The sequence below is a fragment of the Nocardia speluncae NBRC 108251 genome, from assembly GCF_001613245.1.
Taxonomy (GTDB): domain Bacteria; phylum Actinomycetota; class Actinomycetes; order Mycobacteriales; family Mycobacteriaceae; genus Nocardia; species Nocardia speluncae.
Window position 1 is genome coordinate 113,426 of the sequence record NZ_BDBZ01000020.1, and the last position, 55,968, is coordinate 169,393.

Below are 55,968 nucleotides of genomic sequence, written 5' to 3' on the forward strand. Positions count from 1 at the left end.
CGTGACCGAGACGGTCGCGAAACTGCTGGCCGAACTCGGTGTCACCCCCGGCGATGTGCATCTGGTGCTGGTGAAATGCCCACTACTCACCTCGGACACCATTACCGCGCTCCATACGGCCGGGCAGGTGCCCGTCGCGACCGACACCTACGCGTCGATGGGTTTCTCCCGAGCGGCGAGCTCGCTGGGTATCGCTGTCGCACTGGGTGAATGCGATCGGGAGACCGCGCTGAGCGCCCTCGCCGGCGAAGCAGATGTGTGGTCGGCGCGGGCTTCGGCCAGCGCCGGCGCCGAACTCGACGATTGCCACATCCTGGTGGTCGCCGAAAGCCCCACCGCGGCAAACCCGCTGCGCGCGGTGCACGGTCATATGACCGACGCCATCGATCTCGCCTCGGTGCAGCAGTTGCTGAGCCGGATCGCGGCCGAGGGCGGCACGGTGCGGCAGATCTTCGCCAAGGCCGAAGCCGATCCCACCGGCTCCGTGCGCGGGCTGCGCCACACCATGCTCACCGACTCCGATATCAACGCCACCCGCCACGCCCGCGGCGCGGTCGGCGGGCTGCTGGCCGGGCTCAAAGGCGACGGCGCGGTGTATGTCTCCGGCGGCGCCGAACACCAGGGCCCGCCGGGCGGCGGCAGCATCACCGTGATCTACGAACTCCCCACCCCCGACAGGAACGAGGCGCCATGAGCACCACCACGATCGCCGACTCCGAGAACGGCTGGGAAATAGAGGAGTACGAAGACCGCCCCGTCCCTGTCGACCGCCGGCGTGGGCTCGGCTCGGTATCCGCGGTCTGGTTCGGGTTCCCGATGGTACTGACCTGCGCCATCTTCGGCGGGCTTATCGTGTACTCGCTCGGCTTCTGGCTCGGCTTGCTCGCCATCGCCGCCGGAAATGTCTGCATGATGCTGTATGTCGGTGCGCTCAGCGTGATCGCGGGACGCAGCGGTAAGAACTTCGCGCTCACCGCCTCCGAGAGCTTCGGCAAGGCAGGCGCTTTCCTGCCGTCGGCCTTCCTGGCGACCATCGTGATCGGCTGGTTCGCCTTCCAGACGGGGATGGCGGGGGCGATCCTGCACGACGCTCTCGGCTGGCACGAACAGTTCACCGCGCTCGCCGCCGGCCTCGCGTTCATCGGCGTCACACTGCTGGGAATCCGGGCGCTGTCGGCAATCGGCCTGGTCGCGGCGCCGGTCTACGTAATTCTGGGGCTTGTCGCCATCGGGCTGGCCGTCGGCGACGGCGGCGGTTCGCCCGCCTCCTATCAGGGCGGCGCGGGCGCGGCGGCCATGAGCTTCGGGGCCGCGGTAACGCTGGTGATCGCCTCGTTCATCGACTCCGGCACCATGACCGCCGATTTCACCCGCTGGTCCCGCAACGGCCGCGAAGCGTTCCTCGCCGCGGCCTCGGCGTTCCCGGTCGGCAATTCGATCGCGCTGGTAATCGGCGGTGTGGTGGTGGCTCTCGGCGGCAGCGCCGATCCGGCCGCAGACGGCGGTAACTTCCTCGGCCTGCTGGTCGACCACGGTGGCGTGCTGGTTCCGCTGGCGGTGGCGTTCGTGTTCATCAACCTGGGCTCGGTATGTGCGCACTGCCTCTACAACGGCGCCGTCGGCTGGAGCCAGCTCTCCGGCGGCAAGATGCGACGCCTCACCGTGATCCTCGGCGCTGCCGGTGTGCTGCTCGCGGTAGCCGGTATCTGGTCGTATTTCGAGCAGTGGCTCAACCTGCTGGGAGTGATCGTGTCGCCGATCGGCGCGGTCGTCATCCTCGACCAACTGGTCCTGCCCCGTTTCGGTCTCGGCGCCGGCAACCGGGTAACCCGCTGGCACTGGCCGGCCTTCACCGCCTGGGCAGGTGGCGCCGTCGCTGCCCTGCTCACCCACGAATTCGCGCCCTGGCTCTCCGACGCAGTCATCGGCTTCGTGGCCGCCGCCCTCATCCTCACCCTCTGCGCGACCCGCACCGCGCGAAGCACCAAGGAGATCACCGCATGACCCTCACCACCGTGGACGCCACCCCCTACACCTGGCCGTTCGACGGCCCGATCGACCCGGCGCGCACCGCGCTGCTGCTGATCGACTGGCAGACCGATTTCTGCGGCCCCGGCGGCTATGTCGATCAGATGGGTTATGACCTGGCGCTCACCCGAGCGGGCCTGGAACCCACCGCACACGTTCTCGCAGCCGCCCGCGAACTCGGCCTCACCGTCATCCACACCCGCGAAGGTCACCGGCCCGACCTGTCGGACCTGCCCGCGAACAAACGCTGGCGGTCCGCGCAGGTCGGCGCCGAGATCGGCAGCGCCGGGCCGTGTGGGCGCATCCTGGTACGCGGTGAGCCGGGCTGGGAGATCGTGCCCGAGGTCGCCCCGATTCCCGGTGAACCCATCGTCGACAAACCCGGCAAGGGCGCCTTCTACGCCACCGATCTCGACCTGCTGCTGCGCAGTGCGGGTATCACCCATATCGTCCTCACCGGGATCACCACCGATGTCTGCGTGCACACCACGATGCGCGAAGCCAACGATCGCGGTTACGAATGCCTGGTGCTCTCCGACTGCACCGGCGCGACCGAGCGTAAACATCACGAAGCCGCCCTGAGCATGGTCACCATGCAGGGCGGGATCTTCGGCGCGGTCGCGACCTCCGGCCAACTGCTGGCCGCGCTCGGGAAACAGACCGTCACCGCATGAGGGTCGTGTTGATCCACGGAGTGGCCACGGACAGCCGGGTGTGGGCAGCGACGATCGCCGCACTCGGCCCGTCCGTAGCTGTCTGCTGCCCCGACCGGCCGCAATCCGGGGATATGGACACCGAAATCGCCGCCCTCGCGCCGCTGTGTGAGGGGGCGTTCGTGGTGGGAGTCAGCGGAGGCGCCACCTTGGGGTTGGAACTGGCCGCTCGCGGAGTCGAGTTCGCCGGTGCGCTACTGCACGAACCGGCAGCCGGATCACTGGCACCGCGATTATTGGACGAGGTCGCGGCGGCGTTCCGGAGTGACGGTGTGGCAGGTTTCGGGCGTGCACTCTACGGTCCGTCCTGGATACCGGAACTCACCAGTGCCTCCACCGAGACGGTCGCCGGTGAACTGGCGATGTTCCGGTCCTTCGAACCCCGGCCGGTCGGGCCACTGGCGCCGCGCATTACGTTGACCGTGGGCGAACGGTCGGCACCCGCACGGCACCGGTCGGTGCAGGATCTCGCCGCCGCCCTCGGAACCGAATGGCGGGTATTACCAGGTGTGGGCCATGCGGTACATCTACAAGCCCCACACCAGCTGGCCGCAGAGCTCGCAACCACCACCCGGTGAACCCGGGCCTCGCTACTGCCGAGCTCACACCAGTTCGTCAGGCAGTTCAGTGCGCGCCGGGGATCGGTGACTTCCTGATTCCGGCGAGCCCGTGGCGAGCCACTCGTACAGTCCGCCCAGGTGCACCGGCCACCACCGATCCGGATCAGATGATGTTGTCGTGGTCCTTCCAGTACGACTCGCGCAGGCGCCGCTTGTAGAGTTTGCCGCTCGGATCACGGAGGGGGCCGGCGCGGCGATTCGGCAAGGTTCGCAAATCGGCCGGTCGGCGCGGAAACTGCGGCCGGGTACCAGCGACACTCGGTCGCGCTGCCGGATCTCGCCGCCGGTGGCGCACATAACAGTGCGCGCCTGCGCGTCAGGGTTTCGGGGCCGCGGGCAGGCCGATCGACGGGTCGATGAATTCGTTGGTCACCAGGTCGGATGCCGATATGTCTTCGGCGATACGGTCACCGCGGCTGCGCAGGATCGGGGTCACCGCCTCGATCACCCGATCCACCCGCGCGGTATCGAAGTTGCCGAGGGTGCCGTCGGGGCCGTTGCCGACGATCTGCTCGGCCACCTGCACCTTCACCGAATCGGCGTTGCCGGCGGCTGTCATCGGCGGGCCGTCGGGGATGGTTTCGGCGATACGCAGCAGGGCGGCGTTCACCGGTCCCGGATCGGCGATGTAGTCGACCTGCGCCTGTTGCAGCATCGGGACCAGTTTCGTCATACAGGGCCGCAGCGATTCGAGTTCGCCGGAACGTACCGACCAGGCGTGCGGGTAGATCTCGTACCCGGATTCGTGGATCAGCAGGTAGTCGGTGGGTTTACGCCAGCCCTCCACATCGTGCGCCCAGCGGTAGGGCTCGTTCGATACGTACCCCTGCTGCATCACCCGGCCGCGTTCGGCGACGAAACGGCTCGGGGTGCCGTCGAACGAGGCGTCGGCCTGGTCCTTGCTCACGTAGCCGTTGGCGACGAGGTAGTCCATGAAGATCTTTCCCTCGCTGTACACCACGGGCGCGTTCGTGCCGGGTACGTCTTTCCACGAATCGACCCGATAGGTCGCGGGGTCCCACATGACGATCTGCGGGTTCACATCCAGCGAGGCGAAAACGCCGGTGACCGGGAATTCCTCCTGGGCCCGGACGGCGTCGTCGGTGGGGACGAATCCGAGAGTGATCGAGGTGTCCTGGTACATCTGGGCGGGCACCGGCTGACCGCCGAGGAACGGGCCACCGAGCCGGACCTCCACGTTGACACCGGTATCGCCGAGCGGACCGGTGTAGGAGCCCTTGTTGACGTCGACGGTGCCGTCGGGCCCGACGAGCTGGAAGGCGGCGGCCCGTTCCGGGGTCGCGTACCAGTCGGTCTGGATGACCACGGTGGACGGGCAGATACCGGCCAGCGGGCCCTCACCGGTGGGTTCGGGTACCGAGGTCGCGCCGCCGCATGCGGTGAGCAGTGCGGCGCCCGCGACGGCGGTCAGGGCGCAGAGGTGTTTCTTCATGGAGCTTCCCGGGGTGCGGTGGAGGGGATGGAACAGCGGCGGGGACGCCGATGAGTTGGAGACGAGGCGGGCCTTCGAACCGCGGGCCCGCCCGGTGAATCAGTTGCCGCGGCGGCGACCGTGGGCGCGTTCGACGCGGACGGCCAGGAAATCGAAGAACCAGAACAGGATCAGCCCGGCCAGCGAGGAAAGCAGCAGCGCGGTGAGTAGTTCCTCGGTGGCCAGCCGCTGCCGATAGACGTCGATCATCCGGCCGATCCCGGGTTCGCCCTGACGGAAGAAGAAATCCGCCACGATGGACCCGATGATCGCCATCCCGCCGGAGATCTTGAAACCGGAGATCATGGCCGGAAGCGCTGTCGGCAGTTGGAGTTTCAGCAGCCGCTGGAGCCGGGTGGCGCCGTGCAGGGTGAACAGGTCGTGTTCGGCGGGTGCGACGGATTTGAGCCCGAACAGGGTGTTGGTCACCACCGGGAACAGCGCGACCATCACGCACACGATCACCCGGCTGCCGAATTCGTAGCCGAACCAGAATCCGAACAGCGGGACCACGGCGAGGATCGGGATGGTCTGCAGGATCACCGCGTACGGGTAGAGCGAGTACTCGGCCCACCGCGCCTGGCTCATCACCACGGCGAATCCCACGCCCACCACCATGGCGATGACCAGCCCGCTCATCGCGACCAGCACGGTGGATCCCAGTGCGGACAGGATCTCGGCCCGCACCGCGGAATCCAGCAGGCCCTCGGTGATCACCTCGTCGGGACCGGGCAGCAGGAACCGCGACTCCGCGGCGATCAGGTAGTGACTCGCGAAATACCAGGCACCCATGACGACGACGAACACCACGATCGGCGCGGTGATCCGGACCGGCGGCATCGCGAGGCGACGCGAGGATTTCGGCTCTTTCGGTTCGGCGCGTACGGCGGTGGCTTCCACCGCCACCGCGGTCATGCCGCCACCGCCTGTTCGGCCGTGTGCAGCGCGGCCGAGACCGACGCCGCGATCTCGGCGAACTCCGGCGTATAGCGCAGGCCCGGTTCACGCGGGAAGTCCAGCGATACCGGGATATCGGCGGCGACCCGGCCCGGCCGGCCGGTGAGCACGACGACCCGGGTCGACATGAATACCGCTTCGGGCACCGAATGGGTGACGAATACACCGGCGAACGCGTCGCGGCGGAACAGACTGCCCACTTCCTCGTTGAGGCGCTGCCGGGTGATCTCGTCGAGTGCGCCGAACGGTTCGTCGAACAGGAACACTTCCGGACGCAGGGTGAGCGCGCGGGCGATGGAGGCCCGCATGCGCATACCGCCGGACAGTTGCGCGGGTTTGTGTTTCTCGAATCCGGCCAGGCCCACTCGCTCGATCGCTTCCCTGGCCGCGACGCGGCGTTCGCCACGTGCCACCCCGGCCAATTCCGCGGGCAGTTCGACGTTCTGCAATACCGTGCGCCAGGACAGCAGGGTGGCTTCCTGGAAGACGTAACCGAGATGCCCGGTGCCGACCTCGACGCTGCCGCCACTGGCCTGTTCGAAACCGGCTGCCAGGCGTAGCAGCGTGGATTTGCCGCAGCCCGACGGCCCGACCAGCGAGACGAATTCACCCGGGCGAACGGTGATATCGATATCGCGCAGGGCGGCCGTCCCGTTTTCGAAGACCATCGACACATTCCGGAATGCGAGCGCCGGATCGGGTCCGGTCGTATACGTTGCCTCCTCCGGAGAGGTCGGCGCCGGGATTGCCTCTGTACTCATGGAACAGTTTTATCGGGCGCTGATTGCGGATCGCGGTCCACCGGATTACGCGCCTGTTTCGTATACGATCACTCGACCAATCGGCCGTCGCGGGCCACCACCCGGCCGCCCTTGACGACCAACCCGCGCACCGGTACCCCAACCACCGCGGCCGCCGGCGCGGGCGCCTGCACGGTGAGCAGATCCGCGCGGGCGCCCGGCCGCAGGCCGTAATCTGTCAGGCCCAGAACCTTTGCGCCACCGTGTGTTCCGGCGGCGAGCGCGAGTTCGATCTCCTCGTCGGCCAGCAGCCGGTCACGGAAGGCGACGGTGCTGATCCGGCGCAGCATATCGCCGTCGCCGTACGGGGTCCACAGATCGCGGATACCGTCGTTGCCCAGCGCGAGGGTCGCGCCGGCCGCGTGCATCACGCGCAAGGGGACTACCGGGGCATCGCCGACCGCGCAGGTCACCATGGCGACACCCGCCTCCGCCGAGCTTTCGGCGATCCGCTGCTGCTCGGCGGGCGGCAGGGCACCCATGGCGTAGGCGTGGCTGATGGTCACGCGGCCGGCCAGCCCGGCGGCCCTGGTGCGTTCGATGATCAGATCGAACTCCCAGGCGCCCAGGTTGCCGGGATCGTGCAGGTGGATATCGATCTTGGCGCCGAACCGTTCGGCCAGGCCGAAGATCACATCGAGCTGACCGGCCGGGTCGCCGTCGAAACCGGCGGGGTCGATACCGCCCACCACCTCGACACCGTCCGCGAGGGCCGCGGCCAGCAGATCGGTCACCCCGGGGCGGCTGACCAGACCACCCTGAGGAAACGCCACCAGTTCGACATCGACCCTGTCGCGGTGGCGGTCGGCGGCGGCCCGGACCGCCTCGACTCCCGCCAGGCCCACCGAAGGGTCGATATCGATATGGCTGCGCACATACGCGGTGCCACCGGTGACCATTGTTTCGAGCAGACCGGCCGAGTAGTCCGCATCGGGGATCCCGAGTTCCGCGCGCCGGCCCTCGCCGTTGGCGATCCGGCCCGCCAGCGAACGCCCCCCGGTGTTGGGCACCCAGGGACCGCCCCACAGGGTTTTGTCCAGGTGACAGTGGGTGTCGACGAACCCGGGCAGGACCAGCGCCCCCTCGAGGTCCACGGCACGGGCGCCCGGCGCGGTCAGGCCGGCGCCGATCTGCTCGATCCGGCCGTCCCGGATCAGGATGTCGGCCGTGCCTACGGGCTGTCCGGGCGACCACGGGCGGCCGTTGCGAAGCAGAAGATCGGAGACATTGCGAAGCAAAGAATCGGACACTGGGTTCCTTCTTTCGGGCGATTCAGGTGAACAACATGGCGATGCCCGCGCCGGCACCGAAGACGATCACCACGGCGCGGAACATGCCGGGGCGTAACTTGTCGGCGATCTTCGCGCCGACCGTCCCACCGGCCAGGCAGGCGGGGGCCAGGACGGCCACCGACCACCATTCGACCGGGCCGAAAAGCGCCACGGCCACCGTCGCGGTGGTCGAAACAGCCAAGGTCAGAGCGCTTTTCAAACCGTTGAGCCGGTTGATCGAGGCGTCGATCCCGAGTGCGAGCGCGGTGAGCAGCACGATCCCCATTCCGCCGTTGAAGTAGGCGCCGTAGATGCCACCCAGAAAGACGCCGGCGAACAGGGTGAGCCGGGATTGCCCGCCCTTGCCCGCGAGCCTGCGCGAGATCATGGGCTGGGCCGCGAACAGGGCGGTCGCCGCCAGCACCAGATAGGGCACCAGCGCCCCGAACACCTCGGGTGGCGCGGCCAGCAGCGCGATCACGCCGCCCACGGCTCCCGCCGTACCGGTGATGATCAGCTTCGGAAGCAGGCTGCGGTGATCGGCCAGCCGGGAACGCAGGGCGGCCGCACCACCCAGATATCCCGGCCATACCGCGACGGCGTTGGTCACCGTCGCGGTGACGGGTGGCAGGCCGGTGGCCAGCAATGCGGGAAACGACAGCAGGCTGCCGCCACCGGCGATGGCGTTACAGATACCGGCGCCGAAACCGGCCACCAGCAGCAGAACCGCGTGCACGGGGTCCATCGAGCGTCCCTCCGATCCGAAATGAGCCTGGATCGTATACGAAATATCCACGATTGGCCCACCGAGATCCGGAGGGCAGAATGCAGGCATCGAACCAGCACATCGGGAAAACCCCTGGTCTCAACGTATAAATCGCCTCAGAACACGCCGTTCCGGGTTCCCGGGAATGTGAGCTGGACGGCCCCCGCCGAACGTCCGAGCCCACACCTGGTATCCAGTTGGAGATACCGGGCGCCGGATCGTATCCGAACCACGCCCCCGACCGAGCCGAGGACAATGTGGCCAGCCATCACCCGCGAATGACCAAACAGCAGGTGTGCCGCGCGATTCGCGACGACATCATCAACGGCGTGTTCGCACCCGGCCAGCGGCTCACCGAGGACACCCTGGCCGAGAGCTACGGCGTCTCCCGGGTTCCCGTCCGGGAAGCGCTGCGCACCCTGGAAGCCGAGGGTTTCGCCTATTCCCGGCCCTACGCCGGAACCTTCGTGGCCGAATTGACCGAGGACGAAGCCGCGGACCTGCTCGAAATCCGCGCCGTACTCGAACCGCTGTGCGCGAGCCGGGCAGCGCGGCGCCGCACCCCCGAGCAACTCGGCCGCCTCAAGGAACTCACCGCACTGGGCCATGACGCCGTGCGCACCGGCCGACTCGACGAGCTGACCAGGCTCAACAGCCGATTCCACGAGGTCCTGGCCGAGGCATCGGGCAGCACACTACTGACTCAGCTGATCACCCAGCTCGGCTGGAAGATCGCCTGGGTGTATGCGGTGGAGCTACCGCGCCGGGCCAACGATTCCTGGGACGAGCACGAGCAGATCTGCGCCGCACTGGAGGCGGGCGACGCGGACCGGGCCCGGAACCTGGTCACCGAACACATCGGTCACGCGACCACCGCCTACCGTCTGCGGCGCACCGACACTGCGGCCACCGGTCCGGGTTCGTAACCTCCGCGAAGCATTCCGCCGGGCCACCGGAAACATCTGGGTCGTATACAAAACGGTGACGTATTCCGCCGCCCGGGAGGTATCGATGCCGGACCTGCTGCCCCACCACGCACCGAAACCACATCCGATGCCCCGGCCATCGGCGGCGACGCCATACAGCACCCCTGGCCGCGAAACAGCCGATCTGGTGTTGCGCAATGCCCGTATCGACGACGAAGCCGCGCTCGTGGATATCGCGATCGCATCGGGTGCGATCGCCGAGACAGGCACTGGACTACCGGTGAGCGCCGAGACGGAAATCGACTGTGCGGGGCGTGTCGTAATCCCCGGGCTCGTGGAATCGCATGTTCATCTGGACAAAGCACTCCTGGACCACGAACGCACCGGTGACGGCACCCTGGCCGACGCCATCGCCGTCACCGCCGAGCTGAAACGCGATTTCACCGCCGCCTCGATCCGCGACCGCGCCCGGCGGGTGCTCGAACAGGCGATCACCCACGGCACCACCACGCTGCGCGCCCACCCAGATGTCGATCCCATCGTCGGCCTGCTCGGGGTGCACACTCTGCTGGAGCTGCGCGACGAATTCCACGGGCGCATCGACCTCCAGATCGTCGCGTTTCCACAAGAAGGTATCTTCCGCGCACCCGGCACCCTCGCCCTGCTGCGGGAGGGCCTGCGCGACGGTGCCGATGTGATCGGCGGCTGCACCTACAACGAGGATTCCGTGAGGGAGTGCCGCCGCCATATCGATCAGGTCTTCGACCTGGCCGCCGAATTCGGCGTCCCGGTGGACCTGCACGCCGATTTCGCCGACGACACCAGCGACCCACGCTTCGCCCTGGCCGACTACATCGCCGAAGTCACCGAACGCACGGGAATGGCGGGCCGGGTGGCCATCGGCCACGCGACATCCCTGGCCGCCCGCCCACCGGCAGATCGTGACCGCGTATTACGCCGGCTCGCCGAAGCAGGTGTCGCCGTGGTTCCACTCCCGGCCACGGATATGTTCCTGGGCGGCCGCGCCGACACCGCGAATATCCGACGCGGTATCGCCCCGGTCCGTGAACTCTGGGCAGCAGGGGTACGAACGGCGTTCTCCTCCAACAATATTCGCAACGCCTTTACACCCTATGGCAATGCGGATCTACTCGATATCGGCCTGTTCCTGGCCCAAACCTCGCATCTGGCCGGCGCCGAGGATCTCACCCGAATACTCGCAATGGCAACCTCCGAAGCCGCCGCCGTGATCGGTATCGCCGACCGTTACGGTCTGCGCGCGGGCGCGGCCGCCGACCTGGTGGTGCTGTCCACACACCGGGTTGCCGACGCACTGCTGGACCGCCCCGACCGCTGCTACGTGATCAAAGGGGGCCGGATCGTCGCGCGGACGACCCGGATCCGGGAGCTGAGCCCTGCGGCCGGCTCCCCGGGCCGGATCTGACGCACGAGAAATCCGGTGGGTCCGCGTCACGTCCGCCTGCCCTACGCCGTCCTATCTGTTGAGCGGCCGACACGGTGCCGATCGAGAGCAGAGGAATCGACCATGAACACAGCGGAAGCGGCGCAGGCGGCGGCAATCTTCTGGGGAATATTTCTGGTGGGCAGTTACTTTCCCGCACTCATCAGCAAACGTTTCCTCTCGGTACTGATGCTGGAGAAGCAGACCGATGGATTCGTCATCATGGCTGCCTCTCTCCAGATCGTCATCGGGGCGGCGTCACTCGCAGTGAACAATCGGTGGGAACTCGGCCTCGCGGGCATCATCACAGTGCTCGGGTGGATGGCGGTCGTCAAGGGGGTCGGACGGTACATGGCGCTCGGCCTGGCCGAGAAAGCTGCGAAGAACATGCCCGCCGCGGTCGCTTACCCCTACCTACTGATCCACCTCGCTGTCGGGTGCTTCCTCCTCTACCGCGGATTCGTCAACTGACGACTCGGTGCAGTATCCGAATCCGCGCCGACAGCATGTACCAGGAGCCCGCCCTCGACCTGGTTGCGCCATCTGGAACGTCCTGCCACCGAGCGCACACATCCGGGATTCGAGAAACAGCTCAGCGAGAACCGCTATGCTCGCCTGACTTCGAAACTTCCACAGCCCGTGGTGTTCTGAGTTCGCTACGGTTCGTCTCCCCTGTGTCCCGCTGTTCCCCTAGGAGATCTTCATGCGTTTCGGACGGTTGGTATCGGCCATTGCCGCGGTGATGCTCGCGGCGCTCGTCACCGGCGGCGGACCGGCCGCCGGACAGAGCGATTTCACGCAGACCGGGCTCACCGCACACAACAAGCACCGGGCCCAGCACGGTTCCCCGGCCATGACCCCGGCCCAGGACCTGAACGACCTGGCCCAGAAATGCGCGGAGTACTACGCCGACAAGGGCACGATCGATCACACCTGCCCACACAAGAACGGCGCCGGCGAGAACCTCACCATGGGAACGGGCGCACCCAGCGCGGTGACCCATGTCGAGACAGCCGTGCAGATGTGGTACGACGAGGTCGCGGACTACAACTACGACAACCCCGGATTCAGTCTCACGACCGGGCATTTCACGCAGGTGGTGTGGAAGGCCAGCACCCGGCTCGGTATCGGCTACGTCGCGAAGGACAACAGGTTCGTCGTCGTCGCCCTTTACGACCCGCCCGGCAACATGAAGGGGCAGTTCCCGCAGAACGTAGCGCCCCCGAACTGAGCCGGTCCGGTGCCCGACGACGCGCCCGGCACAGCGACCCGCCGTCGCCGAGGCCGGTCGAATTCAGGCGGCTGCCCGGTTGCCCTGGTGGATCAGTGCGTCGATTCGGCGTTTGTAATCGTTGAATTCCGGAGCGGTCGTATCGCGGTCGCGAGGCAGGTCGATATCGACCACCTCGCGGATATGACCGGCTGTGCCGTGGGCCGTACCGCCGGCCATGACCACCACCCGGTCCGACAGGTACACCGCCTCGTCCACACTGTGCGTGACGAATACGACCGTGACACCGGAATCCCGGTGGATCCGGGTGAGTTCGGCCTGCATATCGGTGCGGGTGAGCGCGTCCAGGGCGCCGAACGGTTCGTCCATCAGCAGCACGGCCGGACGGTTGGCCAGCACCCGGGCGATGGCTACCCGCTGTTGCATACCGCCGGAGAGTTGGTGCGGGAAAGAGTCGCGCACCCGGGTGAGGCCGACGGTTTCCAGGCAGCGGCCGGTGGTCTCACGGATATCGTCGCGGTTCATCCGGGCCTGTTTCGGGCCGTAGGCGACATTCTCGGCGACGGTGAGCCACGGGAAGAGTCCGTAGTCCTGGAAAACGACACCGCGGTCCGGCCCGGGGCCGGTGATCGGCTCGTCACCGACAGTCACCGAACCTTGTGTGGCCGTGTCGAATCCGGCGAGAATCCGTAGCAGCGTGGACTTTCCGCATCCGCTGGCGCCCACGATGCAGATAAATTCACCGGCGGCGAAATCGAGCGTGACGCCGTCCACCGCATAACCGGCGGCACCCGGGAACCTCTTACCGAGCCCGTCGAGCACAATCCGTGCCGGACGATGCGGGCGGCGGCGTGTGGAATAGATCTTCATGGTGATCACCCGATCTGTACGGAAATGGACACCCCGGAGGGCTGGACCGGACCGCTGGATTTCCTTGTCACGGGAGCAGCGGGCGGCGGCCGGCGACGAGGCGGACGGCCAGCATCAGGATCCGGTCGGCCAGGAATCCCGCCAGGCCGATCACGATCATGACCGCGACGATGAGGTCGGTGCGTGACTGTTCGCGGGCCTGGGTGATCAACGCGCCGAGACCCACCCGGATACCGACGGTTTCGCCGACCACCAGGATCACCCAGGAGAGGCCGAGCGCGATGCGGAGCCCGGAGACGATACTGGGCATCGCGGCCGGAAGCACCACCTTGTACAGGGTTTGCGCGGGCGGGGTGCCCAGCATCGCCGCGGCTTCGAACAAGCGTTGCGGTACCGCCCGCACACCGGCCGTGGTGTTGATCAGGATCGAGAACACCGCGGCCAGGAAAACCAGGAAGATGGTCGCGCGGTCACCGAAACCGATGATCAGCAGGGACAGCGGTGCCCACGCCGTCACCGGGATCGGGCGCACCAGGCCGAGGGTCGGTTCGAGCATCCGGTTGACGGTCCGCGACCGGCCCATCAGGATCCCGAGAGGTACCGCCACGGCCGCCGCGATGGCGAAACCCTGGACGACCCGCAGCGTGCTGGCATACAGATGCCACCACAGTGTGCCGCTGTAACTGTCGTCGACGATGCCGCCGACCGCGAGATCGGCGAGCCGGCGCGCCACCTCGTACGGGGTGGGCAGGAATTGCATCTGGATACCGAACGGCAGCGTCCAAGCACCGGCGACACCGCGATCCCACAGGAGCAGCACCAGCAGCGGTACCGGCAGCGCCCACAGCAGTGACACCGCTCGCGCGCGGTAACGGGCGCGCCGCGCCGCGGTATCCACCGGTTCGCCGGCGCCCGGCCCGGATTCCCGCTGCGGTCGATCGGTCGTCGCGGTACCCGCTTGCACGGTGGTCATCGCTGGGTTTCCGCGGTGTCGAGGAAATCGGTCCGGAAGACCTTCGTCATATCCGGAGCGCTCGGCAACTGGTCGAATTCGACCATCTGCCGGGCCAGTTCGGTGACCCGCTGCCGGTATTCGTCGTCGAGCTGCCAGCGCAGATCGACGTTCTCGATGGCGATATCGGTAACCGCGCGGTCCAGCCCGAAGGTTTCGACCAGCCCGGCCGCCCACGCATCGCGGTCACCCTTCATGAACTCGATGGCGCGGATGAAGGACGCCACCGTTTCCTGCGCCCGATCGGGCTGTTCTTCGAGGAACCGGCCGTTTCCGCCGAGGACGATATTGGTGGCGCCGATCGGCGTCTCGTAGGGCGAGAGGATCTGGTGCGCACCCGCCTGCCGGGCGATCGACACCCCCATCTCGGCGCTGAGGAAAGCATCCACCCGGCCCGCGGTGTAGGCACCGGCCATATCCGAGTACGCCAGGTTCACCAATTGCACATCGGTTTCCGGGTCGAGACCGTGCGCGGCCAAGGTGAGCTTCAACGCGATCTCCTGCGAGGACCCGGCCGGGAAGCCGATCCGCCGACCCCGCAGATCCTGCGCGGTACGCAGCTCCGGCCGGCCCACGAAGCCGGATCCGCCGTCGGACGCCGAGGCGATGATCCGCACATCCTGCTCCGCGGCGACACCGGCGAGCATGGCCGGCGCGCCCAGAACGCCGATATCGACGGCACCGGAGGCCAGCGCGTTCTTGATATCCGGGGAGTTCTCGAACAGGACGATTTCGTAATTCGTGCCCGCCGGAGCGAACTGCTGCATGAAGTACGGGGCGTACAGGTGAGGCTGGCCGCGCAGGGTCCCGATCCGGACGGCTTCCGGATCACCGCCGACGCTGTCGGGGGTGGAAATACAGCCGGTCAGCCCGGCGACGGCCAGTACCAGCGCGCCGATTATCGAGAAAACCCGGCGAAGTGGATGTTTCATACTGCTTCCTCACTGTGCGGCGACCCCTCGGCCGGAACAGCGGCGATGCTGTGTGCGAGATGGATCAGGGAACGGTCGGTGCCCGGTGCGCCCACCAGGCACAATCCGCTGGGTCCGCCCTCATCGCGGCCCAGCGGCAGGGTCACCGCGGGCAGGCCCGCGATCGACGCGAGACAGGTCAGGCGCAGGGTGCGCCGCCGAGTCGTCTCGTGTATCCCGGGTCCCGCCCTGCGCGGCGGCGGTGGGGTCGCGGCGGCCGGGAGCACCAGGGCCCGGTCGCCGAGTGTGGTCCGGATATGGTCTGCGGCAGCGTTCAACTGAGTGCGGGCGGCCGCCGCCTGTCCAGCGGTCACGGTGGCAGCGAAAGCGAAGCGCTCTGCCACATCCGGTTCCAGAGCATCGGGATGGGTGGATATCCACTTCCCGTGATTCGCCCATGCCTCGTGGGCTTGGACTACGCGGAATGCGGCGAGCCATTCGTCATGCGGGCACAGATCGATCGGCCGGGCACCCAGTTCCTCGGCCACCGCTCGGACCGCCGCCGCGATCGCGGGGTCGGCCCGGTCGCACAACCGGTGGTCGATTGCGAAACCGGCCGGTGTCGCGGTATCCGGGTCCAGCAGGCAGTCCGCGACAGCGGCCAGCGTTGCGCCGGCCGCGGTGACCCACCCGACGGTGTCGAACGACTGCGCCAGCGGCAGCAGTCCGACTGTGCCGATTCGCCGATGGGTCGTGCGGATTCCCCACAACCCCTGATAGGCGGCCGGTACCCGGATGGATCCGGCGGTATCGGTACCCAGCCCGATATCCACTTCGCCGCGTGCCACCGCGACAGCCGGCCCGCTGGTGGAGCCGCCCGGAATACGTTCGGGTGCAGCCGGATTGACGGGCATTCCGTATCGGCCGTTGCTGCCGGTGAGGCTATAAGCGAATTCGTCGGTGTGCGCGATTCCGGTGATCCGGGCCCCGGCCGCCAGTAATCGCGCGACCGCAGCGGCATGTTCGGTGGCCGGCCGCTGATCCCGTGCATAAGCCGGGATTCCGGCGCCGACGGGGAATCCCGCCACCGCGTACAGGTCCTTCACCGCCACGGTGCGGCCGGTCAGCGGCCCCGGGGAGGTCGCGTCGACGAGCGGTGACCCACGATGCCGCCAGACCGTGCTATCGGTTCCCCGAGCGTCGCCGTTCCACGGGCGGGCAGCTGCGGAATCGGCATGACCCGCAATTGCCCGAGCCGAGAGTTCGCCGCGCGCTGTCATCGGATCCGCTCCAGGATGCGGCGGGCGAACACGGTATCCGTGCCCGCGCCGAAATCGGAGCGCCGGATCATCGCGTGCACTCCACGTACCTGGTCGACGGCCTGCGAGATCGTGAAATCTGCGGCGGCGCTGAGGTACAGATAAGCCTGCCTGGGATCGGCTTCGAAGAGGCCCGCCACCAGGTCGACGGCGTGGGTGACGCACAGTTCGAGCGCGGTGTTCAGGTCGGGATGCATACCGGTGGGAATGAGCAATCCGTGCGCGGCGGCGAACGGCCCGATCCGGCCACCGAACCCACCGGCGATCTCCGCCGCCGGTATCAGGTCCACGGTGAGCGTCGCGCGCAGCGGCGCCTCCAGCGCGGTCAGCGCCACCTCACCGTCACCCTGCGCGAAATGCGGATCGCCGATATAGAGAAGGGCTTCGGGAACTTGGACCGGCAGGAACAGGGTCGCGCCGGCGGTGAGGAGTTTGACGTCGATATTGCCGCCGTGTGGGCCGGGTGGGACGGAACCGACGCGGGTGCCGGTATCGGTGGCCACGCCGATGATCCCCAGGAACGGGGCCAGCGGGAACACTGCGCTCCCGGACCGGCCCGCGGTATCGAGCGGTAGTTCCCCGAACCAGCGGCCTTCCCGGTCGTGGACCCGGCAGAACTGCCCGTAGTCACCGTCGAATCCCGGCCGGCCGGCCAGGACGCCGCGACCGTGCCGGGTCGACACCACGCCGTAGGGCGCGCGCATGGTCAGGTCATCGATGCGTACAGCCAGCAGGTCCCCAGGGCGCGCACCGGATACGGCGATCGGGCCGGTGACGATATGCGGCCCGGCCCCGGACTCACGCCGGCCTTGCGCTGTCACCTCGACGGCATCGGCGAGTACCTCCGCACGGTGTACGCCGTGGCGCCCGAAGTACCGCACCGGGTCCGAACCCTGGTCTTCGAGGATGCCCTCGTGACTGACCGTGTCGACGACCACCGCGGTCCCCGGGTCCACCGTGGCGACCGCGGTATCCGTACGACACGGCAGCCGGCCCCAGAGCACCTTGCCGGGGTCTGCCGGTATGTACACCGCGGCGGGGTCGATTCCCGAATCCGGCTGCAACACCGGGAATGCGGCAGCGAAATCCTGCCCGATCAGTGCCGTCACCGCGACCTCCTCATTGGTCGGACCACCTGATGCACCGACCATAAGAGCCCGTGGCGCCCTCGGCGAGCGGGGCGACGGAACGTAACGGCCGATTTACCGCCGGGCAACACGGCACCGAAAAGCACTGGATATCGGTAACTTTCCCGAATCAATCGGATACGTCACCGGCACGCGGCGATACCCCCGGAGCTGATACGTTGTAGCCCTTCCGAAGCAGTCGCCGGGTATTGGTCCGACCTCTTGTCGCTCCTCCGGCCGCCCTATTCGCTTCCGGGACGCGAAACCAGGAGGGACCCATGACTTCCGCTTCGATACCACCGATGCGCCGTCCCGCGCGCAGCGTCGGCGCCGAGGTCGCGGCACATCTGGAACGCCTGATCATCAGCGGTGAACTACGCGCCGGTGATCGACTCCCACCGGAACGGGAACTTGCCGCGAACCTGAACGTTTCCCGCTCGTCGCTACGCGAGGCGATGTTCGAACTGGAATCGAAGAAGCTCGTACAACGCCGGCAGGGCAGCGGCAGCACGGTGGCCGAGATACCCCGCACGGCTGCGGAACTGTACGGCAACCTGGCCGGAATCGACGTCGAGCTCGGTTACGCAACCGAACTCCGTCATCTCGTGGAGCCACGGATCGCGGAATTGGCCGCATTGCGGGCGGCCGAATCGAATCTGCTGTCCCTCGGTGAAGTGCTCGCACGGTCACACGGCACCCTCTCACCCGAAGAGTCGATGCGACTCGATATCGAATTCCACACTCTGCTCGCCCATGCTGCCCAGAACCCGCTGTTGGTCACGCTGTGCACCATGACCACGGAATGGACCCACCGGACCCGGATCCTGTCCCATCGCACCGCGCTCGGTCGCCGGATTTCCGCCCAGGGGCACGAAACGATCTACCGTGCGGCCTCCGAACACGACGGCCCCGCTGCCGCTGCGGCGATGCAACAGCATTTGCGGGAGGTTCGTGAGGTCAGCGCCGGCCTGTGACCGGACGATTCCCGACCCGGCGGTTTTCGCCTCGACTCCGACTGATCACTGATTCCCCGACGGCGGGCTTTCGTCCACGACCCGGCAGTAGCTCGACCGGAAGGGTTGCAGTAGGGCGCGCATGAATGCGGCACCGTCCTCCGGCGGAATCCGGCGCGGCGAGTCCGGCAATTCGACACCATGTGTGTACCAGCGCTGAGCCGTGCCGCACCGGTCCGGGTCGATCACGACCAGCTCTGCACGCCCAGCCACCAGGTGGAATTCCGCGACACGGTGCGGGTCCCAGGTGCCCATGTCGTATACGGCTATCAGAGTCGGCACGGATGCAGCCATACTGACCGACGCTCCCTTCCGATGATATGAAGTATCCGAAAACCCACCAGGGTCGCTGTCACTTCGGATCCTTATAGATTATCCCCGGCCACTTCTCTCCGGTGATACCGTCGGCCTTCTGCACCTCCAGCAATCTGGACTGAGCCCCCTCGATCGCGCGATCGCCGATAACGGGCAGATCCGGGCCGAAGTTCTGCATTATCCCGGGCACCTGGTCTTCGTTGACCGCGTGGATACGCTCGAGGATTTCGTCATCGAATTTCTTGCCGTTGAATTTCTCGACGAACGGCGATCGAATCCCGAAATTCGGATCGGGCTTTTCGTGCATGCAGAGATCACGATCGCATCCGACCAGGTCACCCTTGTTGTATCGCTTGCTCGAAAGCGCGGTCCGGTAGTTGTTCCGATTACCATCGGAATAGCACAGAAAATAGTCGAGAAATGCCATTTCCTGTTGCTGTAGGAGATCATAAGGGAGATCGTCCAGGAAATCGGTGGAGGGCACGAAGTCCTGTACGACGCCCCGGCCCATAGGGCCGCCGCTGATAACGGTCGGCGGAATTCTCGGCATCCGGAACAGCGAGCTGGAACGATACGCCACCTCTGCCCGAATCGCGAGGTGACCGGGTTCTTTCGGAATCCCCTGGCGCATATGGAATTCCCGGTCGATCGGCCGGTAGACGTTCCGCATCCCGTCCGTGGACCGCAGAAACTGCACCCCGTCGCCGTCATCGACGAAATCCTCCGGGAGAACGAGAGTCCGCGCCCGCATTTCGGGAACGGCGACACCGGGCGACCACCAGGAATTCGAAACCGTCCGGGCGACGAGTGCAGCTGCATCGGAATCCGCACCGGAAGCCTTGTTCGCCGCGGTTTCGGGAACTCCCGCGGCCCGGCGTATCGCGCCACTGTCGGTGTCCGCCGCTTGCGCCAGTATTTGCTCGATCCGCTTCCGGGCAGCGCGCATGAGCTCATCACTATCCCATCTCGCCACCGATGCAGTCCCCGTCCTCCCGAGTCACCGGCCCACCGGACATACCTCTGGAGGGAGGCGCACACACCGGACACAATCACACGGTCGCCGCCGCGTCGCGCTCGCATTTCCCCAGGACTGCCGGTACCCGGCCGATGGAGCAGATACTACGGAACCGGCAATTCAGGCGCCTACAGAAACGCAGACACCATCCGGACAGGCCGGCCTGTCCAGATTGCGGCACCATTCCGGTCAGGTACTTCCGATCGAGCAACCGGTGTACGCGGAGCGCTACCGGCCCCGGAACCAAGAGGTTTCCTACATTCCGTAGCGTTCTCCGGAAAAGCCTGCCGAGGAGGAGGTCGAGCATGACGGAGATCGAGGGCGGGCGAACGGTACGCGTCGGCGACCGGGATATTCACTACACCGAATTCGGTTCCGGGCCCACCGTGCTGATGTTGCACGGCGGCGGTCCCGGCGCCTCGGGCCTGGCAGCGTACGCACCCAATGTGGAGGCGCTGGCCCGCCGGTTCCGGGTGATCGTCCCGGATATGCCCGGATACGGGCGGTCGAGTAAACGGCTCGACCGGTCCGATCCCTTCGGCGACCTGGCAGCGGCCATGACAGGGCTGCTGGATGCACTCGAGGTGCGCAGTGCGCATGTGGTCGGCAATTCCTATGGTGGGGCGGCGGCGCTGCGGATGGCCATGGACTCGCCGGACAAGATGGGCCGGCTCGTACTGCTGGCTCCCGGTGGTATCGGCACCACCCGGGCCCTGCCGACCGCGGGTTTGCGGGCACTGCTGGCCTATTACGGCGGCGACGGTCCCAGCCGGGACAAGCTCGCCACCTTCATGCGCGAATACCTCGTGCACGACCCGGACACCATCACCGACGAGATGATCGACAACCGCTATCGCGCGAGCCTGGATCCCGAGGTCATCGCGAATCCGCCGCTGCGCCGCCCTTCGGGACGGTCCGCCCCGCGCACCCTGTTGCGGATGGACCTCACCCGCGATCCCCGATTACGGCGGATACCGCATCCGACCCTGGTGATCTGGGGTGCCCAGGACCGGGTGAACCGGCCCTCCGGGGCACATATGCTCGCCCGCCGCATACCGCACTGCGATGTGTACCTACCGGCAGCCACCGGGCACTGGGTCCAAGGCGAGAGACCCGAATTCTTCAACAGTCTGACCACCACCTTTCTCACCGGAATGCCGTAACCGGCACCGGTCCCTCCGGTCACGACCGGCCGGCGTGGCGGGCATCGCCGGCGTCCGAGCTCGGCCGATCCACCGCCCGGCACCTGTCGACCCGTGGCGGGGCCGGACCATCGACGGCCTCGACGACACCGCCGACCGGCCCACCGAATTCCGGGTGGGCACCACCCCGGGAACCCGGACGACCGGCGCGATCGCGACCGGGCCGAACATGTTTCCGACAGCGTGCCGGTGCCGGTACACGAAAGCGCGACCGTACCGACGAGTTTCGACGTACTGACCGAATTGCGGTTCACTTTCGGCTAATGTCGCGCTGGCCGGGCGAATGTCCGGTGGGGCCCGTGCCGCGGCGCGGTACCGGTCCCCATATCGGCCCGGCGGTCGGTACACCGGCCGCTTCGTTCCGAAGAGGAGCAGCATGTATCCCGGCGCGCATGTCGATCGTTTCCCTGATAAACCGGCCGTAATCCTCGCCGAGACCGGTGAGACGCTGACCTATCGGGAGCTCGAGGACAATTCCGTCCGCCTCGCCCGGCACCTCCACGAGGCGGGGCTTCGCAAGGGCGACCACGTCGCGCTGCTGTCCGGGAACGACCCCAAGGTGTACGAGGTCTACTGGGCGGCATTGCGATCCGGGCTTTACATCACCGCCGTGAACCGGCATCTCTCGCCGAGCGAGATCAGCTATATCGTCAACGACTGCGGGGCGCGGGCACTCATCGCGTCGGCCGGTGTGCGCGAGGCCGCCGAGAAGATCATCGAGGAGACGCCGGGGGTGGAGATCCGGCTGGCCTTCGGCGGCGAAGTCACGGGGTACGGATCCTATGAGGAAGCGCTGGCCGCCGCCTCCCCCGAACCTTTGGCAGATCAGCCCCGGGGCGCCGATATGCTCTACTCGTCCGGGACCACCGGGCGACCGAAGGGCATCAAACATCCGCTGCCGGACCGGCAGGTCGGCGATCCCCCCGGCGATACCTATACCGCCGTTTTCGGCCCGCTCTACGGATTCGATACCGAAACGGTCTACCTGTCCCCTGCGCCGCTGTACCACGCGGCGCCACTGCGGTTCGGCGGCGTGGTGCATGCCCTCGGCGGGACGCTGGTGGTGCTGGAACGTTTCGACGCCGAAGCGGCCCTGGCTGCCATCGAGCGCTACCGGGTCACCCACAGCCAGTGGGTCCCGACCATGTTCGTGCGGATGCTGAAACTCGACGAGACCGTCCGCCTCCGCTACGACGTCTCGAGCCTGCGGGCGGCCGTACATGCTGCCGCGCCGTGCCCGGTCGAGGTGAAACAGAAGATGATCGACTGGTGGGGGCCGGTGCTGCACGAGTACTACGCGTCCACCGAGGGCAACGGCGCCACCTTCATCGACAGCGAACAGTGGTTGCGGAAACCGGGGTCGGTGGGCCCCGCCGGTCTGGGTGCGGTGCGGATCTGTGGCGACGACGGCGCGGAACTGCCGGCGGGTGAGATCGGCACGATCTATTTCGAACGCGAGGACGTTCCGTTCAGCTACCACAACGATGCGGCGAAAACGGAGCAGGCGATCCACCCGCAGCATCCGACCTGGACCACCACGGGCGATATCGGCTACATCGACGCGGACGGCTTCCTGTTCCTCACCGACCGCAAGGCGTTCATGATCATCTCCGGTGGCGTGAACATCTACCCGCAGGAGATCGAGGACGCCCTCGCGCTCCATCCGAAGGTTTTCGATGTCGCCGTGATCGGTATCCCGGACGAGGAGATGGGCGAATCGGTGAAGGCCGTGGTCCAGCCCGCACCCGGCGCCGGCGCCGGCCCCGCGCTCGCCGAGGAACTCCGCGACTACCTGCGTGCCCGTATCGCGCACTACAAGGTTCCGCGCACGGTCGATTTCGCCGACGAACTCCCCCGCACCCCCACGGGCAAGCTGGTGAAGGGCAAACTCCGCGCCCAGTACCTGTGAACACCGGACCGGCCTCGGGACCCCGGATGCCGAGTGGATCTCGGCACCGGTAGCCGACCGGCCTGTACGGCGGGCCGCCCGGTGGCGGATAATCGGCGGCGAGCCCAATGCCCGACTCCGGAGACCACAGATGCCCATCCCGGCCGGCCGGCGAGCCGTCACCCAGTACGTGATTCCCGGGCGGCTGCGCCCATGAGTCACCGAACGCGGCGGTCGCCTCGACAGGACAGATCCCGTTTCACCGTCGACACCCTCCTGGAGGCAGCAGCACAACTGTTCGGGCGCGACGGCACGGCCACGACGACCAACCACATCGCCGCGCGGGCCGGCACTTCGATAGGGACGCTGTACCAGTACTTCCCGGACAAGCAGGCCATTCTGAACGCATTGGCCCGGCGGCACGTCGCCGATGCCACCGCACGCCTGGGCGCCGTCCTCGACGAACTGCGGGTCGCCGAGCCACCGTTCGAAACGACGCTGCGCACGGTGCTGGACGTGGTCGTCGACCTCCACCGCGACCGCCCGGGACTGCACGGCCTGATGCACCGGATGGCGCTGCCCGCGGCTGGTGAGCTGGCGGCCGTCCACGCCCTCGAGGACCATCTCGCGAACGAGATCGACCACCACCTCCGCCGCTGTGCGCGCGGTGGCGCCGACCCTGCGCTCACCGCCCGCATACTGGTGCACACGATCGACGCCCAGGTGCACCGCGTGCATCCGCGCCGCCCGCTGACCACCGACGAACTGATGACCGTGGTCGAGCAACTGACGCGGCCGGTATCAGCGCCCTGACCCGCCCGCTTCGGCGAGGACCGCACGCAGAGTGGTGGCCAACTGCTCTACGCCGGGTTCCTCGACGGGAAAGTGCCCGCAGTTGTCGAGCAGTACGATCTCACGCCGGCCGGCGATACGTTCGAGGAAACGGATACTCAGCTCCGGTGGTGTCCACGCGTCCGCGGCGGGATGGACCAGGGTGACCGGTGCGGCACCGAACGTCTCCGGAGGTGTGTGCCGGTAGTCCGCGAAACTGCGGAGGAAACCGAGCGGAACCCGGGCGCCGCCGCCCAGCGGATCGGCCGCGCACAGTCGCGACAGCTCCGGATCACGGCTCATCCGGTGCATATGTACGAGCCAGCGGATCGGCACACGGACCCGGCCGCATACCGGGTCCAGCCATCGCAGCAGCCTCGGGCCCGACCGGCCGGGCAGGTTCCATCGGGTCGCGGTGGCGAGCGCCTCCGCATCGGCGGGGTCGAGCAGACAGGTCGCCACGACATGCTCCACCGCGCCGGTGCGGGCGGCGACCTCGTAGGCCAGCATCCCGCCCATACTCGCGCCGAACAGCACCAGTGGGCGATCGTCCACCGCGGCGGTCCGCTGCACCAGATCGCACAGGAGCTCGATCCAGTCGCCGTAGCGCACCCCACCCGGATCCGGTTCGATCGTCCGGCCGTACAGCGGGAGGTCGACGGCCGTGGCGTCCACGTTTTCCCGGAAACCCAGCGCGACTGCCGGCCACAGCAGACCCGAGTGCCCACCGGCGCCGTGGATCGCCAGGACCCGCACGGGGGCGTCGGGTACCGCAGCGCGCAGCGTATGGATCCGACGCCCACGCCACTCCCACCATTCGGATACCGGTTCGGTCGTCGAATCGGCCCGGTGGGACTCGGGCAGAAACTCTGCGTAGGCATGGTGCGTTTGTGCGTTCATATCTTCAGCTTCGAGCGTGGCACCGGGCCGGACAACTCGCGTTCTGCCTCCCGCCGGATACCGTCCGACCTGCGAGAACACCATCTCCGCGCAGGGCTGCTCAGTTTCGATCCGGCTGCGGACGGGAGCGCCGTGCCCCGGACGACGTTTATCGTGCCCGGTCCGGGCAATACCGCCGACGACGAAACCGGTCCGGTGACGAGCGGGCAGGAGGGCTGGGCGATGGCCGATGACGCAGAACAGCGGGCGAATATCAACGATGCAGAAAAGCGCTGGTCCGACGACCGAGGAGAGTTCCGCCGGGCGGTGCGCTACACGCTGGCGGTGCTCGGGGTGGCCGCGCTGGTCTGTGCCGGGACGGTGATCTGGTCGGCCATGGCGCAGTGCCGGGACGCCGATTCGCTGCTGTGCGATACGCCGACGCAGCTGACGGTCCTGTTCGGCCCCGGGGTGCTGCTGTTCCTGGGTGGTGTCGGGGCGTTCGTGGAGACGATCCGGGTGTGGCGGCGCGGTGGCACCTGGCCGATCTGGCAGGGCGCGGGCTGGTTCCTGTTCCTGATCATGCTGTTCTATCTCGGTATCGGCGCCACCACGGTCCCCGCGGACTGACCGGGGGCACCCCGGATTCGGCGGCGCACACCATCCCGTACCGGGGAGCCCGGTAGGCCTGCTGATCGAGCCACACCTGTGGCAGACTTTCGAGGAATGCTCGGATGACGGCCACGCGACTCGACAGGGTCGGCAGGGACCGTGCGCGGAAGGTGATGCGGGAATTGAGATCGCGATGGATCTGATCGCCCTCGAGGGCCGGGTGGCCACCGACCGGATCGCGGCCCGGGACCGCACACCGGAAACCGAATTACAACTGGCCACGGGCCTGTCCGAACTCGCCGCCGCGTATCTGGCCACCAAAACCGATGGGTCGATACGTAACCGGGTGGCCGGGGCGCTGGAACCCGCGCAGGAAGCCGTGATGATCCGGTTGCGCTGGTTCACCGCCGGCCGGGTCACCGCGCAGTTCGCCAACGAGGTGCAGGACACGCTGCGGCTGCTGGAGCAGGCGGCGCGGGAGATCGGGCACCGCGAACTGGCCACCGCGACAATCCGCGACGCCTGCAATGCCTATACGCAGGTAGCGCACGATCACCCGAATGCCGCGGGCGCCTGCGCGGACAGCCTGTCGAAATGCGGTGTATGGCTGTGCCGGCTGGACCCGGGCGCGGCCGTCATGGCGACCGATGAGGCCGTGCGGATCCGTGCCGGCCTGTTCGCGGACGACCCGAACCAGTCCCGGAAGTATCTCGCCACCTTGAACACGCTGCTGCGCACCTTGATGGTGGGCCGGCAGCGGAAACAGGCGGTGGCCATGTACCGCGAACGCTATACCGCGCTCACCACCCCGGAGATGGCCGCGCAGCTGCGGGCGCTGAAAATCGAAGAGATCGGTTTCACCAGCAAAACGCAGTCCGCGCTACGCAAACTCGAATGCCGCGCTTTGGAGCGCGCCGGTTATCTGACCCAGCAGCAGATCCTCTATCAAAGCGCCGGTGATCTGGCGACCATCGAGGAGATCAACTGGAATCTGGCGTTGGTGGGGTTGAAACCGCTGGCGGCGGGGGCGATGCCGGATCAGCCGGCCAAACCGGTGGAGATCGGTTCGTCGTTCGGTGCGCTCGGTGTGCTGTGTTCGGCGCCGGATGCAGTGCAGCAGGTGCGGGCGGCGATTATTGCGGCCTATACCGAGGCGGGTGCGGAGCCGGTGGACATCACCACCGCGTACGGCGTGGACAAGGCGCATTGGGGCACCCGGGACCCGCAGATGAACGCCACCCCCGAACTCGGGGAGGACATCGTGCTGATCGAGCGGAGATCGGGCAGCTGGGTCGCGGTGCAGAGCCTCAAATGGGAGCTCACGCCGGTGGCAAAGAACCCGCTGGCCCGTCATCTTGCCCGGCAGTGGCCGGTGGTGAGCGTAACCAGCACCGAGAGCCTGTCCTACGAGCTGTGCTGGTACGAACAGGGCACGGCCACCCAGTACGCCGCGCTCGGGCGGCCCGCGGAGCCGGTGGCCCTGGATACCCCGTTGGCGCCGTTGGATTTCGGCAAGCTCGCCGACTACGGCGCCGATTACGCCTCGGAGACGCAGATCCGTTCGGCGTTCGGTAATGCGACCATGTTCGCGAAGCTCACCGAGCTGCCCGCCAGCGGTATCCGCCAGGCCGCCGAGGCCCGGCCGCTGGCCGGCTACGGCGATCAGGTGCTGTGTTTCCGTGGTCCGGCAAGCCCGGACGGGAAACGCGCGAGCGGCCTGTAGCCGGGGTCACTCCGATACCCTGACGACCGATTGGTGAGACTCGTCTCGGCCTCGCCGACCATGCTTCGCTATGGTTTGGACCGAAGCTGTTGCATTGCCGGACAACGGCAATGCCGGGAACATTAGGGTGATATGCGCCGATCACCATGGTGTCGTCTGCGCATGCCCTGGAACGGGTTGATCTATCGTGGCTGTTCGGCGGCATTTGTCCGACTCGTGGGATCGGGCACTCCGCTCCGGAAGGGATGTCACTCGCGGCCGGGTCGGTATTCGCGTTCGGCTGCTGTCCATCCTGCTGATCACCAATATCACTCTGCTGATCATCGGTGTCGGCGCCGCCGGGTATCTGGTGAAGGACAGCCTGTCGGCCCGGGTCTGGGCAAACCTCATCAGTAGCACCACCACGCCGGTGATCTCCATGGTCGAAACCTTCGAGGAAGAGCGCCGCCTCTCGATGCTGTACCTGGAGGGCGATCCGGTCGCGGCCGACGCCCTCGCGGACGCGCGGAAACGTTCGGATACCGCGCTCGCCGCGACGATCGCCAAAGGCGAGGCCGCCCAGCGGCTCGACCCCGGCGGGTCTGCGGCCGAACTGGAGACATTCCGCCCGCTCTACAACAGCGTTCCGGGCTTCCGTGCCACCATCGACGCCCGCGCGGTGCCCGGTGCGGAAGCCTTCGGGTTCTTCAACAGGGTGATCGACACGATTTTCCGGGCGTCACTGGTCGCCGCCCGGGTCGCGCCCGACGCCGGCCTGGGGATCGCGCTCGGTTACGGCGTCGAACCGCTGCGGGCCGCGGAAGCCCTGTCGCGCGCCGATACGCTCGGTATCGTCGGCCTGGCCCGCGGTGAATCGACGCAGGCGCAATTCCTCGAATTCCACCGGTACGTCGGTGAGTTCCGCGCGCAGGCCGCCTATTCGGCGTCGGTACTGAAGGGTCCGCGACTGGACCAGCTGCATGGTCTCACTTCGTCACCGGACTGGCAGCGGGTGACCGCCATGCAGGACGCGATGGTGCTGAACGGCGCCTACCCGGCACCGTCCGAAAGCAGTGACGACACCGAGGAATCTGCGCAATCCGGCCCGGCCCCCCTGCCGATGACCGGACCGGCCTGGCAGGAAGCGTCCACCCGGCTCACCTCCGCCCTGCTGAAACTGTGGGAGGACCAGAGCCGCGATGCACATGCCATCGCCCGGGAGGAGGGCACCGATACGGCGGGACTGTCGCTGATCGGCGGGATCGTGGTCCTGGTTGTCACATTCGTGGCATTCCTGGGCACATTGTTCGTGGCCAACCGGTTCATCGCACGTATGCGACGACTGCGCAGCGATACCCTCGAACTGGCCGATCAACGGCTGCCCGATCTCATGCGGCGGCTCGACAGCGGCGACGAGATCGATACGGCCGCCGAGGTGGCGCGCCTGGACTTCGGCACCGACGAACTCGGCCAGGTTGCCGACGCGTTCAACCGGGCGCAGGTCGCCGCGGTATCGGCGGCCGTGGCCGAATCCCGGACCCGTGCCGGTTTCCGCATGGTGTTCCTCAATATCGCCCACCGCAACCAGGTCGCGGTGCACAAGCAGCTGGCCCTGCTCGATCGCGCCGAACGCCGCGAGGAGAACGCCGACCAGCTCGAGCTCCTGTTCGAGCTGGATCATCTGGCCACCCGCGCCCGGCGCCATGCCGAGAACCTCATCGTGCTGGGTGGTGAGAACCCGGGCCGGGTCTGGCGTAATGCGATTCCGCTGTGGGATCTGATCCGCGGGGCCGCTGCGGAAACCGTCGACTACACCCGGATCCATACCGGTGGCGCCCCCGAGGTGCTGATCGCCGGCCAGGCCACGGCCGATCTGATCCATCTGCTGGCGGAGCTGATGGACAATGCCACCGCGTTCTCGCCACCACAGTCCCGGGTGGAGGTCTCGGCGGCCGTGGTGGGCCGCGGGGTCGCGGTCGAGGTGGCCGACCGGGGGCTGGGTATGTCGGCCGACGAGATCGTCGCCAACAACCAGCTGCTGGCGCAGCCACCGGATTTCGGGGTCGCGGCGCTGTCCGGCGATACCCGGCTGGGGCTTTTCGTCGTGGCGACGCTGGCGGCCCGCCACGGTGCGTCGGTCCGGCTGTCGGATTCGATGTACGGCGGAATCAAGGCTGTCGTGCTGATACCTACCGAATTGATCGAAGAACGGAGCATGGCCGGCGCCGGAAAGCCTGCGGACGGCGGCGCCCGTTCCGGCGAGGCCGGCTCCGGGGATTCCGGAGCGAACGACAGGGGACCGAATGCCGCTGTACCGAACGGCAGCGCCGAAGCAGCCGGTGTCCCGGTGTCGGCGAAACCCGACGGGCCCGCACAGCCGGCCACCGATAACGCGGCACAGCAACCCGGTACGGGCACCCGGCCCCCGCTGCCCCGCCGGCGCCGGCAGACCACCGAACCTGCCGAATCTCCCGAACCTGCCGAATCCGTTGCCGGTTCCGCCGCGGCCACCGAAGCACCTCGTTCGCACAGCGCCGAGGAGGCACGCGACCTGATGGCCGCAATCGAGGGCGGCACCCGGTCGGGACGCCGCGCGCTGCAAGGGCCCGCCGAATCCGAGGGAACGCGACAGGAAGGCGACGATGACCACTCCCCCGTGCACTGACCCGAGCCGGCCGCCGAAGGAACCGGCGAGCCGGCTGCCGGATCCCGAAGCGAATGGCAAGCCGCAGCCATGAGCGGTCCACACCACGCCCCCGGGGACGAGGAGGACGCCGGCCCGGTCGTACGTCTCTATGCGCTGACCCGCGGCCGGGGTCGTAGCGAGCGCGCGGAGCTCACCCTGGATTCCATGGTGATCGATGCCGGTTCCGGTCTGGCGCTGCGGCGCCCCGAACCCGAGTATGCCGAGATCGTCCGGTTGTGCCGGGCTCCGCAGTCGGTGGCCGAAGTATCGGCTCAACTCGGTGTTCCGCTGGCGCTGACCAAGGTTCTGATCGGGGATCTGATCGATGACGGCCGGCTGATCGTACGCGCACCGGTGGCGACTCCCGACAACGCCGCGGGACTCGATCTCCTGCAGACGATCGCGAACAGTTTGCGGGGCGGTTGATCCGGGGCGGACCCGCCGATCCATAGTCGAATGCGCCGCCGCGCCACCCGAACTTCGGGGTGAGCGCCTCGTTTGCCTGCCCGCTTCCGCGACGCCATATGCATCCCGTTCGCTAGAGTCTGGGACAGATAAAGCGCATTGCGAGGAGAAATCTAGTAGAAATTACCGCAATGCCGGGATAGCTGGGATGGGCCGACCGGCGGCCGGTCGGCCCATCACCCTGAAATGAGTGGGTCTACGTTGGGATTTCGCCTACCTCTCGCCGGAACATTTCTGCGAAGAGCGCGTTCCGGAGCGAATCGCACCCGCGGCCGGGTCGGCATCCGCACCCGCTTGCTCGCGATCGTGCTCATCACCAGTATCGCGCTGGTGACCATAGGAATCGGCGCGGCCGCCTACCTCGTGCGGTCCGGCCGGGATGCCACGAACTGGGCAGAACTGGCCAGCAGCACCACCGGTCCGGCAATCCTGATGGTGCGCGCGTTCGAGGAAGAACGGCGGCTTTCCCTACTGTTGCTGGCGGGCGATACGAGTGCGGCGCCGGCACTGGTAGCGGCGCGTGGTCAGTCCGATATCGCCCTGGGCGAGGTCATCGCGAAGGGTGACGCGGCGCAGCAACTCAATCCCGCCGGTTCCCGAGCCGAGCTCGCCGGCTATCAGCAGTTGTTCGGCCAGGTCCCCGCCACCCGCGCCGCGATCGACGCGGGCACGATTCCCCGGCCGGAGGCTTTCGGATTCTTCAGCGCGGTAATCGATACGATCGTCGCGGCCTCCATGCTGGCTGCCCGGGTCGCACCGGACGCCGGGGTGGCGATATCGCTCGGTTACGGAGCCGAACCCCTGCGGGCTGCCGAAGCACTGTCCAAGGCGGACACCCTGGGCGCGGCCGCGCTCACCCTGGACGAACTGACCGAGCCTCAGCTGGTGGACTTCAACCGCTACGTCGGCGAGTTCCGCGGCGAAGTCGCGTATTCCGGTGCGGTACTCAAAGACCAACGGCTCGCGCAGCTTCGGGCGATCACCGATTCCCCGAGCTATCGGCAGGTGATCGCGATGCAGGACGCGATCATGACCGGCGGCGCACGGTCGGCCACAGAATCCGAGGACAGCTCCGGTAGCACCGGCGAAGCGGATTCCACCGGCGAACCGGCGGCGCTGCCGATGGATATCGCCGCCTGGCAGAAGGCGTCCGGCGAAGTCACCGGGAATCTGTTGAAGCTCTGGGAGGACCAGAGCAACGACGCCCATGCCACCGCCCGCGCACAGGGCGACGATACAGCCGCGAAATCGCTGCTGGGCGGTATCGCCGTTCTGCTGCTCACCGGGCTGACCTTCCTCGGCGCGCTGCTGATGGCCAACCGTTTCATCGCCCGGATGCGCCACCTGCGCAACGACACCCTTGACCTGGCCGACAACCGCCTGCCCGACCTCATGCGCCGCCTCGACGACGGCGCGGAGGTCGACACCACCGCCGAGGTCGCGCAACTGGATTTCGGTACCGACGAACTCGGGGAGGTCGCCGACGCCTTCAACCGGGCACAGTTGGTAGCCGTATCGGCCGCGGTGGCCGAGGCCAAGACGCGGGCGGGTTTCAACGCGGTATTCCTGAATATGGCGCATCGCAATCAGCTCGCGGTGCATCGCCAGCTGGCGTTGCTGGATCAGGCCGAACGCCGTGAGGAGAACGCCGACCAGCTCGAACTCCTCTTCCAGCTCGACCATCTCGCCACCCGAGCCCGCCGCCACGCCGAGAACCTCATCGTTCTGGGTGGCGAACAACCGGGACGGCGGTGGCGTAAACCGGTTTCCCTGTGGGACGTGATCCGGGCCGCGGCCGCGGAAAGCCTGGATTACACACGTATCCACACCGGACGGGTGCCGGAGATGCGGGTCGTCGGAAAAACCGCGGCCGACCTCATCCACCTGCTCGCCGAACTGATGGACAACGCGACGGCGTTCTCACCGCCGGACTCCCGGGTCGAGGTATCGGCCACCCCGGTGGGGCGCGGTGTGGCCATCGAGGTGGCCGATCAGGGGCTCGGGATGTCGGAAGACGAGATCGCCGAACGGAACCGGGCGCTGGCCCAACCGCCGGACTTCGGCGTCACGGCCTTGACCGGCGATACTCGCCTGGGGCTGTTCGTGGTCGCCACCCTGGCCGCCCGGCAAGGTATTTCGGTACGCCTGACCGAATCCGCGTACGGCGGAATAAAGGCGATCGTCCTCATCCCGACCGCACTCACCGAACCCGGCGGACCGCCACCGCTGGAAGCCGCCCCGGTGATCGAACCCGTTCCGGCCGGCGCGGCGCCTCTCACCTTCCACACCTCGCCTTCGACCACCTTCGCCACCGCTCCGGTGCACGAGGCGCCCTACGATTCCCGCACGCTGGGGTCGGACATCTACCCCGCCGTCACCTCCGAGATCACGTATCCGGGCCCGCTGCCGGACCCGTACGGCGCCGGCGCCGGTCGCCCGCCGCTACCGCGCCGCCACCGGAAGGCCGCCGACCTCACCGACCGGGAGCAGGACCCGGACCCCGGTGCGGCCCGACCCCGGACCCCGGAACAGGCCCGCAGCCGGATGTCGGCGATCTCTCGCGGGAGCCGTCGTGGAATTCGAGGTACGCGCCCGAGCGGTGGTGGTGGCGGCGGGCGCGATCCAGACGCCCGCTCTGCTGCGCCGGTCGGGGTTGGGTAACAAGAACATCGGGCGGTACCTGCGGTTGCATCCGGCGGCGGCGGTTTTCGGCCTGTTCGACGAAGAAGTGCGGCCTTGGGAGGGTGGTCTGCAGACCCGGATCTGCCGGCAGCACGCCGACCTCGATGGCAACGGTTACGGCGTGATCTACGAGACGGGCGAGTTCACCGCCGCCGAAATCCTTGTCGTCGTAGTATTCGCCGCGTTCGAGGACGACCACATCGAGACCTGCCGCGGCGAGCACTCCGGCGGCGGTCCCACCACCGGCACCGGAGCCGACGATCACGACATCACAGGTGAGGCTCGCCGGTTCGGTGATGCGCTGCGGTGCGAGCGCGGGCTGCGGCGCATTCGTCAGGGGTCCGGGGATCGCGTCGTAGCCCAGGTGTTTCCACAGCGGATTGCTTCCGGTCGGCCCCGGGGTGACGTTGTATGCCAGCAACGACGCCTGCTTGAGGGCTTGGAACACCGCCCGCACGGGGCCGAGCCGGGACGCGCCGAGCCGCAGCAGCGCCTTCTCCCGGTCCTGCTGCGACAGTTTCGAATACCGCCGCGGACCCCATCCGGCGAGCAGCCCGGTGACCGGACCGTCCCACAAATCCAGCAGCATCGCCAGCTGCTTGGTTTCGGCTTCCCGCGGGTTGCGCGCCAGAAGTGCGAACACCGTGTCCACAGCGCCCAGTTCGGATGCCGAGGGCAGCCCCGGCCCGTCCCCCGGCAGGAACGTATCGCAGATCATCTCCAGCGCGGCGCGCTGTTTGTCGGTCGGTTGCATGGATTTCCCTTCGCTACCGCCGATTTCTACCACGGAGTGAGAATATTCGCTCACTTATAAAGCAATATACTGCTATATAACGTCTTTCTGGTCTAGAACATTTGTTCACTTGCAGGGTTTCGGAACCACACGTTTCCGGAAGCGCCCCCACCGGCGGTGCTCGATGATCGAGCGACGGAAGCATGCAAGGAGGCGTAGTGCGAACGGTGGTTCTGACAGCAGTGGGACTCTTCTTCACAGGAATGGGTCTCTACGCCCTGGCCGCGCCCGCGCGGCTCGTGCGCCCCTTCGGCATCGCCGTCGGCACCGCCGCAGGGCGCTCCGAGGTGCGCGCGGTCTACGGCGGGTTCGGTCTCGCGGTTGCCGCCGCACTGATCTGGTCGGCAACGACGACCGGCGAACTCGGGCGGGGCATTGTTCTCGCGGTCGCGGTCGCGCTGGCGGGAATGGCAGCGGGCCGGGTCGTTTCGCGGGTGCTGGACGCTGCGGTGGCGTTCTATCCGGTCTGGTTCTACTTCTGGGTCGAGATGCTCGCCGCCGCGGCGCTGCTCGCGGTGAACTGACCCGAGGCGGCCGGCAGCGCCGTCAGAACAAGGTCATCGGTTCGGTTTCGGCAGGGTCCGGCAACGGTGGGAGCTCCGGGACATGAGCGCGGACCTCGTCGTGGAAACGGCGCGCCAAATCCCGGGAGGACGCATTGTCCGGGGTGTGCAGGAAGACCGTCGGTGAACGGCCCTCCCGCAGCCATTCGACCGTCTGCTCCACCCAGGGCCGCCAGCCGGCCACCGTCGGCTCCGAATCATCGCGGCCGTGATACCGCACGATCGGAGTATCGGTGAGTGCTCGCATCCGCCGTGGCAACCGCGGTTTCTTCGACTGCGCCTCGTACTCCGCCGAACTCGCCGGCCGTGCCGCGAACAGGACGGTGGTGTCGAAGGGCACCCATTCCGCCCCGGCTCGGCCCAGCACTCGTTCCAGCTGGTTCGCCGCGTCGCCGGCGGCGAAGAACGCGGGATGGCGCACCTCGACCGCGACCCGCAGCCCAGCCGGGACCTTCCGGAGGAATCCGGCCAGCGACCCCAGCTCGTTCGGCCCGAACGTCCCCGGCAACTGGACCCACAGCGCATGCATCCGGGACCCGAGCGGTTCCATCGTGTACAGGAAATCGTTCAGCTCGGCGTCCGTGCCCGAGAGCCGGCGCTCGTGGGTGACGGTTTTGGGCAGTTTGATCACGAAACGGAAATCCGGACCGGTCTGCTGTGCCCAGGCTTCCACTGTGCGCCGCGCCGGCACCGCGTAGAAGGTGGTGTTGCCCTCGACCGCATCGCACCAGCTCGCATAGCTGCGCAGTTTTTCACCTGTCGCCGGCCACGCGGTATGCGTCCACATGGCGCAACCCACGGATAAACGCATATCCGGCCTCGTCAGCGTTTCAATCCGTGCGCCCGCGCGACGACCTTCTCGACCACCGCCGCCGGGAACAACCGCCGCAGCGCGAACACGACCGGCGCACGGCTGCCCTTGGCGTACAACGGTTTCGGTTTCGTCGCGGAGATCGCGCGAAGAATGGTGTGCGCCACCTCGTCCGCGCTCGTCCCGGCTCGCTCGTTGCGGTCCAGGTGGGTGAGCATCGTCGCGAAATCCGCCGCGTACACCGAATCCTCGGTGATGTACTTTGTGCGCCGCTCGCCGATCCCGGTCGCGATCGAACCGGGTTCGACCGTACTGATCCACACCCCGAACGGCGCTGTCTCCAAACGTGCCGCGTCCGCGAAACCCTTGATCGCGGCCTTCGTCGCAACGTACGAGGACCGGTAGGCCAGCGGAAAACTCGCCAGCATCGACCCCACCATGATGATCCGCCCGTATCCGCGCCCCCGCATTCCCGGCAGAACCAGTTGCGTCAGCTGGACCGCCCCGAAAACGTTCAACTGAAATATCCGGGTGACGGCTTCGTGCGGCAATTCCTCGATCGGGCCCGACTGACTCTCGCCCGCATTGTTGACCAGCACATCTACCGGTCCGAGGTCGTGCCCGAACCGCTCGATACCGGCCGGGTCGGTGAGGTCGAGCGCGCGATACTCCACCCCCGGAACCCGTGCCGGCGCCGCGATCGAATCCGGGTTCCGGCTGGTCCCGATCACGCGATAGCCCTGCCCCACCAGCAGGGCGGCAGTTGCCCGCCCGATCCCCGACGACGCCCCCGTCACCAGCGCGGTCTTCGTCATACCGACCCCTATCCTCGACCATCCGGGCGCCCGGCGCGGATCCAGGCAGAACCGCCAATCTAACCGATCGGCGGACCGGGCCGGGGAATCACCAGGTGTTGTACATACCGCCGAACATGTTCAGCATGTTGAGGAAGATGACGTACTTCAGGAAGCCAGGCATAGCGGTCTCTCTCGATCGTCGAACTCGGTTCGCCGGAGGGCGACCATATACCGATTACCCTCCGAACAGGGCGCCACACTCCTAAATGTGTGCGCTCCTGAACATTTCGATTGCCGACGCGAATTCGTTACTGCACGGTTCCCGTGCGGCGGCGGTAGCGCCGGCCCGAAAGCCGGACACTGCATCCCGCGCAGGTAGGCAGTTCGCACACCACCGCGGCCCACGGCGGGGGTGGTTACGGCAGGATCGCGGTATGCAGAGTGAGATCTTCGCCAACGAGAACATGGCCCAGCCCGCGACCGCCCCCGGACTGACCGCGCAGAGTACGAAATCCTTGAAGTACGCCGTGAACGGTGAATGCCTGGCGCGGCAGGGTTCGATGGTCGCGTTTCGCGGGAACCTGCAATTCGAGAAGAAGGGGCAGGGGGTCGGAAAGTTCCTGCAGCGCGCGCTCACGGGCGAGGGCGTGCCGCTGATGTCGGTGCGAGGTCAAGGTGAGGCATGGTTCGCGCATTTCGACCGGAACTGTTTCCTGGTCGACCTGGTGCCCGGCGATGCGCTCACCATCAACGGCCGCAATATTCTGGTATTCGATTCGAGCCTGCAGTACGACATCCGCATGGTGCAGGGTGTCGGGATGGCCGGCGGCGGGCTGTTCAACTGTGTGTTCACGGGCCAGGGGCGGCTCGGGCTGGTGTGCGCGGGGACACCGATCATCATTCCGGTGCATCCGCAGGCACCGGTTTTCGTGGACACCGATGCGGTGGTCGGGTGGAGCGCGCAGCTGCAGACCTCGTTGAATCGCTCGCAAACTTTCGGTTCGATGGTCCGTGGCGGTTCGGGCGAGGCGTTCCAGCTCCGCCTCGACGGTGAAGGGTTCGTCATCGTCCAGCCCAGCGAGGCCTGATCGAAGGTCGGCGCAGACCCCGGAAAAAAAGTGCTGGAAAATTTCGGCGCGGATGTCGAGAACGTCGTCACGGCTCCGTCCCAGGTGTGATCGACCAACCAGGGTCGGACATCCGAAGGGAGAATCCCATGGCCAAGTATCTGCTCCTCAAGCATTACCGCGGCGCCCCGGCATCGGTCAACGATGTGCCGATGGACCGGTGGACACCGGCCGAGATCGAGGCGCATATGCAGTACATGCAGAATTTCGCGGACCGGCTGGAGAGCGCCGGCGAATTCGTCGACGGTCAGGCCCTGGCACCGGAGGGCGCCTGGGTCCGCTATGACGGCGAGGGCAAACCACCGGTCACCGACGGCCCGTTCGCGGAGACCAAAGACCTGATCGCGGGCTGGATGATCATCGACGTCGACTCCTACGACCGCGCCGTGGAGCTGGCGGGCGAGTTGTCCGCGGCGCCCGGGGCCGGCGGGAAACCGATCCACGAATGGCTCGAGGTCCGCCCGTTCCTGACCGCCCCGCCGACCGTCACCGAGTGATGACTGCCGACGCGCTGGACACGGGCCGGCTGCGGGACCTGATCCCCGGTGTCCTGGCGGCCCTCGTCCATCGCGGGGCGGATTTCGCGACCGCGGAGGACGCCGTCCAGGAGGCACTGCTGCGGGCAGTCGATACCTGGCCGGGGCGACAGCCCAACGACCCCAAAGGCTGGCTGATCACCACGGCGTGGCGGTGTTTCGTGGACCTGGCCCGCTCCGAATCCGCACGACGCAACCGTGAGCTGCGGATGTCCGGGGAACCGGCGGCGGGACCGGTCGCGCCGGTCGACGAAACGCTGCGACTGTATTTCCTGTGCGCGCATCCGAGCCTCACACCCACCTCGGCGGTGGCGCTGACACTGCGCGCCGTCGGCGGTCTGACCACCCGCCAGATCGCGCAGGCATACCTGGTGCCCGAAGCCACCATGGCGCAGCGAATCAGCCGGGCCAAACGCATCGTGAGCGAGGCCCGCCTGGACACTCCCGGGGATCCGCGCACTGTGCTGCGGGTGCTGTACCTGGTGTTCAACGAGGGATACAGCGGCGATATCGACCTGGCCGCGGAGGCGATCCGGCTGGCCCGCCAGCTCACCGCGACCACCGGCGACCCGGAGGCCGCGGGACTGCTGGCACTGTTCCTGCTGCACCATGCCCGGCGCCCGGCCCGCACCCGAGCGGACGGCAGCCTGGTGCCGTTGGCCGAACAGAACCGCGAGGTGTGGCGGCGTGACCTGATCGCCGAGGGCGTGACCATCCTGCAAGCGGCCCTGGCCCGCGACCGGCTCGGCGAATACCAGGTGCAGGCAGCGATCGCGGCACTGCACGCCGACGCGCAAACAGCCGAGGAGACCGACTGGGTGCAGATCGTCGAATGGTACGACGAGCTGGTCGGGCTCACCGGCAGCCCGATCGCCCGGCTCAATCGGGCGGTGGCCGTCGGCGAGGCGGACGGCCCACGGGCGGGTCTCGCTGCGCTCGCCGAACTGGACCCGAAACTCCCCCGCTACACCGCGTCCGCCGCCTACCTCCACGAGCGAGCCGGCGATACCGCCACCGCGGCGCAGCTCTATGTGGAGGCAGCCGACCGAGCGCAAAACCTCGCCGAACGCAACCACCTCACGCTGCGCGCCGCCGTCCTCCACCAGCGCCTCATGGGCCACGGGAGCTGAACACCCTGAACCCGTGAACAACGGTTTTGTGGTGACGCGATATACGGATCAGATCCTGCCGTGTTCGCGAAGGGTGCTGATATTGCCCAGGGTCACCACGCCGCGCCATTCCACGGTCTGGCCGGGCGTGAAGTGCAGGAAGTCGAAATCCCAGCCGCCGTCGTCCAATTGCCCGAGTTCGAGCCGGTCCAGATCCGCGGCGATCGCCTGGTCGTCGAACAACGCCCGGCTCGGTGTCGCCGGGCGCGGGGACAGCGCGAGCGGGCCGATCTGCTCGTTTTCGACACCGCCTTCGACCGGCACCGTGCCGTCGTCGCGGATCGCAGACCGGAAACGTTCGACGGCCGCGGCGGCGCGGGTGGGGTCGGGTACAGCGTCGAGGAATTGCAGCGCGAATTTGACGGTGTAGCCCGCGGGGGCCTCGACGGCATCGATCCGGTTCCAGCACCACGTTGTCGCCCGGTCGAGCCACGGATGTTGCACACCGAGCTGCCACAAGCCGGCAGCGAGGGCGTAGGTGAGGAAACCGGCCTCCGGATCCGGCTCCATCCACGGGGCATGCGGGTGACCGGTAGCCGACGGCAGGACGGTCGGCACGCCACCGTCCGCGTCGGCGATACCGGCGATCCAGTCGGCCAGCCCGGTGACCACGGGGTCACGGGGCGTATCCAGTTCGGCAAGTATTTCCAGCGCGGACAGTGCCGCCGACGGCTGGCTGCCCGGGCATCGCACATCGGGTTCCAGTGCGTGCCCGAATCCGCCGTCGGGGTTGCGGTAGGCGGCGAGTGCGGTGCGGACGGGGTCGGTGGGGCCGCCATCGAGGAGCACGGCGAGCCGGTGCCGCTCCAGGACGCGGGCACTGGACTCGATGTACTGCCGGGCCGCTGCGAGATCGATGCTCATACATCCGGAGGTTAGGCAGCGGTGAGTGTGGCGTCTTCCAGAAATCGGACAGGGGTGAGGCCGGTGAGGTGGCGCACCTCATCGGACATATGCGCCTGGCCGGCATAGCCCGCCGCATACGCGCGCTCCGCCAGCGATTCCCCGGCTGCCGCGACCAGCCGGCGCAGCCGGGCGACGCGAGCCAGGAATTTGGGCCCGTAACCGACAGCCGCGGTGATCCGGCGGTTCAGCTGACGCTCGCTGACTCCCAGGTCGGCGGCCACGGCCGAGACCCGCGCGCGGGGAACGACCAATCGGCGCACTGCGGCCCCGACCAGCGGATCCGGTTCGGCCTTGCGGTGCAGCACGGCTTCGGTCAGCAACCGGAGCCGTTGCGCCGGGTCCGCGGCTTCGGGGCGATCGGGCCAGTCCGCCGCTGCGGGCCAGAGATCGGACAGCGGCAACTGCCGATCGCGGACCTCGACGGCGGGCACGCCGAGAACCCGACCGGCCGTTCCCGCCCGCAACCGGAGGCCCCGGACCGGTTCGCCGACCGCCGCCCACAGCATCGGCCCGGTATCGGCGCCGACCACCAGCAGGCGCCGGCCGAGCCACACCAGATCGGCACATCCGTCCGGTACGACACGCTGCGTGCCGTCGAGGAGAGCGTCGCTTTCCCAAACGCACGCCACCACCGGTTCCAACCCGGCCGGCGGCCGGTACTCGCGGTAAGCGCCCACCGCTCGACACTAGCCCCCTCCGGGGACCCCCTCCACCGCGCGGGAACGATCGCCGGGCCCGCGATCAGCGCTTTCGGCCCGTTTGCCGCTCGGCGTCGTAGGCGCGGCGCGCCCGCTCGACCTCTTCGAGGTTGCCCGACCAGTCGGCCAGGGCCGCGAACAGCGGCGCCAAGCTACTACCCAGCTCGCTGATCTCGTAGACGACGCGGGGCGGAACCTCCGGATGGTAAGTGCGCGTGATCAACCCGTCGCGCTCGAGTTGCCGGAGCCGCTCGGTCAGCACTTTCGGTGTGATCGTGCTGATCGACCGCTGAAGTTCGACGAAGCGATGCGGCCCGCGATGGCTCAGCACCCACAGGATCGGTGTGGTCCAGCGACTGAACACCACATCGACCACCGGCGCGACCGGGCAGGCGTTCTCCGGGGCGACATCCGCGTCCGGCTCCCAGGCAGTGGTTTCGGTCACAATAACGCCCGACCTCCAATACTTTCCTCTAGGTACCTACTGTCTTTCGAATAGTAGCGTCGCGTCACCGAAGTCGAGAGGAAAAAAACATGATCGTGGTGACCGGAGCGACAGGCAATATCGGACGACCGCTGGTACAGGCACTGGCCGCGGCGGGAGCGCAGGTCCGGGCAGTCTCGCGCACAGTGGCCGCAGCGGATATCCCGGCCGGTGCCGAGCATCGGCGGGCCGACCTTCTGCGGGCCGGCGAACTGGCCCCCGCCCTCGCTGGGGCACGTACCGTATTTCTGCTGGCCTCCGGCGAATTTCTCGGCGCGGGAGGAGATCTCGGCGAAGTCGTGCAGTCGGTCCGGAGTGCGGGCGGACGCCGGGTGGTACTGCTGTCCTCGCAAGGAGTCGGCACCGGGAATCATCCCGCGGACACGGAAGAAGCGGTGCGGGATTCCGGTCTCGAGTGGACGATCTTGCGACCGGGGAACTTCGCCTCCAATGCGCTGCAGTGGGCGGAATCGGTGCGCAGCGAGCGAACGATCGCGGCGCCGTTCGCCGATACCGCACTACCGGTGATCGACCCGGCCGATATCGCCGCAGTAGCCGCCGCAACCCTGCTCGACGACAGCCACGCCGACAAGACCTACGAGCTCACCGGCCCCGAGCCGGTTTCCCCCAGGCAGCAGGCCGCCGCCCTCGGTGCGGCATTGGGCGAACCGGTGCGGTTCACCGAACTGTCGCGCGCGCAGGCACGGGAACGGATGATCCGGTTCATTCCCGAACCGGTGGTCGAATCCACACTGGATATGCTCGGCAGCCCGGCTCCCGCGCTCCAACAGGTCAGCCCGGATATCGAAAGGGTCCTGGGCCGGGCACCGCACACCTTCTCCGAGTGGGTGGCACGCAGCCTGGCGGCGTTCCGGTAACCAGTGATCGGGCCCGGTCAGCGACAACAGTTGGGATCCAGCACCACACACAGGGCGGCGAGCGCGTCGCGGTGGGCACGGTGGGTGACGTTCATACCGTTGCGTTGCGAGGTGACAAGGCCCGCTTTGCGGAGCTGCGTCAAATGGTGGCTGACGGTGGATTCGGACAGGCCGACCGCGGCGGAGAGCTCGCCACCGTTGGCGCCGGCCACCGGGTCGGCCAGCAATAGCGACATGAGTTTGACCCGAACCGGGTCGGCGAGCGCTTTCAGGCGGAGCGCGACGTGCAGGGCTGCCTCGTCACCAATGGGACCGGCGGCCACCGGGGCACAGCAAACCGGTGCGGTCGTATCGATGACGGGTAGCGCTTTCGGCATCCCGCGATTCTACCGTCAGTATTGACATATGTCGAAAAGGTGACACACTCGACCCCGCCACCTTTTCGATATATGTAACACAACTGGAGGTTCGCGATGTCTCGTGTACAGCTCGCTCTGAATGTCGACGATCTGGAACAGGCAGTCGGGTTCTACTCGACCCTGTTCGGTGCCGAACCCGCGAAACGCAAACCCGGATATGCGAATTTCGCGATCGACGAGCCGCCGCTGAAACTGGTGCTTATCGAGAACCCCGGTCAGGGCGGCAGCATGAACCACCTCGGAGTGGAGGTCGAGTCCTCGGACAAGGTCCGCGCCGAGATCGCACGCCTGGCGGCGGCCGGCCTGTTCACCGAAGAACAGATCGCAACCACGTGTTGCTTCGCCACTCAGGACAAGGTGTGGGTGACCGGACCTGACGCCGAACGCTGGGAGGTCTACACGGTCCTCGCCGATACCGAGCATTTCGGTACCGCGCCCGACTTCGCCGCGACCGACGACCGCGCAGCGGTACAGGCATGCTGTGGTACCGGCAGCAGTGCTGAAGCCGGCGACGCGGAAGAGGTCGCCTGTTGCACGCCGACCGCCGAACGGTGAACCCCGTGCCGCGATCCGGGCACAGCAGACCGCACCCGACCCGAGCAGCTGTTTGCCGGAGGAAACGCGGGTAATCCGCTCCCGATATGCCGGGACACGGCAATCCGTACGACGGGAACGGAAACTATGAACGACTCCACCGGCAACGGCATGTTCGTCGACGAGGAAGTGCGGATACCCGCCGGCGATATCCATCTCGACGCCCGGATCCGGCTGCCCGCGCCGGACTGCGGAATCGTCGTTTTCGCGCACGGCACCGGCAGTGGCAGGCACAGTCCACGCAATCGGCATGTGGCCGCCGCGCTCGAGCGAGCCGGACTCGGCACCGTCCTGCTCGATCTGCTCACGACTGAGGAAGAGCACCGCGACCTGAGCACCCGCGAGCTTCGGTTCGACATACCGCTGCTGTCCGGCCGGCTGACGGCAACCGTGGACCGGCTGGCCGGGCAGGCGGCAACCGCCGAGAACCCGGTCGGCCTGTTCGGTGCCAGCACCGGTGCGGCGGCCGCACTCCGCTCTGCCGCCGAGCGCCCGGCCGCAGTCCACGCCGTTGTCTCCCGCGGCGGCCGCCCGGACCTCGCGGGCGACGCCCTCTCCCGAGTCCGGACACCCACCCTGCTCATCGTCGGCGGCGCAGACCACATGGTTCTGGATCTCAACCGGGACGCCCAGCAGCATATGACCGTGCGTCCACGGCTGGAGATCGTGCCGGATGCCACGCATCTGTTCGAGGAACCCGGCACACTCGACCGGGTCGCCACGCTCGCGACCGACTGGTTCCTGGCCCACCTCGGCACCGCACCCACAGCGAGCCCTGCGTCGTGAGCCGGGTCAGGCGCCGAGCGACCGGACCTCGCTGTCGAGCAGCGCAGCCTGGGTGACCAGGTCATTGTCTGCCGGGCTGTCTCCCAGTTGGGCGATGAGGTCCGCACGCGTCACGACGACCAAGCCGGCATCGTCTCCCGGAGATCGGTCATAGATCTGCATTCGCCCCTCGGACAGTACGAGACAACTATCCGGCCCGGCCTCGAGCAGCCGATGGAGGTCGGCCGCCTCGACCTGCGCGCTCTTTCCGGATGATTTGTCGGTATTCATGCGCCCCGGATGCCCCGAGTGTCCGCGCGGAAACACCTTCGCGCGCCGCGGCTCGAGATGACCAGTGGGAGCACCACGGCCGGAAATCCGGAACTTGTTGCGTAGTGCGAGGGACACATAGACCAGTCCGACCAGCACCGGCACTTCGATCAGCGGGCCCACCACCCCGGCAAGCGCTTGGCCGGAGGCTGCGCCGTAGGTGGCGATCGCGACCGCGATGGCGAGTTCGAAATTATTGCCCGCCGCGGTGAACGCCAGCGTGGTGGTCCGCTCGTATCCGAGGCCCATGAGCGCGCCGAGCAGGTAGCCGCCGCCCCACATGATCGCGAAATATGCGAGCAGCGGTACCGCGATCCGCACGACATCGAGGGGCTGGGCGGTGATTCGCTCGCCTTGCAGGGCGAACAGCACCACGATGGTGAACAGCAACCCGTACAGGGCCCACGGCCCGATGCGCGGGATCAGCGTCGCCTCGTACCAGTCGCGGCCTTTCGCGCGCTCCCCGAATCGGCGGGTGAGGTATCCCGCCAGCAACGGTATCCCGAGGAAGATCAGCACCGATTTCGCGATCTCCCAGGGCGAGGCCTCGATCGTGGCCTGCGCCAGCCCCAGCCATCCGGGCAATACCGACAGATAGAACCAGCCGAGAACCGCGAACATGATCACCTGGAAGACCGAGTTCAGCGCCACCAGAACAGCGGCGGCTTCCCGGTCACCGCAGGCCAGATCGTTCCAGATGATCACCATGGCGATACACCGCGCGAGACCGACGATGATCAGTCCGGTTCGGTATTCGGGCAGGTCGGGCAGCAGCAGCCACGCCAGCGCGAACATCAGCGCGGGGCCGAGTAGCCAGTTCAGGACCAGCGACCCGGCCAGTAGCCGCCGGTCGCCGGTGACGGTGTCGAGGCGGTCGTAGCGGACCTTGGCCAGCACCGGGTACATCATGATCAGCAGCCCGATCGCGATCGGCAGTGAGATCCCGTCGATTTCCACCGCGGCCAGGCCGTCGCCTAGTCCGGGTATGAGCCGGCTCAGCAGTAGCCCGGCAACCATCGCCACCCCGATCCACACCGGCAGGAACCGGTCCAGGGTGGAGAGCTTCCCCACCACACCCGGCGCGCTGCCGGTCACGCGTTCACCTCGGCGGCCGCGCCGCTTTCCACCAGCAGCACCTGCGAGAGCCGGCGCAGCACTTCCGGAACCGCCCGGTAATACACCCAGGACGCGCGTCGCTCGCTGGTGAGCAGTCCCGCGCCGCGCAGCACCTTCAGGTGGTGCGAAATCGTCGGCTGGGTCAGTTCGATGCCCTCGGACAGATCGCACACGCAGGCTTCCTGCCCGGCGCGCGACGCGATCGCGCTGAGCAACTGCACCCGCACGGGATCCGACAGCGCTTTGAACAGCACCGCCAGCTCCACCGAGGCATCCGCCGACAGTGGTTCCCGGATCCGGGCCGAGGGGCTGCATCCCTCGCCCGGCACCGGCGAATTAGACATACATCGATATTGACAATTATCGAACCCATAAGGCAAACGAACGCCCGGTGAACTACCCCACGGCCGGCGCCGCCGGGTCGTCCGGCCCACCGGCGTCCGACCAGCCGGCGACTCGATGCCCTGGCGCCGGGACAACCGGAGGCGATCCCGGGCCGTTACGGAACTGCGGGGGTCGAGTGGTCGGCGGCGACCTCAGCGTCCGGTCGCACTGTCGATCAGTTCGCGGAGGATATCCGCATGCCCGGCATGGCGGCCCGTCTCCTCGATCATGTGGACCAGCGCCCACCGAACGGTAGGTGCCGGACGTCCGGATCGGGGGCGTGGGACGGGCGCGCCGAGATCCGCGCACCCGTCGAGCACCTCGTTCGCCCGCTGCGCCGCCTCCCGGTATCGAGCGACCACATCGGCCACGCTGTCGGTGGGAGATGCCCGGAAGGTCGCCTGCCAATCGGTGACGTTCTCGCCGAGAAATATCGAACGCTCGACAGCCGTCAGATGTTCGAGCAGCCCCAGCAGGTTCGTGCCCGACTGCACGGCCGCCGCCCGGACCTGCGGTTCCGGGGCGCCGTCGACCTTCGCCGCGATCGAGGTCCGGAGGTAGTCGAGAAAACCGCGCAGAGTCTCGGCCTCGCTGTTTCCCGTTCTGGGGGGCGGAGCGTCGACGCGGCGGGGCATGGTGGGCACGATGGTCTCCTTCTCGAGCCGGGCTGCACCCTGAGCTTGCCGGACACACGAGCACCTGGCACGAAAACTTGCCGTTCCAGCAATTTGGGAGCCATGGGTCTTACCGGCCCGGGAGCTCGGCATCGGGAGCGAGGCTTCAGCCCACTATTGCGGGGGTCAGCCGCGGAACCGGCGGTAGCGGTGCGGCCTCCGAGGTAGCGCGGAACGCCTCGATCACGAAGGCGGCGAAGCGCCGGGAAGCCGCGGTGCGCGCAGCCTGCGAGCCGGGTTGGATACCTCGGTGCGCCATGAGCATCAGCATCAGGTCTTCCAGCACGAAATCGGGGCGGAGGTGCCCGGTTTCCTTGGCTCGGCGCGCCAGTTCGGCGACCGATTTCAGCGCGTACTCCCGGCTCGCGGCGAAATCCAGGGCGTTCGGGAACGTCGACATGAAGGCTTCGGTGAAGCCTCGGCTGCGCGCGTTCAAGTCGAACGTCCGCTCGATGACGTGACAGAAGCCGCGCCACGGGTCCGGATCGGCCAGGCCCTCGTCGGCGATGGCGTGACAGATCCGCATCTGGTCGGCGAATGCTTCGGTTGCCAGGGATTCCTTGGCCGGGAAATGGCGATACAGGGTGGCGGGCCCCACCTCTGCGAGCCGCGCGATCTCCCGCATCGGCACGTTCAGCCCCTCGGTGGCGAACAGGGTGCGCGCCGCATCGAGGATGCGTTCGCGGTTGTCCCTGGCGTCGGAGCGCCGCGGGTGAGTCAAATGATCGGGCACCCCTCTCACTTTAGCTAAACGGACGGGGGCGTCCGTTAGCGTCGGCAACGAGCGAGACGAGCCATTGTCTCCGCCGACCGAACCCAGAACGAGGAGAGACAGTGAAAGCAGTCGTCATCCAGTCATTCGGCAGCCCGGACGGGCTGGCCGTCATCGATACCCCAGCCCCCGTTCCCGGCCCGGGACAGGTGACGATAGCCACCGAGGCGATCGGCGTCGGCGGTGTCGACGCGATGATCCGCCGCGGCACCCTCGCCGGATACGGCATCGAGGAAGGCCATATCCCCGGTTCCGAGGTCGCCGGAACCGTCACGGCCGTCGGCGAGGGGGTCGATACCTCGTGGACCGGCAAGCGTGTGTGGGCGTTCACCGGCCGCGGCGGGGGCTATGTGGAACAAGCCCTCGCCTCGGCCGACGAGATCCTGCCCCTGCCCACAGATCTGTCCGTCACCGACGCGGTCACCCTCGGAAGTTCCGGAATGGTCGCCCATTTCGCCCTGGCCCACGCTCATTTCGCGTTCGGGGAGACCGTGCTGGTACGCGGCGCGGCCGGCAGTATCGGCGTTATGGCGGTCCAATTGGCGGCCCGTGGCGGCGCCGGCGCCGTGGCGGTGACGACTTCCTCGGCGGAACGCGGCGACCGGCTCCGCGCCCTCGGCGCAACCCATGTGGTGGACCGATCCGGCGCAGGCGCCGACGCCCCCATCGACTACGACGTGATCCTCGACATCATTTCCGGGCCGGATATGCCGATGTTCCTCGACAAACTCGCACCGAAAGGCCGCATGGTCGCCGCCGGCGCCGTCGCAGGCTTCCCGCCACCGGATTTCGGCGCGGCCATGCTGAATTCGTTCTTGAAGTCGCTGTCGTTCGCGACCTTCAGCGCCGACACGGTCGCGCCGGCGGACCGCCGTGCCGTCCAACTCGACCAGTGGGCCGCCGCCGGTCGCGGCGACCTGCAGGCAGTCGTACACGAATCGCTCCCCCTGGAGAAAGCCGCACTCGCACACCGGAAGATGGACGAGGGCGAAGTGTTCGGCCGAATCGTCCTGACCCCGTAGCCGACACACGAACCATCCGGGCATCAGGGCGCCCGTGATCGCACAGACTGCGGCAACGTCGGGCACAGTCCCCGAAAACGTAACGACGAATACGCTGGGCCCGGTGACCAGCACTCATCCGCCCGGATGGCAGCGTCGGCACAACGAGGCAGCGCGTCCGCGAACTCGGTCGGCTCGGCCGCTGCGTGCGCAGCGGCCCGAACCGAATTCGACGATCAATCGAGCACGGCGTACGCCTCGACCTCGACGAGCACATCGGGTTCGAAGAGGTAGTCGACGCCGATCGCCGACAGCGGCGGTAGCGGCTGGGGTATCCCCAGCTCGTCGACAACGCTGCCCAACCCCGCGACGAAATCGTCGTATTTGTCCGGGCTCCAGTTCGTGACGAAGAAACGCAGACGTACGACGTCGGCGAACGTCGCGCCCGCCCCCGCCAGGCCGCGCGCCGTACTGCGCAGGGCGTGTGCGACCTGGCCGGCGAGGTCACCGGTCGCGACGGGGTTACCGTCGGCGTCGCGCGCGATCTGCCCGGCGACGTGCACCTGGCGGCTGCCGGTGGCAATCGAAACGTGGTGGTAGGGAACGGGCGCGAACATACCTTCGGGGGTGAGTAGCTGCACTGCCATGGGTGGTCCTTTCGCTGGTGGAAGCAGGTATCCAATTTCTACCTGGTGCCCGAAGGGAACTTCAACGAGACTAGGTTTCATGACGGAAACCACCGCACCGGCCCCGCAGCTCACCCAACAGCACCGCGACCTGCTCGATCAGGTGCTCGACAAGTGGTCGCTGCGGATCCTCGATGCACTGTGCGAGCACGGACCGTTGCGTTTCAACGGTCTCCGCCGGGCCATACCGGTGGTGACCCAGAAATCGCTCACCGCCGCGCTGCGCCGCCTCGAACGCAACGGGATGATCGAGCGGATCGTCACCGGCACCCGCCCCGTCGCGGTCGAATACCGCCTGACAGCGCTCGGCAGATCGCTACAGGATCTCCTCGACGCACTCCTGAACTGGGCGACGGGCACCTTGCCCGAGGTCGAACGCGCCCGCACGGAATTCGACGACCGGCTGGAGGCGGATCGGCAAGCGCTGTAGCACCGCGACCCGGCTGCGAGAACCGGCGGTCATACCCGCAGGGTGCGGGCAAGGAGTTCGGCCTGACGGACGGGTCGACTACGAATTGACCCCGCTGGGTCGCAGCCTGCTCACCATCATCGACCCCTTGGTCGCGTGGACGCGCGAACACCGGACGGAAATTGTCGCCGCGCGGTCCGAATTCGACGCGCGTCCCGAGTCCTGATCCCGCGTTCAGGCCATTTCCGGCACCCGCAGATGCGCGAGCGCCAATTCGAACTCCCGCACGTCGAGCGCTTCGACACCGGTCTGCCGGGCCGCATCCACCCGCAGCGAAGCCGACTGCTCCCGGCTCGCCCGCATCGCCGCAGCACTGCTGTAGCTGGTACACGAGACCGCGCGGCCGGACCTGCGGTTGATCATCAGACTCGCACTGCAGAACCCGTCCAGCTGCTCCATCGCGGGCAGGGTGGCGGACTTGTAGATCTCCACGGCCGAATCGATCCGGCTCGGATCGGTCTTCACCCAGGTCGCACGCGCACAAGCTCCCTCGCTGACACGGTGCGCCCGGTGCAGTCCGGCAATCTCCCATTCCTCGATCTGCGCACTGCCGCCGAACATGGCCAGCCCCTGGTCGCGGAGAGGAGCGACCCGCTGTTTACTCTCGTCCATCGCCTCCTGCGACTCCCACGAGCTGGTAGCGATGCAATGCCCGTTATCCCGGTCGACCAGCAGCGACATCCCCATACACCCGGGAATCTCCCGCAACCCGGGCAGGACTTCATCGCGCATATACGCGATCCCGGAATCGATAGCGGAGGGTCGCGCCTGAATTCTGGTAGATCGCGCGAACACGACCCACCCCCTCTCTGCTCGGGGCGGCACCCCGGTGGCGCCACCGGTCCCTCCACCCTGCTCCCCCACCACCGCACAGGCAAGGGGTAGCCGGTCGCGGTCCCACGACTCCCGCAGTGCACAGCGGTTGTCCGGTCCTCATCGACCGTCACGCTGCGGCCACTACCGGTAACCGGGCCGGTCGCACCGGGATGCCCGGCATGATGTCGCCGGGTGCCGCACGCGGAAACCGCGATGAAGACGACGCCTATTTCCAGGAGCGCAATCAGCGCGGCCGGCTCGCCTGAATTTCAGGTTTCGCTGCCGGGCCGGTGACCGGGCAGCGTCACTGGGGAATTCGCCGTGTGTGGCGATCGATCGGCGGCCGGACTGTCGCAGGTTGCGGAATCTCGGCCATCGCGGACACCCTAGGCTGTCGCCGTGCCGGGAAAAGATGCTCTGTCGAACGCTCACCGGGCCTTACTGGACAGCTGGTTCGCGCGCTGGGAGGCCCTCGCGGACCACTCGTGGCCGCTGCAGGATACGACGGTATTGCGGGTCCGCGCGGACGGCGGCGACTTCATCGTCAAGGCATCCCGGACGAGTCACCATATCGATCGGGAAATCGCGGCACATCGGTCGTTCCTGTCGTCGTCCACCGCCGCGGTACCACGTCTCGTACACGCTGACGTGGAAGCGAAGATCCTCGTCGCGACCTATCTACCGGGCGAGCTCGTCGAAGGTACAGCGGCGGAATGGGTTACGTCGACGTACCGCAAGGCCGGACAGGTACTCGATGCCCTGCTGGTTCCGGGAGAGGTATCCCCGGATTACGTCGGCAACCTACGGGATAGAGGACTTCGATCGATCACTGATGCCGGCGGACTGGTCACCGCCGGGCATCTCGACGAACTCCGGAAACGACTGACGAACATCGCTTCCCGCCCCGTGCGACTGTCGTTCACTCACGGCGACTACCACCCTCGTAACTGGCTACTCCACGACGGCGATCTCGCGGTGATCGATTTCGGCCGTGCGGACCAACGGCACTGGACCAGTGATCTGGTGCGTTTACAGGCCCAGCAGTTCGCCGCACGACCGGATCTGGCCGCGGCGTTCACCACCGGGCTCGGACGCGAATTCGGCGAAGAAGACCTCGAGATTCTCGAACTCGAATGGATGTATCAGGCGATCACGACGGTGGTCTGGGCGCACGGGATAGGCGACGTCCCGTTCGAGGAGCACGGTCGTCGGATGATTGCCAGAATTGTGAACTAGTCCATGGTCGCCGGGCTTCCCGGCCGTCGCGGCCGCACCGGCAGCGTCCAGGGCCATGGGATCGTCCAGCCGAAGGGAGTAGGGAATGCCGAATATGCGCCGGGCGCATCTCTCGGACCATCACACGATCGTCGGATGTGTGCAGCGGTGGTGGGGCGATTCGCGCACGCCCGAACAAGCCCGCGAACTCTCCCTGCTGCTACCCAAACTGTTCCTGCAGTTCTTCTCCCACACCAGCCTTGTGCAGGAGGACGACACCGGAATCACGGCGTTTCTCGTCGGCTTCTATGCCACCGACAACCAGCACGAGGCTTATATCCATTTCGTAGGTGTCGACCCGCGGCTGCGCGGGCAGGGCGTCGCGCGCACGTTGTACGAGGAGTTCTTCCGGCGCGCCGCCGAGACCGGTCGCCGGGAGGTGCGTGCGATCACCGCGCCCACGAATACCGGGTCCATAGCATTCCACCGCGCCATGGGCTTCGAACTGGAGAAGGGTGATCTCGAGATCGAGGGCCTACCGGTTCACCGCGACTACGACGGCCCCGGACAAGACCGTGTGTGTTTCCATCGGAAGCTCACCGTCGCCCCGGTGTGATCCCGCGCGCACGGACCGGGTATTTCTCCCGCGTCCCCGGCGCCCGGCACGATGTGTGCCAGGCGCCGAACACTCCTTGTTCACCAGGTAACGAGTAGCTTTTCCGGGCCCCGCACCAACAGCCCCGACTTCCACGGGATCTCGTCCACCGGCGCTGCCAGGCACAACCCCGGGAATCGCTCCAGCAATGCCTCCATCGCGACCTGGAGTTCGATCCGCGCCAATTGTGCGCCGAGGCAGTGATGCGCGCCGTACCCGAAAGCGATGTGCGGATTGCGCTGCCGGGTGAGATCGAGTGTTTCGGGATCGTCGAACACGGCTTCGTCCCGGTTGGCGGACTGGGTGTGCACGAACACCGCGTCCCCCGCTCGCACCGTGACCCCGCCGAGCACCACGTCCTCTGTCGCCACCCGTGGCTGCCCGCCGCCGGCACCGAGCTGGGTGTGGCGCAGCAGTTCCTCGACCGCGCCCGGAATCAGCTCGGGGTCGGCGCGCAACTGGTCCCAGTATTCGCGCTGGGTGAGCAGGACGTAGGTGAAGTTGGCGATCTGGTTTGCGGTGGTCTCGTGGCCGGCGATGAGGATCCCGACCCCCAGGTTCACCAGTTCCTTCTCGCTCAGCCGGTCCGCGTCGTCGCGGGCCGCGACCAGGGCGCCGAGCAGGTCGTCGGTGGGGTGTTCCCGGCGCTGGGCGACCTGTTCGGCGAGGTAGCCCTCGAGCGAGCCGCGGGCGGATTCGATCTGCTCGCGGGTGTAGGCGGTGGTGGACAGGATCGCGTCGGAGAAGTCCCGGAAACGGTGCTGCTCGCGGGCCGGCACGCCGAGCATTTCGCAGATCACGGTGACCGGGAGCGGCAGGGCCAGTCCCTGCACCAGATCAGCAGGGGAACCGGCGCGTTCCATTTCGCCGAGTTTCTCGTCGACGATCTGCCGGGTGCGGGGGCGCAGTTCCGCAACCCGGCGGCCGGTGAACGCCTTGGCGACCAGTTTGCGCAGCCGGCTGTGCTCGGGTGGGTCGAGGCTCAGCAGTGAATCGGCCTGTGCGGGGGTGGGTGTGGCGCGCGGGACGTCTTCGCGGCCGACGGTTGCCGCGCGGCTGAATCGGGGATCGCCGAGCACCGTTCGCACGTCGTCGTAGCGGGTGACGAGCCAGCCCTGGCCGCCGTAGGGCAACTCGACCCGGCTGACCGGCTCTTCGCGGCGCAGTTTCGCGTAGAGCGGGTCCATATCGAGACGTGTCGGTGCACCGAAGGGGTAGTGGCGCACCTCGGTGTTCACGGTCATGCGGTCTCCCTTCCGCGGCGCCCGGGGATCGGACACCCAGCGATGTAAGCAGTTGCTTACTTAGCCAGGGTAAGGGTGTGCGGGATTGCGCGTCAACGACGCGATCGCCTTATTCCGGAGGGAATCCCGGATCGTTGCGTTCCAGCAGTACACCCGCCGCACGCAGCACATATCCGGCAATCTCCGCAGGATCGGCGCCGGCCAGCGGCTCCCGGCGCAGCACCGAACGCACCATCCCGATGCCGAGCAACCAGGCCAGCAGTAGATCGGCGCGTAACTCCGCGCCCGCCTCGTCGGTGAGCGAGGACAACGCCCGGATGTACTCCTCCCCCAACTCCCGGCGAATCACCGACGCACTCGCCTCGTGCCCACTGGACCGCAACGCCGCCTGCAACCAATCCCCGTGCGCCGCGGCTTCGCTCGGCTCGAGCGCCTGTTCCAGCAGCCGCGACAGCAGTGTCTCCACGGACCCTGATTCCAGCATCGAGCGGCCCCGATCGGTCATCGTCGCCCGGAACAGCTCGTCCTTGTTCCCGAAATACCGGAACAGCAGGGCCTGGTTAACACCCGCCCGGGTCGCGATATCGCGCACCGTCGCCCGCTCGTACCCCCGCTCGGCGAACAATTCCCGCGCCGCCCCCAGAATCGCGGCCCTGGTGGCCGCGGAATCCCGTTTCCGGCCACCCGGCTCGTTTCCGCCGACCATTTGTCCTCCGATCCACCGATATCCGGACAAGCAGCGTAAACACATTCCGGCAGCGACCGACCCCCGAGTGTGGACAGATCGCCCGAATATCCGCCTCGTCGATATCGCAGCCGGTGACATGCGCACCTCGTTCGCGCAACCCGGCAGCGGGCGCCGATACCCGAGGGGGCCGAACCCGTGATTACCCAGCTCCGCCCGGCGGTTCCTGGCTACATCGGCTCCCTCTTACGATTTGCGCGCCAACCCGGCCGATATGAGCTGATCCCATACCGTCAGTTCCCGTTCCGCTGTACCGATATTTTTGATCGGCGTATCGGACTCGCCAGGGGTATCGGGCCGCCACAGCACCGCGGGCACGATACCCGGCTCGAGCAGTTCCAGATCACCGAACAATTCGCGGATCTCGTCGTCCGTGCGCCACCGCCCGCGGCCGAACGTCGACTGCAATTTCTGTTCCGCGGCCTCGGTCTCCGAATTACCGCCGGAGCGGAAGTGAGAGATGAACACCTCGCTGCCCGAAGGAATCTGATCGCACCAATAGGAAACGAGACCGCGCGGATCTTCGTCGTCGTTGAGGTGGTGCAAGATCGCGCTGAACACCATCGCCACCGGCCGGTCGAAATCGATGAGCCGGCGTACCTCTGCGCTGTTGCGGATCTTTTCGGGCTCACGTACATCGGCCTGGACCACGGTAGTGCGGTCGTCGGTGGCCAGCAGCGTCCGGCCGTGCGCCAGCACGATCGGATCGTTGTCCACATAGACGACCTTCGCGTCGTCTGTATATCGCGCCGCGATCTGGTGCACGTTATCGGCGGTCGGCAGACCACTACCCAGGTCGATGAACTGTTTCACCCCACTGCGGGCGATATCACGCACACCCCGCACCAGCGCCTGCCGGTTCCCGAAAGCAATAGCCACCGAGCCGGGCAGATCGACCTTGAAATGATCGCCGATCTTCTGATCGACGGGGTAGTTGTCCTTCCCCCCGAGCAGATAGTCATACACCCGTGCGATGCTCGGTGTATTCGGATCCACGACGCCCGCACTGTCATTCATCACGCTCTCCCATCGACGGGGCCTCCCGCGCCCTCATGGTATGCAGCCGCGCAATCCTTTGTCCCCGCAACCACTGTGGCTCGATCTCCACATCGGCGCAGCGCTGCCGGTGAGCGGTTACTCGTATTGCCCGGCAGCTGGCCCATGGACGTCGTGCATGACGCGTAGTCGGCCGGGCTGAGCAGGATCACTTCGCCGGCGGCGAGGGCCAGCGCGACCGTATCCGCACGGGCGCTCAGGTCAGGCGTAGCGCGGCAAGCTTCCAACCGGTGGCCGTGTGCTCGACGCGGCCCGCGAGGGCGAGCCGGCGGGGGCCGCGCTGGTACATGGCTATCAGTTCGAACGCCTGGTCGCCGGCCGGGAACAACCGGAACTTGGTGAGCACTGCGGCGCCCAGCGTCCGGCTGGGGGCATGATCGCCCGCCACCAGGACACCGACCGTGTGCACCAGTGCGGACGCGCACAGGGTGTTCAGCTGCGCTACCGGACGGCGGCGGTCCAGGACCTCCAGCAGGATCCGCAGGGCCCTTCCGGTGAATTCCCTGGCTTCGCTCGGTTCGGTGCTGTCGTCGGCCGCATGCCCGGCTCGGTGCGCACGCCGGATCCCCGCCGGTGTGCTGCGGTTGGCGCGCAGGGATTTGCGATCGATGCGGGGACGGCACCCGGCGGGCGTTTCCGCGGGTGCGCCGGTCGGTGCCGGTGCAGTAGAGACAGCACCATGGGATTCGTCCGGCGCCGACCTCGCCTCGCGGTCGCTGTTGCTCCGCGGTGTGCCGGTCTGCACCGGCGGCGCCCCCGGCAAGGGCCGCCCGGGCGGCCGGGTCCCGGGCGAAAGCATTCCGACCGATGACACGCCGGACGATAGCGTTCCGGGTGACGGTGGCTCGGCACCCTTTGGCCGGGCCGGCGGCAACCCATCCGACGAGTCCGTCGACGGTTCGAAATCGGGCACCCGATACAGAATCGGCCGGTCATCACGCATTCGACACCCCCTGGCGAGAACGGATCACTCCACCGGCGCTCCGGTCGCGCCAGCATTGCATCGATGGAGGCCGGGGTACAGGGATGCCCCGGGGCCTTTCACCGAAACCACCGTCAGCACGGCGTGTCTCGCGATCGCGGGCTTCCGGCGCGTCGTGCGCCGGTCCGGGTTGTCGGGATCGATTGCTAACTTTGATCGCTACGTTCGATCGCACCTTGATACGGGAGATGTTTTGCTCGGCCATTCCCATGCCACCAGCGGCGCCTTGGCATTCGCCACCGCCGCTACCGTCGTACCCGTCCCGGTGATGGAATTCGTGCGCGGCCCTGTAGAAGTCAGCGCACTCGAATTGATCCTGGGGGCGCTGATCACGGCGGGTGCGGCGCTGCTGCCGGATATCGACCATCCGGGCGGCACGATCGGGAATTCGCTGGGCCCTTTGAGTAATGCCGTGGCAAAGGGGGTCGCGACCGTTTCCGGTGGGCACCGCAAGGGCACGCACGGGTTGCTGTTCGTCCTGCTGGCGG

The 55,968-nt window shown here is 67.4% G+C and carries 58 protein-coding genes and 1 pseudogene (2 of these 59 only partly in view); 30 read left to right on the top strand and 29 right to left on the bottom strand.

The annotated features are described in order from the left end of the window. The 4 genes in view from atzD to NS6_RS19520 are tightly spaced (each overlapping or abutting the next) and all read left to right on the top strand, a layout consistent with a single transcriptional unit that may run on beyond the window. Positions 1-694, top strand: partial view of a cyanuric acid amidohydrolase gene (gene atzD / locus NS6_RS19505; RefSeq protein ID WP_068043748.1) — the 3' portion only. The gene continues 365 nt to the left of window position 1, outside the view; only the last 694 of its 1,059 coding nucleotides appear in the window; its start codon lies off the left edge, out of view; it ends in the stop codon at positions 692-694. Continuing rightward, a complete protein-coding gene (locus NS6_RS19510; protein ID WP_084471211.1) occupies positions 691-2,004 on the top strand; it encodes a cytosine permease in 1,314 nt (437 codons plus the stop codon). Before atzD ends, NS6_RS19510 begins: the two co-directional genes overlap by 4 nt. Continuing rightward, positions 2,001-2,702: a biuret amidohydrolase gene (gene biuH / locus NS6_RS19515; RefSeq protein ID WP_068043750.1), complete on the top strand. Its 702-nt coding sequence runs from the start codon at positions 2,001-2,003 to the stop codon at positions 2,700-2,702. Before NS6_RS19510 ends, biuH begins: the two co-directional genes overlap by 4 nt. Further along, positions 2,699-3,319, top strand: coding sequence for an alpha/beta fold hydrolase (locus tag NS6_RS19520; protein ID WP_068043752.1), 621 nt, complete (start codon positions 2,699-2,701; stop codon positions 3,317-3,319). Before biuH ends, NS6_RS19520 begins: the two co-directional genes overlap by 4 nt. 358 nt (positions 3,320-3,677) lie before the next feature. Here the strand turns inward: NS6_RS19520 and NS6_RS19530 are convergent, their stop codons facing one another. The 5 genes from NS6_RS19530 to NS6_RS19550 form a co-directional block, all read right to left on the bottom strand. Continuing rightward, positions 3,678-4,814, bottom strand: coding sequence for a hypothetical protein (locus NS6_RS19530; RefSeq protein WP_068043756.1), 1,137 nt, complete (start codon positions 4,812-4,814; stop codon positions 3,678-3,680). Between the two features lie 99 nt (positions 4,815-4,913). After that, entirely contained in the window at positions 4,914-5,768 is an 855-nt protein-coding gene (locus tag NS6_RS19535; RefSeq protein WP_084471212.1) for an ABC transporter permease, read from the bottom strand. Beyond that, positions 5,765-6,571, bottom strand: a complete 807-nt coding sequence (locus NS6_RS19540; RefSeq protein ID WP_068043758.1) for an ABC transporter ATP-binding protein — start codon at positions 6,569-6,571, stop codon at positions 5,765-5,767. The genes NS6_RS19535 and NS6_RS19540 overlap by 4 nt, the downstream gene beginning before the upstream one ends. A gap of 68 nt (positions 6,572-6,639) precedes the next feature. After that, positions 6,640-7,860 carry an amidohydrolase gene (locus tag NS6_RS19545; protein ID WP_210747038.1) on the bottom strand — a complete coding sequence of 407 codons (1,221 nt, stop codon included), beginning with the start codon at positions 7,858-7,860 and terminating at the stop codon, positions 6,640-6,642. Between the two features lie 22 nt (positions 7,861-7,882). Further along, on the bottom strand, positions 7,883-8,626 hold the full coding sequence (locus NS6_RS19550) for a sulfite exporter TauE/SafE family protein (RefSeq protein WP_068043960.1): 744 nt from the start codon (positions 8,624-8,626) through the stop codon (positions 7,883-7,885). 299 nt (positions 8,627-8,925) lie between these two features. Here NS6_RS19550 and NS6_RS19555 point away from each other — a divergent pair, with 299 nt between their 5' ends. The 4 genes from NS6_RS19555 (at position 8,926) to NS6_RS19570 (ending at position 12,266) form a co-directional block, all read left to right on the top strand. Further along, positions 8,926-9,573, top strand: a complete 648-nt coding sequence (locus tag NS6_RS19555) for a GntR family transcriptional regulator (protein ID WP_068043962.1) — start codon at positions 8,926-8,928, stop codon at positions 9,571-9,573. A gap of 85 nt (positions 9,574-9,658) precedes the next feature. Further along, positions 9,659-11,017 (top strand): amidohydrolase family protein, encoded by a 1,359-nt coding sequence (locus tag NS6_RS19560; RefSeq protein WP_245669418.1) that lies wholly within the window; start codon positions 9,659-9,661, stop codon positions 11,015-11,017. A gap of 102 nt (positions 11,018-11,119) precedes the next feature. Beyond that, positions 11,120-11,506 carry a hypothetical protein gene (locus NS6_RS19565; RefSeq protein ID WP_068043760.1) on the top strand — a complete coding sequence of 129 codons (387 nt, stop codon included), beginning with the start codon at positions 11,120-11,122 and terminating at the stop codon, positions 11,504-11,506. Between the two features lie 232 nt (positions 11,507-11,738). Further along, positions 11,739-12,266 (top strand): CAP family protein, encoded by a 528-nt coding sequence (locus tag NS6_RS19570; RefSeq protein WP_068043762.1) that lies wholly within the window; start codon positions 11,739-11,741, stop codon positions 12,264-12,266. Positions 12,267-12,329: 63 nt separating this feature from the next. Here NS6_RS19570 and NS6_RS19575 read toward each other — a convergent pair whose 3' ends face one another. From NS6_RS19575 to NS6_RS19595, 5 genes are all read right to left on the bottom strand, one after another. Then, complete coding sequence (locus NS6_RS19575; protein ID WP_068043965.1) at positions 12,330-13,136, bottom strand: ABC transporter ATP-binding protein; 807 nt, start codon at positions 13,134-13,136, stop codon at positions 12,330-12,332. 67 nt (positions 13,137-13,203) lie between these two features. Beyond that, entirely contained in the window at positions 13,204-14,109 is a 906-nt protein-coding gene (locus NS6_RS19580) for an ABC transporter permease (protein WP_084471214.1), read from the bottom strand. Next, a complete protein-coding gene (locus NS6_RS19585; RefSeq protein WP_068043764.1) occupies positions 14,106-15,080 on the bottom strand; it encodes an ABC transporter substrate-binding protein in 975 nt (324 codons plus the stop codon). The genes NS6_RS19580 and NS6_RS19585 overlap by 4 nt, the downstream gene beginning before the upstream one ends. Continuing rightward, entirely contained in the window at positions 15,077-16,339 is a 1,263-nt protein-coding gene (locus NS6_RS19590) for an amidase family protein (RefSeq protein ID WP_084471215.1), read from the bottom strand. Before NS6_RS19590 ends, NS6_RS19585 begins: the two co-directional genes overlap by 4 nt. Then, on the bottom strand, positions 16,336-17,487 hold the full coding sequence (locus NS6_RS19595; protein WP_245669419.1) for an acetamidase/formamidase family protein: 1,152 nt from the start codon (positions 17,485-17,487) through the stop codon (positions 16,336-16,338). Before NS6_RS19595 ends, NS6_RS19590 begins: the two co-directional genes overlap by 4 nt. A gap of 296 nt (positions 17,488-17,783) precedes the next feature. Between NS6_RS19595 and NS6_RS19600 the strand changes: the two genes are divergently transcribed. Then, positions 17,784-18,479 carry a FadR/GntR family transcriptional regulator gene (locus tag NS6_RS19600; protein WP_084471216.1) on the top strand — a complete coding sequence of 232 codons (696 nt, stop codon included), beginning with the start codon at positions 17,784-17,786 and terminating at the stop codon, positions 18,477-18,479. Positions 18,480-18,524: 45 nt separating this feature from the next. Here the strand turns inward: NS6_RS19600 and NS6_RS19605 are convergent, their stop codons facing one another. Next, positions 18,525-18,812, bottom strand: coding sequence for a hypothetical protein (locus NS6_RS19605; protein WP_068043769.1), 288 nt, complete (start codon positions 18,810-18,812; stop codon positions 18,525-18,527). A 58-nt stretch (positions 18,813-18,870) separates the two neighbouring features. Beyond that, positions 18,871-19,779 (bottom strand): hypothetical protein, encoded by a 909-nt coding sequence (locus tag NS6_RS19610; protein ID WP_068043771.1) that lies wholly within the window; start codon positions 19,777-19,779, stop codon positions 18,871-18,873. Positions 19,780-20,153: 374 nt separating this feature from the next. Here NS6_RS19610 and NS6_RS19615 point away from each other — a divergent pair, with 374 nt between their 5' ends. The 3 genes from NS6_RS19615 (at position 20,154) to NS6_RS19630 (ending at position 23,751) form a co-directional block, all read left to right on the top strand. Then, on the top strand, positions 20,154-21,011 hold the full coding sequence (locus NS6_RS19615; protein ID WP_068043773.1) for an alpha/beta fold hydrolase: 858 nt from the start codon (positions 20,154-20,156) through the stop codon (positions 21,009-21,011). Between the two features lie 415 nt (positions 21,012-21,426). Next, entirely contained in the window at positions 21,427-22,959 is a 1,533-nt protein-coding gene (locus NS6_RS19625) for an acyl-CoA synthetase (protein WP_068043777.1), read from the top strand. 192 nt (positions 22,960-23,151) lie between these two features. Continuing rightward, positions 23,152-23,751, top strand: coding sequence for a TetR/AcrR family transcriptional regulator (locus tag NS6_RS19630; RefSeq protein ID WP_068043779.1), 600 nt, complete (start codon positions 23,152-23,154; stop codon positions 23,749-23,751). Here NS6_RS19630 and NS6_RS19635 read toward each other — a convergent pair. Beyond that, complete coding sequence (locus tag NS6_RS19635; RefSeq protein WP_068043781.1) at positions 23,740-24,669, bottom strand: alpha/beta hydrolase; 930 nt, start codon at positions 24,667-24,669, stop codon at positions 23,740-23,742. The genes NS6_RS19630 and NS6_RS19635 overlap by 12 nt on opposite strands. A gap of 222 nt (positions 24,670-24,891) precedes the next feature. Here NS6_RS19635 and NS6_RS19640 point away from each other — a divergent pair, with 222 nt between their 5' ends. The 7 genes from NS6_RS19640 to NS6_RS19670 all read left to right on the top strand — a co-directional run bounded on the left by NS6_RS19640 (position 24,892) and on the right by NS6_RS19670 (position 34,112). Beyond that, the gene (locus tag NS6_RS19640; protein WP_068043971.1) at positions 24,892-25,278 is read left to right on the top strand and encodes a hypothetical protein; all 387 of its coding nucleotides are present in this window, start codon (positions 24,892-24,894) and stop codon (positions 25,276-25,278) included. 175 nt (positions 25,279-25,453) lie between these two features. After that, positions 25,454-26,983, top strand: coding sequence for a hypothetical protein (locus tag NS6_RS19645; RefSeq protein WP_068043783.1), 1,530 nt, complete (start codon positions 25,454-25,456; stop codon positions 26,981-26,983). A gap of 187 nt (positions 26,984-27,170) precedes the next feature. Beyond that, complete coding sequence (locus tag NS6_RS19650) at positions 27,171-29,627, top strand: sensor histidine kinase (RefSeq protein WP_245669420.1); 2,457 nt, start codon at positions 27,171-27,173, stop codon at positions 29,625-29,627. A gap of 69 nt (positions 29,628-29,696) precedes the next feature. Next, on the top strand, positions 29,697-30,074 hold the full coding sequence (locus NS6_RS19655; RefSeq protein ID WP_068043787.1) for a DUF742 domain-containing protein: 378 nt from the start codon (positions 29,697-29,699) through the stop codon (positions 30,072-30,074). A 369-nt stretch (positions 30,075-30,443) separates the two neighbouring features. Continuing rightward, on the top strand, positions 30,444-32,774 hold the full coding sequence (locus NS6_RS19660; RefSeq protein ID WP_371859349.1) for a sensor histidine kinase: 2,331 nt from the start codon (positions 30,444-30,446) through the stop codon (positions 32,772-32,774). After that, positions 32,719-33,609, top strand: coding sequence for a GMC family oxidoreductase N-terminal domain-containing protein (locus tag NS6_RS36475; protein WP_371859350.1), 891 nt, complete (start codon positions 32,719-32,721; stop codon positions 33,607-33,609). Before NS6_RS19660 ends, NS6_RS36475 begins: the two co-directional genes overlap by 56 nt. Positions 33,610-33,731: 122 nt before the next feature. Then, the gene (locus NS6_RS19670; protein WP_068043790.1) at positions 33,732-34,112 is read left to right on the top strand and encodes a DUF4345 family protein; all 381 of its coding nucleotides are present in this window, start codon (positions 33,732-33,734) and stop codon (positions 34,110-34,112) included. Positions 34,113-34,134: 22 nt separating this feature from the next. On the opposite strand, the gene NS6_RS19675 is transcribed toward NS6_RS19670, so the two are convergent. Both NS6_RS19675 and NS6_RS19680 read right to left on the bottom strand, forming a co-directional pair. Next, positions 34,135-34,962 (bottom strand): DUF72 domain-containing protein, encoded by an 828-nt coding sequence (locus NS6_RS19675; protein ID WP_157112839.1) that lies wholly within the window; start codon positions 34,960-34,962, stop codon positions 34,135-34,137. Between the two features lie 11 nt (positions 34,963-34,973). Next, on the bottom strand, positions 34,974-35,777 hold the full coding sequence (locus NS6_RS19680; RefSeq protein WP_068043794.1) for an SDR family oxidoreductase: 804 nt from the start codon (positions 35,775-35,777) through the stop codon (positions 34,974-34,976). A gap of 416 nt (positions 35,778-36,193) precedes the next feature. On the opposite strand from NS6_RS19680, the gene NS6_RS19685 reads away from it, so the two are divergent. The 3 genes from NS6_RS19685 to NS6_RS19695 all read left to right on the top strand — a co-directional run bounded on the left by NS6_RS19685 (position 36,194) and on the right by NS6_RS19695 (position 38,552). After that, positions 36,194-36,847: an AIM24 family protein gene (locus NS6_RS19685; protein ID WP_068043976.1), complete on the top strand. Its 654-nt coding sequence runs from the start codon at positions 36,194-36,196 to the stop codon at positions 36,845-36,847. Positions 36,848-36,975: 128 nt separating this feature from the next. Further along, positions 36,976-37,383 carry a YciI family protein gene (locus NS6_RS19690; RefSeq protein WP_068043795.1) on the top strand — a complete coding sequence of 136 codons (408 nt, stop codon included), beginning with the start codon at positions 36,976-36,978 and terminating at the stop codon, positions 37,381-37,383. Further along, positions 37,383-38,552: an RNA polymerase sigma factor gene (locus NS6_RS19695; protein ID WP_068043797.1), complete on the top strand. Its 1,170-nt coding sequence runs from the start codon at positions 37,383-37,385 to the stop codon at positions 38,550-38,552. The genes NS6_RS19690 and NS6_RS19695 overlap by 1 nt, the downstream gene beginning before the upstream one ends. 48 nt (positions 38,553-38,600) lie before the next feature. On the opposite strand, the gene NS6_RS19700 is transcribed toward NS6_RS19695, so the two are convergent. The 3 genes from NS6_RS19700 to NS6_RS19710 form a co-directional block, all read right to left on the bottom strand. After that, positions 38,601-39,455, bottom strand: a complete 855-nt coding sequence (locus NS6_RS19700; protein WP_068043799.1) for a prenyltransferase/squalene oxidase repeat-containing protein — start codon at positions 39,453-39,455, stop codon at positions 38,601-38,603. 11 nt (positions 39,456-39,466) lie between these two features. Next, the gene (locus tag NS6_RS19705) at positions 39,467-40,174 is read right to left on the bottom strand and encodes a DUF6597 domain-containing transcriptional factor (RefSeq protein ID WP_084471218.1); all 708 of its coding nucleotides are present in this window, start codon (positions 40,172-40,174) and stop codon (positions 39,467-39,469) included. Positions 40,175-40,238: 64 nt separating this feature from the next. Further along, positions 40,239-40,640, bottom strand: coding sequence for a winged helix-turn-helix transcriptional regulator (locus NS6_RS19710; protein WP_068043801.1), 402 nt, complete (start codon positions 40,638-40,640; stop codon positions 40,239-40,241). An 89-nt stretch (positions 40,641-40,729) separates the two neighbouring features. Here NS6_RS19710 and NS6_RS19715 point away from each other — a divergent pair, with 89 nt between their 5' ends. Further along, complete coding sequence (locus tag NS6_RS19715; RefSeq protein ID WP_068043803.1) at positions 40,730-41,557, top strand: SDR family oxidoreductase; 828 nt, start codon at positions 40,730-40,732, stop codon at positions 41,555-41,557. 17 nt (positions 41,558-41,574) lie between these two features. On the opposite strand, the gene NS6_RS19720 is transcribed toward NS6_RS19715, so the two are convergent. Further along, on the bottom strand, positions 41,575-41,934 hold the full coding sequence (locus NS6_RS19720; protein ID WP_068043805.1) for an Rv2640c family ArsR-like transcriptional regulator: 360 nt from the start codon (positions 41,932-41,934) through the stop codon (positions 41,575-41,577). 96 nt (positions 41,935-42,030) lie between these two features. Here NS6_RS19720 and NS6_RS19725 point away from each other — a divergent pair, with 96 nt between their 5' ends. Then, the gene (locus tag NS6_RS19725) at positions 42,031-42,531 is read left to right on the top strand and encodes an ArsI/CadI family heavy metal resistance metalloenzyme (RefSeq protein WP_068043806.1); all 501 of its coding nucleotides are present in this window, start codon (positions 42,031-42,033) and stop codon (positions 42,529-42,531) included. 126 nt (positions 42,532-42,657) lie between these two features. Continuing rightward, positions 42,658-43,356, top strand: a complete 699-nt coding sequence (locus NS6_RS19730; protein WP_210747039.1) for a dienelactone hydrolase family protein — start codon at positions 42,658-42,660, stop codon at positions 43,354-43,356. 351 nt (positions 43,357-43,707) lie between these two features. Here NS6_RS19730 and arsB read toward each other — a convergent pair. The 4 genes and pseudogenes from arsB to NS6_RS19750 all read right to left on the bottom strand — a co-directional run. Continuing rightward, positions 43,708-44,760, bottom strand: a pseudogene (gene arsB / locus NS6_RS19735) (ACR3 family arsenite efflux transporter); the annotation flags it as partial. Beyond that, on the bottom strand, positions 44,757-45,125 hold the full coding sequence (locus tag NS6_RS19740; RefSeq protein WP_068043809.1) for an ArsR/SmtB family transcription factor: 369 nt from the start codon (positions 45,123-45,125) through the stop codon (positions 44,757-44,759). The gene NS6_RS19740 and the pseudogene arsB, both read right to left, overlap by 4 nt. Positions 45,126-45,317: 192 nt before the next feature. Continuing rightward, entirely contained in the window at positions 45,318-45,800 is a 483-nt protein-coding gene (locus tag NS6_RS19745) for a DinB family protein (RefSeq protein WP_068043811.1), read from the bottom strand. 145 nt (positions 45,801-45,945) lie between these two features. Beyond that, on the bottom strand, positions 45,946-46,572 hold the full coding sequence (locus NS6_RS19750; protein ID WP_245669421.1) for a TetR/AcrR family transcriptional regulator: 627 nt from the start codon (positions 46,570-46,572) through the stop codon (positions 45,946-45,948). A 101-nt stretch (positions 46,573-46,673) separates the two neighbouring features. On the opposite strand from NS6_RS19750, the gene NS6_RS19755 reads away from it, so the two are divergent. Continuing rightward, positions 46,674-47,633, top strand: coding sequence for a zinc-binding dehydrogenase (locus NS6_RS19755; protein WP_068043813.1), 960 nt, complete (start codon positions 46,674-46,676; stop codon positions 47,631-47,633). 215 nt (positions 47,634-47,848) lie between these two features. Here NS6_RS19755 and NS6_RS19760 read toward each other — a convergent pair whose 3' ends face one another. Further along, the gene (locus NS6_RS19760; protein ID WP_068043815.1) at positions 47,849-48,259 is read right to left on the bottom strand and encodes a RidA family protein; all 411 of its coding nucleotides are present in this window, start codon (positions 48,257-48,259) and stop codon (positions 47,849-47,851) included. Between the two features lie 79 nt (positions 48,260-48,338). On the opposite strand from NS6_RS19760, the gene NS6_RS19765 reads away from it, so the two are divergent. Further along, positions 48,339-48,728, top strand: a complete 390-nt coding sequence (locus tag NS6_RS19765) for a winged helix-turn-helix transcriptional regulator (protein WP_068043817.1) — start codon at positions 48,339-48,341, stop codon at positions 48,726-48,728. 213 nt (positions 48,729-48,941) lie between these two features. Here the strand turns inward: NS6_RS19765 and NS6_RS19770 are convergent, their stop codons facing one another. Next, positions 48,942-49,562, bottom strand: coding sequence for a putative quinol monooxygenase (locus tag NS6_RS19770; protein ID WP_068043818.1), 621 nt, complete (start codon positions 49,560-49,562; stop codon positions 48,942-48,944). Positions 49,563-49,982: 420 nt separating this feature from the next. Between NS6_RS19770 and NS6_RS19775 the strand changes: the two genes are divergently transcribed. Next, positions 49,983-50,819, top strand: coding sequence for an aminoglycoside phosphotransferase family protein (locus NS6_RS19775; RefSeq protein ID WP_245669422.1), 837 nt, complete (start codon positions 49,983-49,985; stop codon positions 50,817-50,819). An 85-nt stretch (positions 50,820-50,904) separates the two neighbouring features. After that, positions 50,905-51,414 (top strand): GNAT family N-acetyltransferase, encoded by a 510-nt coding sequence (locus NS6_RS19780; protein ID WP_068043820.1) that lies wholly within the window; start codon positions 50,905-50,907, stop codon positions 51,412-51,414. A gap of 80 nt (positions 51,415-51,494) precedes the next feature. Here the strand turns inward: NS6_RS19780 and NS6_RS19785 are convergent, their stop codons facing one another. The 4 genes from NS6_RS19785 to NS6_RS34860 form a co-directional block, all read right to left on the bottom strand. Next, positions 51,495-52,697 (bottom strand): cytochrome P450, encoded by a 1,203-nt coding sequence (locus NS6_RS19785; RefSeq protein ID WP_068043822.1) that lies wholly within the window; start codon positions 52,695-52,697, stop codon positions 51,495-51,497. Positions 52,698-52,806: 109 nt separating this feature from the next. Beyond that, the gene (locus NS6_RS19790; RefSeq protein ID WP_068043823.1) at positions 52,807-53,403 is read right to left on the bottom strand and encodes a TetR/AcrR family transcriptional regulator; all 597 of its coding nucleotides are present in this window, start codon (positions 53,401-53,403) and stop codon (positions 52,807-52,809) included. A 225-nt stretch (positions 53,404-53,628) separates the two neighbouring features. After that, entirely contained in the window at positions 53,629-54,459 is an 831-nt protein-coding gene (locus NS6_RS19795) for an SAM-dependent methyltransferase (RefSeq protein ID WP_068043825.1), read from the bottom strand. A gap of 235 nt (positions 54,460-54,694) precedes the next feature. After that, entirely contained in the window at positions 54,695-55,243 is a 549-nt protein-coding gene (locus NS6_RS34860) for an Rv3235 family protein (protein ID WP_157112841.1), read from the bottom strand. Positions 55,244-55,673: 430 nt separating this feature from the next. Between NS6_RS34860 and NS6_RS19805 the strand changes: the two genes are divergently transcribed. After that, a protein-coding gene (locus NS6_RS19805) for a metal-dependent hydrolase (protein ID WP_068043829.1) crosses the window boundary here: on the top strand, positions 55,674-55,968 show its 5' portion. 410 nt of this gene lie beyond the right edge of the window; 295 of the gene's 705 nt are visible here — the first part of the coding sequence; it begins with the start codon at positions 55,674-55,676; its stop codon lies off the right edge, out of view.

Excerpts from the sequence above, each read along its gene's own strand:
- NS6_RS19510 (WP_084471211.1), top strand. The coding sequence starts at position 691 with ATGAGCACCACCACGATCGCCGACTCCGAGAACGGCTGGGAAATAGAG.
- biuH (WP_068043750.1), top strand. The coding sequence starts at position 2,001 with ATGACCCTCACCACCGTGGACGCCACCCCCTACACCTGGCCGTTCGAC.
- NS6_RS19520 (WP_068043752.1), top strand. The coding sequence starts at position 2,699 with ATGAGGGTCGTGTTGATCCACGGAGTGGCCACGGACAGCCGGGTGTGG.
- NS6_RS19530 (WP_068043756.1), bottom strand. The coding sequence starts at position 4,814 with ATGAAGAAACACCTCTGCGCCCTGACCGCCGTCGCGGGCGCCGCACTG.
- NS6_RS19535 (WP_084471212.1), bottom strand. The coding sequence starts at position 5,768 with ATGACCGCGGTGGCGGTGGAAGCCACCGCCGTACGCGCCGAACCGAAA.
- NS6_RS19540 (WP_068043758.1), bottom strand. The coding sequence starts at position 6,571 with ATGAGTACAGAGGCAATCCCGGCGCCGACCTCTCCGGAGGAGGCAACG.
- NS6_RS19550 (WP_068043960.1), bottom strand. The coding sequence starts at position 8,626 with ATGGACCCCGTGCACGCGGTTCTGCTGCTGGTGGCCGGTTTCGGCGCC.
- NS6_RS19555 (WP_068043962.1), top strand. The coding sequence starts at position 8,926 with ATGACCAAACAGCAGGTGTGCCGCGCGATTCGCGACGACATCATCAAC.
- NS6_RS19560 (WP_245669418.1), top strand. The coding sequence starts at position 9,659 with ATGCCGGACCTGCTGCCCCACCACGCACCGAAACCACATCCGATGCCC.
- NS6_RS19565 (WP_068043760.1), top strand. The coding sequence starts at position 11,120 with ATGAACACAGCGGAAGCGGCGCAGGCGGCGGCAATCTTCTGGGGAATA.
- NS6_RS19570 (WP_068043762.1), top strand. The coding sequence starts at position 11,739 with ATGCGTTTCGGACGGTTGGTATCGGCCATTGCCGCGGTGATGCTCGCG.
- NS6_RS19575 (WP_068043965.1), bottom strand. The coding sequence starts at position 13,136 with ATGAAGATCTATTCCACACGCCGCCGCCCGCATCGTCCGGCACGGATT.
- NS6_RS19580 (WP_084471214.1), bottom strand. The coding sequence starts at position 14,109 with ATGACCACCGTGCAAGCGGGTACCGCGACGACCGATCGACCGCAGCGG.
- NS6_RS19585 (WP_068043764.1), bottom strand. The coding sequence starts at position 15,080 with ATGAAACATCCACTTCGCCGGGTTTTCTCGATAATCGGCGCGCTGGTA.
- NS6_RS19590 (WP_084471215.1), bottom strand. The coding sequence starts at position 16,339 with ATGACAGCGCGCGGCGAACTCTCGGCTCGGGCAATTGCGGGTCATGCC.
- NS6_RS19600 (WP_084471216.1), top strand. The coding sequence starts at position 17,784 with ATGACTTCCGCTTCGATACCACCGATGCGCCGTCCCGCGCGCAGCGTC.
- NS6_RS19605 (WP_068043769.1), bottom strand. The coding sequence starts at position 18,812 with ATGGCTGCATCCGTGCCGACTCTGATAGCCGTATACGACATGGGCACC.
- NS6_RS19610 (WP_068043771.1), bottom strand. The coding sequence starts at position 19,779 with ATGCGCGCTGCCCGGAAGCGGATCGAGCAAATACTGGCGCAAGCGGCG.
- NS6_RS19615 (WP_068043773.1), top strand. The coding sequence starts at position 20,154 with ATGACGGAGATCGAGGGCGGGCGAACGGTACGCGTCGGCGACCGGGAT.
- NS6_RS19625 (WP_068043777.1), top strand. The coding sequence starts at position 21,427 with ATGTATCCCGGCGCGCATGTCGATCGTTTCCCTGATAAACCGGCCGTA.
- NS6_RS19630 (WP_068043779.1), top strand. The coding sequence starts at position 23,152 with ATGAGTCACCGAACGCGGCGGTCGCCTCGACAGGACAGATCCCGTTTC.
- NS6_RS19635 (WP_068043781.1), bottom strand. The coding sequence starts at position 24,669 with ATGAACGCACAAACGCACCATGCCTACGCAGAGTTTCTGCCCGAGTCC.
- NS6_RS19640 (WP_068043971.1), top strand. The coding sequence starts at position 24,892 with ATGGCCGATGACGCAGAACAGCGGGCGAATATCAACGATGCAGAAAAG.
- NS6_RS19645 (WP_068043783.1), top strand. The coding sequence starts at position 25,454 with ATGGATCTGATCGCCCTCGAGGGCCGGGTGGCCACCGACCGGATCGCG.
- NS6_RS19655 (WP_068043787.1), top strand. The coding sequence starts at position 29,697 with ATGAGCGGTCCACACCACGCCCCCGGGGACGAGGAGGACGCCGGCCCG.
- NS6_RS19670 (WP_068043790.1), top strand. The coding sequence starts at position 33,732 with ATGCAAGGAGGCGTAGTGCGAACGGTGGTTCTGACAGCAGTGGGACTC.
- NS6_RS19675 (WP_157112839.1), bottom strand. The coding sequence starts at position 34,962 with ATGCGTTTATCCGTGGGTTGCGCCATGTGGACGCATACCGCGTGGCCG.
- NS6_RS19680 (WP_068043794.1), bottom strand. The coding sequence starts at position 35,777 with ATGACGAAGACCGCGCTGGTGACGGGGGCGTCGTCGGGGATCGGGCGG.
- NS6_RS19685 (WP_068043976.1), top strand. The coding sequence starts at position 36,194 with ATGCAGAGTGAGATCTTCGCCAACGAGAACATGGCCCAGCCCGCGACC.
- NS6_RS19690 (WP_068043795.1), top strand. The coding sequence starts at position 36,976 with ATGGCCAAGTATCTGCTCCTCAAGCATTACCGCGGCGCCCCGGCATCG.
- NS6_RS19695 (WP_068043797.1), top strand. The coding sequence starts at position 37,383 with ATGACTGCCGACGCGCTGGACACGGGCCGGCTGCGGGACCTGATCCCC.
- NS6_RS19700 (WP_068043799.1), bottom strand. The coding sequence starts at position 39,455 with ATGAGCATCGATCTCGCAGCGGCCCGGCAGTACATCGAGTCCAGTGCC.
- NS6_RS19715 (WP_068043803.1), top strand. The coding sequence starts at position 40,730 with ATGATCGTGGTGACCGGAGCGACAGGCAATATCGGACGACCGCTGGTA.
- NS6_RS19720 (WP_068043805.1), bottom strand. The coding sequence starts at position 41,934 with ATGCCGAAAGCGCTACCCGTCATCGATACGACCGCACCGGTTTGCTGT.
- NS6_RS19725 (WP_068043806.1), top strand. The coding sequence starts at position 42,031 with ATGTCTCGTGTACAGCTCGCTCTGAATGTCGACGATCTGGAACAGGCA.
- NS6_RS19730 (WP_210747039.1), top strand. The coding sequence starts at position 42,658 with ATGAACGACTCCACCGGCAACGGCATGTTCGTCGACGAGGAAGTGCGG.
- NS6_RS19740 (WP_068043809.1), bottom strand. The coding sequence starts at position 45,125 with ATGTCTAATTCGCCGGTGCCGGGCGAGGGATGCAGCCCCTCGGCCCGG.
- NS6_RS19745 (WP_068043811.1), bottom strand. The coding sequence starts at position 45,800 with ATGCCCCGCCGCGTCGACGCTCCGCCCCCCAGAACGGGAAACAGCGAG.
- NS6_RS19760 (WP_068043815.1), bottom strand. The coding sequence starts at position 48,259 with ATGGCAGTGCAGCTACTCACCCCCGAAGGTATGTTCGCGCCCGTTCCC.
- NS6_RS19765 (WP_068043817.1), top strand. The coding sequence starts at position 48,339 with ATGACGGAAACCACCGCACCGGCCCCGCAGCTCACCCAACAGCACCGC.
- NS6_RS19780 (WP_068043820.1), top strand. The coding sequence starts at position 50,905 with ATGCCGAATATGCGCCGGGCGCATCTCTCGGACCATCACACGATCGTC.
- NS6_RS19785 (WP_068043822.1), bottom strand. The coding sequence starts at position 52,697 with ATGACCGTGAACACCGAGGTGCGCCACTACCCCTTCGGTGCACCGACA.
- NS6_RS19790 (WP_068043823.1), bottom strand. The coding sequence starts at position 53,403 with ATGGTCGGCGGAAACGAGCCGGGTGGCCGGAAACGGGATTCCGCGGCC.
- NS6_RS19795 (WP_068043825.1), bottom strand. The coding sequence starts at position 54,459 with ATGAATGACAGTGCGGGCGTCGTGGATCCGAATACACCGAGCATCGCA.